Source organism: Saccharopolyspora antiqui, from assembly GCF_052246905.1.
In the GTDB taxonomy this organism is placed as follows: domain Bacteria; phylum Actinomycetota; class Actinomycetes; order Mycobacteriales; family Pseudonocardiaceae; genus Saccharopolyspora.
The window spans coordinates 1-57,671 of record NZ_JBQQBO010000023.1 but is presented as its reverse complement, the minus strand read 5'-3'; the positions used below and the strand labels follow the sequence as shown (position 1 = coordinate 57,671).

49 protein-coding genes and 1 pseudogene (1 of these 50 running past the window's edge) are annotated in these 57,671 nt (G+C 69.4%); 20 read left to right on the top strand and 30 right to left on the bottom strand.

The genetic code is table 11. The features are described 5' to 3' along the window. From ACTWQN_RS29180 to ACTWQN_RS29135, 10 genes are all read right to left on the bottom strand, one after another. Positions 1-1,578: the 5' portion of a RelA/SpoT family protein gene (locus ACTWQN_RS29180; RefSeq protein ID WP_443206810.1), read on the bottom strand. Its footprint begins 741 nt before the window's first position; only the first 1,578 of its 2,319 coding nucleotides appear in the window; the start codon lies at positions 1,576-1,578; the stop codon falls past the left edge of the window. 409 nt (positions 1,579-1,987) lie between these two features. After that, positions 1,988-2,554 (bottom strand): adenine phosphoribosyltransferase, encoded by a 567-nt coding sequence (locus ACTWQN_RS29175; protein ID WP_443206809.1) that lies wholly within the window; start codon positions 2,552-2,554, stop codon positions 1,988-1,990. After that, complete coding sequence (secF, locus tag ACTWQN_RS29170) at positions 2,554-3,735, bottom strand: protein translocase subunit SecF (RefSeq protein ID WP_443206808.1); 1,182 nt, start codon at positions 3,733-3,735, stop codon at positions 2,554-2,556. The genes ACTWQN_RS29175 and secF overlap by 1 nt, the downstream gene beginning before the upstream one ends. Continuing rightward, entirely contained in the window at positions 3,732-5,294 is a 1,563-nt protein-coding gene (gene secD, locus ACTWQN_RS29165; RefSeq protein WP_443206807.1) for a protein translocase subunit SecD, read from the bottom strand. Before secD ends, secF begins: the two co-directional genes overlap by 4 nt. A 377-nt stretch (positions 5,295-5,671) precedes the next feature. Next, the gene (yajC, locus tag ACTWQN_RS29160) at positions 5,672-6,082 is read right to left on the bottom strand and encodes a preprotein translocase subunit YajC (protein ID WP_443206806.1); all 411 of its coding nucleotides are present in this window, start codon (positions 6,080-6,082) and stop codon (positions 5,672-5,674) included. Positions 6,083-6,455: 373 nt separating this feature from the next. Continuing rightward, positions 6,456-7,526 carry a Holliday junction branch migration DNA helicase RuvB gene (gene ruvB / locus ACTWQN_RS29155; RefSeq protein WP_443206805.1) on the bottom strand — a complete coding sequence of 357 codons (1,071 nt, stop codon included), beginning with the start codon at positions 7,524-7,526 and terminating at the stop codon, positions 6,456-6,458. A 10-nt stretch (positions 7,527-7,536) separates the two neighbouring features. Continuing rightward, positions 7,537-8,130: a Holliday junction branch migration protein RuvA gene (gene ruvA / locus ACTWQN_RS29150; protein ID WP_443206804.1), complete on the bottom strand. Its 594-nt coding sequence runs from the start codon at positions 8,128-8,130 to the stop codon at positions 7,537-7,539. 94 nt (positions 8,131-8,224) lie between these two features. Continuing rightward, positions 8,225-8,797, bottom strand: coding sequence for a crossover junction endodeoxyribonuclease RuvC (gene ruvC / locus ACTWQN_RS29145; RefSeq protein WP_443206803.1), 573 nt, complete (start codon positions 8,795-8,797; stop codon positions 8,225-8,227). A 134-nt stretch (positions 8,798-8,931) separates the two neighbouring features. Further along, positions 8,932-9,441, bottom strand: coding sequence for a DUF4262 domain-containing protein (locus ACTWQN_RS29140; RefSeq protein ID WP_443206802.1), 510 nt, complete (start codon positions 9,439-9,441; stop codon positions 8,932-8,934). Between the two features lie 313 nt (positions 9,442-9,754). Beyond that, positions 9,755-10,315 carry a TetR/AcrR family transcriptional regulator gene (locus ACTWQN_RS29135; RefSeq protein ID WP_443206801.1) on the bottom strand — a complete coding sequence of 187 codons (561 nt, stop codon included), beginning with the start codon at positions 10,313-10,315 and terminating at the stop codon, positions 9,755-9,757. A 115-nt stretch (positions 10,316-10,430) separates the two neighbouring features. On the opposite strand from ACTWQN_RS29135, the gene ACTWQN_RS29130 reads away from it, so the two are divergent. Further along, positions 10,431-10,970, top strand: coding sequence for a cupin domain-containing protein (locus tag ACTWQN_RS29130; protein WP_443206800.1), 540 nt, complete (start codon positions 10,431-10,433; stop codon positions 10,968-10,970). 348 nt (positions 10,971-11,318) lie between these two features. Here ACTWQN_RS29130 and ACTWQN_RS29125 read toward each other — a convergent pair whose 3' ends face one another. The 4 genes from ACTWQN_RS29125 to ACTWQN_RS29110 are packed head-to-tail and all read right to left on the bottom strand — an operon-like array spanning position 11,319 to position 13,789. After that, positions 11,319-12,071: a YebC/PmpR family DNA-binding transcriptional regulator gene (locus ACTWQN_RS29125; protein WP_443206799.1), complete on the bottom strand. Its 753-nt coding sequence runs from the start codon at positions 12,069-12,071 to the stop codon at positions 11,319-11,321. A 15-nt stretch (positions 12,072-12,086) separates the two neighbouring features. Continuing rightward, positions 12,087-12,743, bottom strand: a complete 657-nt coding sequence (gene pdxT / locus ACTWQN_RS29120) for a pyridoxal 5'-phosphate synthase glutaminase subunit PdxT (protein WP_443206798.1) — start codon at positions 12,741-12,743, stop codon at positions 12,087-12,089. A gap of 54 nt (positions 12,744-12,797) precedes the next feature. Next, positions 12,798-13,109, bottom strand: coding sequence for an AzlD domain-containing protein (locus tag ACTWQN_RS29115; RefSeq protein ID WP_443206797.1), 312 nt, complete (start codon positions 13,107-13,109; stop codon positions 12,798-12,800). Further along, a complete protein-coding gene (locus tag ACTWQN_RS29110; protein ID WP_443206796.1) occupies positions 13,106-13,789 on the bottom strand; it encodes an AzlC family ABC transporter permease in 684 nt (227 codons plus the stop codon). The genes ACTWQN_RS29115 and ACTWQN_RS29110 overlap by 4 nt, the downstream gene beginning before the upstream one ends. Before the next feature lie 92 nt (positions 13,790-13,881). Between ACTWQN_RS29110 and ACTWQN_RS29105 the strand changes: the two genes are divergently transcribed. Genes ACTWQN_RS29105 through ACTWQN_RS29095 form a run of 3 tightly spaced genes read left to right on the top strand, consistent with a single transcriptional unit; the run spans position 13,882 to position 15,182 of the window. Further along, positions 13,882-14,454 (top strand): helix-turn-helix domain-containing protein, encoded by a 573-nt coding sequence (locus ACTWQN_RS29105; RefSeq protein ID WP_443206795.1) that lies wholly within the window; start codon positions 13,882-13,884, stop codon positions 14,452-14,454. 48 nt (positions 14,455-14,502) lie between these two features. Continuing rightward, on the top strand, positions 14,503-14,793 hold the full coding sequence (locus tag ACTWQN_RS29100) for a hypothetical protein (RefSeq protein WP_443206794.1): 291 nt from the start codon (positions 14,503-14,505) through the stop codon (positions 14,791-14,793). Between the two features lie 2 nt (positions 14,794-14,795). Beyond that, entirely contained in the window at positions 14,796-15,182 is a 387-nt protein-coding gene (locus ACTWQN_RS29095) for a type II toxin-antitoxin system VapC family toxin (RefSeq protein WP_443206793.1), read from the top strand. A gap of 48 nt (positions 15,183-15,230) precedes the next feature. Here ACTWQN_RS29095 and pdxS read toward each other — a convergent pair whose 3' ends face one another. Further along, positions 15,231-16,148 (bottom strand): pyridoxal 5'-phosphate synthase lyase subunit PdxS, encoded by a 918-nt coding sequence (pdxS, locus tag ACTWQN_RS29090; protein WP_443206792.1) that lies wholly within the window; start codon positions 16,146-16,148, stop codon positions 15,231-15,233. A gap of 228 nt (positions 16,149-16,376) precedes the next feature. Between pdxS and ACTWQN_RS29085 the strand changes: the two genes are divergently transcribed. Next, positions 16,377-18,491: an elongation factor G-like protein EF-G2 gene (locus ACTWQN_RS29085; RefSeq protein ID WP_443206791.1), complete on the top strand. Its 2,115-nt coding sequence runs from the start codon at positions 16,377-16,379 to the stop codon at positions 18,489-18,491. A gap of 16 nt (positions 18,492-18,507) precedes the next feature. Here the strand turns inward: ACTWQN_RS29085 and pgsA are convergent, their stop codons facing one another. Then, positions 18,508-19,113 (bottom strand): phosphatidylinositol phosphate synthase, encoded by a 606-nt coding sequence (pgsA, locus tag ACTWQN_RS29080; RefSeq protein WP_443206790.1) that lies wholly within the window; start codon positions 19,111-19,113, stop codon positions 18,508-18,510. Between the two features lie 374 nt (positions 19,114-19,487). Between pgsA and ACTWQN_RS29075 the strand changes: the two genes are divergently transcribed. Further along, on the top strand, positions 19,488-20,015 hold the full coding sequence (locus ACTWQN_RS29075; protein WP_443206789.1) for a YceI family protein: 528 nt from the start codon (positions 19,488-19,490) through the stop codon (positions 20,013-20,015). A 138-nt stretch (positions 20,016-20,153) separates the two neighbouring features. Here the strand turns inward: ACTWQN_RS29075 and ACTWQN_RS29070 are convergent, their stop codons facing one another. From ACTWQN_RS29070 to ACTWQN_RS29060, 3 genes are all read right to left on the bottom strand, one after another. Next, positions 20,154-20,729: an HIT family protein gene (locus ACTWQN_RS29070; protein ID WP_443206788.1), complete on the bottom strand. Its 576-nt coding sequence runs from the start codon at positions 20,727-20,729 to the stop codon at positions 20,154-20,156. A gap of 121 nt (positions 20,730-20,850) precedes the next feature. Further along, positions 20,851-22,866 carry a threonine--tRNA ligase gene (gene thrS, locus ACTWQN_RS29065; RefSeq protein ID WP_443206890.1) on the bottom strand — a complete coding sequence of 672 codons (2,016 nt, stop codon included), beginning with the start codon at positions 22,864-22,866 and terminating at the stop codon, positions 20,851-20,853. Positions 22,867-23,060: 194 nt separating this feature from the next. Next, positions 23,061-25,160, bottom strand: coding sequence for a putative bifunctional diguanylate cyclase/phosphodiesterase (locus ACTWQN_RS29060; RefSeq protein ID WP_443206787.1), 2,100 nt, complete (start codon positions 25,158-25,160; stop codon positions 23,061-23,063). Positions 25,161-25,494: 334 nt separating this feature from the next. Between ACTWQN_RS29060 and ACTWQN_RS29055 the strand changes: the two genes are divergently transcribed. Both ACTWQN_RS29055 and ACTWQN_RS29050 read left to right on the top strand, forming a co-directional pair. Then, a complete protein-coding gene (locus tag ACTWQN_RS29055; protein WP_443206786.1) occupies positions 25,495-26,847 on the top strand; it encodes an FAD-dependent oxidoreductase in 1,353 nt (450 codons plus the stop codon). A 271-nt stretch (positions 26,848-27,118) separates the two neighbouring features. Continuing rightward, on the top strand, positions 27,119-28,591 hold the full coding sequence (locus ACTWQN_RS29050; protein ID WP_443206785.1) for an aldehyde dehydrogenase (NADP(+)): 1,473 nt from the start codon (positions 27,119-27,121) through the stop codon (positions 28,589-28,591). A gap of 53 nt (positions 28,592-28,644) precedes the next feature. Here the strand turns inward: ACTWQN_RS29050 and ACTWQN_RS29045 are convergent, their stop codons facing one another. Together ACTWQN_RS29045 and ACTWQN_RS29040 are read right to left on the bottom strand one after the other, a co-directional pair. Continuing rightward, the gene (locus ACTWQN_RS29045; protein WP_443206784.1) at positions 28,645-28,995 is read right to left on the bottom strand and encodes a hypothetical protein; all 351 of its coding nucleotides are present in this window, start codon (positions 28,993-28,995) and stop codon (positions 28,645-28,647) included. Next, positions 28,992-29,777 carry a hypothetical protein gene (locus ACTWQN_RS29040; protein ID WP_443206783.1) on the bottom strand — a complete coding sequence of 262 codons (786 nt, stop codon included), beginning with the start codon at positions 29,775-29,777 and terminating at the stop codon, positions 28,992-28,994. The genes ACTWQN_RS29045 and ACTWQN_RS29040 overlap by 4 nt, the downstream gene beginning before the upstream one ends. Before the next feature lie 91 nt (positions 29,778-29,868). On the opposite strand from ACTWQN_RS29040, the gene ACTWQN_RS29035 reads away from it, so the two are divergent. From ACTWQN_RS29035 to ACTWQN_RS29025, 3 genes are all read left to right on the top strand, one after another. Then, positions 29,869-30,189, top strand: a complete 321-nt coding sequence (locus tag ACTWQN_RS29035; RefSeq protein WP_443206782.1) for an ArsR/SmtB family transcription factor — start codon at positions 29,869-29,871, stop codon at positions 30,187-30,189. A gap of 344 nt (positions 30,190-30,533) precedes the next feature. Continuing rightward, positions 30,534-30,992, top strand: coding sequence for a DUF5753 domain-containing protein (locus ACTWQN_RS29030; RefSeq protein WP_443206781.1), 459 nt, complete (start codon positions 30,534-30,536; stop codon positions 30,990-30,992). A 3-nt stretch (positions 30,993-30,995) separates the two neighbouring features. After that, on the top strand, positions 30,996-31,277 hold the full coding sequence (locus tag ACTWQN_RS29025; RefSeq protein ID WP_443206780.1) for a DUF397 domain-containing protein: 282 nt from the start codon (positions 30,996-30,998) through the stop codon (positions 31,275-31,277). A 285-nt stretch (positions 31,278-31,562) separates the two neighbouring features. Here the strand turns inward: ACTWQN_RS29025 and ACTWQN_RS29020 are convergent, their stop codons facing one another. Further along, on the bottom strand, positions 31,563-32,453 hold the full coding sequence (locus ACTWQN_RS29020; protein ID WP_443206779.1) for a helix-turn-helix transcriptional regulator: 891 nt from the start codon (positions 32,451-32,453) through the stop codon (positions 31,563-31,565). A 139-nt stretch (positions 32,454-32,592) separates the two neighbouring features. On the opposite strand from ACTWQN_RS29020, the gene ACTWQN_RS29015 reads away from it, so the two are divergent. Continuing rightward, on the top strand, positions 32,593-33,510 hold the full coding sequence (locus tag ACTWQN_RS29015) for an alpha/beta hydrolase (protein ID WP_443206778.1): 918 nt from the start codon (positions 32,593-32,595) through the stop codon (positions 33,508-33,510). Between the two features lie 277 nt (positions 33,511-33,787). After that, positions 33,788-33,847, top strand: a pseudogene (locus tag ACTWQN_RS29010) (hypothetical protein); the annotation flags it as partial. Positions 33,848-33,883: 36 nt separating this feature from the next. Here the strand turns inward: ACTWQN_RS29010 and ACTWQN_RS29005 are convergent. Beyond that, on the bottom strand, positions 33,884-34,711 hold the full coding sequence (locus ACTWQN_RS29005; RefSeq protein ID WP_443206777.1) for a putative RNA methyltransferase: 828 nt from the start codon (positions 34,709-34,711) through the stop codon (positions 33,884-33,886). A 65-nt stretch (positions 34,712-34,776) separates the two neighbouring features. On the opposite strand from ACTWQN_RS29005, the gene ACTWQN_RS29000 reads away from it, so the two are divergent. Next, positions 34,777-36,195, top strand: a complete 1,419-nt coding sequence (locus ACTWQN_RS29000) for a lipase maturation factor family protein (RefSeq protein ID WP_443206776.1) — start codon at positions 34,777-34,779, stop codon at positions 36,193-36,195. On the opposite strand, the gene ACTWQN_RS28995 is transcribed toward ACTWQN_RS29000, so the two are convergent. From ACTWQN_RS28995 to ACTWQN_RS28970, 6 genes are all read right to left on the bottom strand, one after another. Continuing rightward, complete coding sequence (locus tag ACTWQN_RS28995; protein WP_443206775.1) at positions 36,196-40,074, bottom strand: tetratricopeptide repeat protein; 3,879 nt, start codon at positions 40,072-40,074, stop codon at positions 36,196-36,198. Between the two features lie 116 nt (positions 40,075-40,190). Further along, the gene (locus tag ACTWQN_RS28990) at positions 40,191-40,673 is read right to left on the bottom strand and encodes a VOC family protein (RefSeq protein WP_443206774.1); all 483 of its coding nucleotides are present in this window, start codon (positions 40,671-40,673) and stop codon (positions 40,191-40,193) included. A 94-nt stretch (positions 40,674-40,767) separates the two neighbouring features. Then, positions 40,768-41,997 carry a class I SAM-dependent methyltransferase gene (locus tag ACTWQN_RS28985; protein ID WP_443206773.1) on the bottom strand — a complete coding sequence of 410 codons (1,230 nt, stop codon included), beginning with the start codon at positions 41,995-41,997 and terminating at the stop codon, positions 40,768-40,770. Between the two features lie 22 nt (positions 41,998-42,019). Next, positions 42,020-43,399 carry an FAD-binding oxidoreductase gene (locus tag ACTWQN_RS28980; protein WP_443206772.1) on the bottom strand — a complete coding sequence of 460 codons (1,380 nt, stop codon included), beginning with the start codon at positions 43,397-43,399 and terminating at the stop codon, positions 42,020-42,022. Positions 43,400-43,637: 238 nt separating this feature from the next. Further along, positions 43,638-44,618 (bottom strand): adenylate/guanylate cyclase domain-containing protein, encoded by a 981-nt coding sequence (locus ACTWQN_RS28975; RefSeq protein WP_443206771.1) that lies wholly within the window; start codon positions 44,616-44,618, stop codon positions 43,638-43,640. Continuing rightward, on the bottom strand, positions 44,590-45,042 hold the full coding sequence (locus tag ACTWQN_RS28970) for a universal stress protein (RefSeq protein WP_443206770.1): 453 nt from the start codon (positions 45,040-45,042) through the stop codon (positions 44,590-44,592). Before ACTWQN_RS28970 ends, ACTWQN_RS28975 begins: the two co-directional genes overlap by 29 nt. Before the next feature lie 318 nt (positions 45,043-45,360). On the opposite strand from ACTWQN_RS28970, the gene ACTWQN_RS28965 reads away from it, so the two are divergent. From ACTWQN_RS28965 to ACTWQN_RS28950, 4 genes are all read left to right on the top strand, one after another. Next, entirely contained in the window at positions 45,361-46,800 is a 1,440-nt protein-coding gene (locus ACTWQN_RS28965) for an amino acid permease (RefSeq protein ID WP_443206768.1), read from the top strand. A gap of 123 nt (positions 46,801-46,923) precedes the next feature. Beyond that, positions 46,924-48,957 carry an NACHT domain-containing protein gene (locus ACTWQN_RS28960; RefSeq protein WP_443206767.1) on the top strand — a complete coding sequence of 678 codons (2,034 nt, stop codon included), beginning with the start codon at positions 46,924-46,926 and terminating at the stop codon, positions 48,955-48,957. A gap of 179 nt (positions 48,958-49,136) precedes the next feature. Continuing rightward, on the top strand, positions 49,137-50,069 hold the full coding sequence (coaA, locus tag ACTWQN_RS28955; RefSeq protein ID WP_443206766.1) for a type I pantothenate kinase: 933 nt from the start codon (positions 49,137-49,139) through the stop codon (positions 50,067-50,069). Between the two features lie 483 nt (positions 50,070-50,552). Next, positions 50,553-52,880: an ATP-binding protein gene (locus tag ACTWQN_RS28950; RefSeq protein WP_443206765.1), complete on the top strand. Its 2,328-nt coding sequence runs from the start codon at positions 50,553-50,555 to the stop codon at positions 52,878-52,880. A gap of 268 nt (positions 52,881-53,148) precedes the next feature. On the opposite strand, the gene ACTWQN_RS28945 is transcribed toward ACTWQN_RS28950, so the two are convergent. After that, positions 53,149-54,789, bottom strand: a complete 1,641-nt coding sequence (locus tag ACTWQN_RS28945; protein WP_443206764.1) for a PucR family transcriptional regulator — start codon at positions 54,787-54,789, stop codon at positions 53,149-53,151. A 162-nt stretch (positions 54,790-54,951) separates the two neighbouring features. Between ACTWQN_RS28945 and pruA the strand changes: the two genes are divergently transcribed. Together pruA and ACTWQN_RS28935 are read left to right on the top strand one after the other, a co-directional pair. After that, complete coding sequence (gene pruA / locus ACTWQN_RS28940; RefSeq protein WP_443206763.1) at positions 54,952-56,580, top strand: L-glutamate gamma-semialdehyde dehydrogenase; 1,629 nt, start codon at positions 54,952-54,954, stop codon at positions 56,578-56,580. A gap of 98 nt (positions 56,581-56,678) precedes the next feature. Then, positions 56,679-57,608 (top strand): proline dehydrogenase family protein, encoded by a 930-nt coding sequence (locus ACTWQN_RS28935; protein ID WP_443206762.1) that lies wholly within the window; start codon positions 56,679-56,681, stop codon positions 57,606-57,608. Positions 57,609-57,671: the final 63 nt, after the last annotated feature.

The following is a 57,671-nucleotide window of genomic DNA, read 5'->3' as shown; positions in this document are numbered from 1 at the left end:
GCGCTCCTTGGCGAACCACTGCTTGATCTTGGCCTTGGCCCGCGGCGAAGCCACGAACGACAGCCAGTCCCGGCTCGGGCCCGAGCCCTCCGCCTTGGAGGTGAAGATCTCGACGACCTCGCCGTTCTCCAGCTTGCGTTCCAGCGCCACCAACCGGCCGTTGACGCGGGCGCCGATGCAGCGGTGGCCGACCTCGGTGTGCACCGCGTAGGCGAAGTCCACCGGCGTCGAACCGGATGGCAGCGTGATCACATCGCCCTTCGGCGTGAAGACGAAGATCTCCCTGGTCGCCAGGTCGTAGCGCAGCGACTCCAGGAACTCGCCCGGATCGGCGGCCTCCCGCTGCCAGTCGAGCAGCTGCCGCATCCACGCCATCTCGTCGACCTCGACGGCGGACTGCCCGCCGCTGCCGTTGCGGCCCTTGGTCTCCTTGTACCGCCAGTGCGCCGCGATGCCGTACTCGGCGGTGCGGTGCATCTCGTGGGTGCGGATCTGCACCTCCAGCGGCTTGCCCTCCGGGCCGATCACGGTGGTGTGCAGCGACTGGTACACGCCGAAGCGGGGCTGGGCGATGTAGTCCTTGAACCGGCCGGGCATCGGCTGCCACAGCGCGTGCACCACGCCCATCGCCGCATAGCAGTCGCGCACCTCGTCGACCAGGATCCGCACGCCCACCAGGTCGTGGATGTCGTCGAAGTCGCGACCCCGCACGATCATCTTCTGGTGGATGGAGTAGTAGTGCTTGGGGCGGCCCTCCACCTTCGCGGCCAGCCGGGCGGCGTCGAGCTGCTGCGACAGCTCGTCGATCACGGTGCGCAGGTAGGTGTCGCGGGACGGCGCCCGGTTGGCGACCAGGCGCACGATCTCGTCGTACTTCTTGGGCTGCAGGATGGCGAACGCCAGGTCCTCCAGCTCCCACTTGACCGTCGCCATGCCCAGCCGGTGCGCCAGCGGGGCGAGCACTTCGAGGGTCTCCCGCGCCTTGCGGGCCTGCTTCTCCGGCGGCAGGAAGCGCATGGTGCGCATGTTGTGCAGCCGGTCGGCGAGCTTGATCACCAGCACTCGCGGATCGCGGGCCATCGCGATGATCATCTTGCGGATGGTCTCGGCTTCGGCGGCTGCCCCCAGCTTGACCTTGTCCAGCTTGGTCACGCCGTCGACCAGGTGCGCCACCTCCTCGCCGAATTCGGCGCCGAGCTTCTCCAGCGCGTAGTCGGTGTCCTCGACGGTGTCGTGCAGCAGCCCGGCCACCAGCGTGGTGGTGTCCATGCCCAGTTCGGCGAGGATCGTCGCGACCGCGAGCGGGTGCGTGATGTAGGGGTCACCGGATTTGCGCTGCTGGCTGCGGTGCCGCTCCTCGGCGACGTCGTAGGCGCGCTGCAACAGCGCGAGATCGGCCTGCGGGTGCAGCTCGCGGTGCACGGTGGCCAGCGGTTCGAGCACCTGCTTGACCTGGGCGGCCCGCTGCGCCGTGATCCTCCTGGCCAGCCGGGCGCGGACGCGACGGGTCGCGGAGGCCGCACGCGGCTCGGCAACCGGGTCGGCTGCCGTAGCAGGGGATTCGACGTGTTGGCTCACCGCACGCTCCCGGGCTCAGGTGTTGCATTCGTCCCAGGTCCGGGGGACCCGGACACTGAGAATAACGCCATCGGGGCAGCGGACCTTCCCAGGTACGACTGTGATACGCCCAGCGGTCACCTGACCCTGCCGAGAGCCCGCCGCACTTCACCCGGACCGATCAACATCCATTTCCGCATCGCGGAGTCACGTCGTCCGCACTGTCGGTTTTGCCTGGAATCGGCGGGGGTTTTGCCGGGTTCTCGGCGTCGGTTCGTGTCGATCCTTGGGCTTGTTCCGGATGCCACTGCGGGTCGCGGTGGTGGCGATTTCGCGAGAAATCGCACTTCCCGTGGGGAGCAACGACGGAACCTCGGGCAAAACAGCAGCACAGATCGGGCAGAACTGGTGGTTTCCGGGCTTCAGGCGGTCAGGCTCGGAGGAGGGCTCGGACGGTTTCGCCCATGATCTTGTCCCGGCCTTCGAGCGCGGTCAGTTCGAGGACGACGGCCGCCGCCGCGACATCCGCACCGGCCTGCCGGATCAGGCGGCAGGCCGCGCCCAGGGTGCCGCCGGTGGCCAGCACGTCGTCGACGACCAGCACCCGCTGGCCCGGTCGCAGCGTGTCGGCTGGGAGTTCCAGGGTGGCCCGGCCGTATTCCAGGGTGTAGTCGACCCGATCCGCCACCACCGGCAGCTTGCCGGGCTTGCGCAGCCCCACCACCCCGGTGCCGAACGCCTGCGCCACCGCGGCGCCCACCAGGAAACCGCGCGCCTCGACCCCGGCCACCACGTCGAACTCGCAGTCCCGCCCCAGCGCTGTCACCACGGCACCCAATCCGGCGCCGTCGGCCAGCAGCGGGCTGATGTCGCGGAACAGCACTCCCGGTTCCGGGAAGTCCGGTACTTCGCGGATCAGCGCGGCGGCCTGCCGCAGCGCGTGATCGGTTTCGTCGGTGACCTGCACGGAAATGGCCGGGTCCTCCGTCGATGCCATCAACGCCGCCGCTTCCCGGTCGGACGTCCCGTCTTGCCAGCGGGACGGCTCGGGCGGCGCGCGGGACCCGCACCGGAGCCAGCGGCCACCGCGTGCTTCGGCTCCGCCACGGCGTCTTCCCCGGCGGCCTTGGCGGTGGCCCGCTCGCGGCGCTGCCACACCTTGGCGGCGTGGTCGCGGAACCTCGCGTCGCGGCCGCGCATCTTGAAGTCCACCAGCAACGGCGTGGCCAGCAGGATCGACGACACCACACCGGTGAGCATGCCGACCAACTGCACCAGCGCCAGGTCGCGCAGCACGCCGACGCCGAGCATCCCGGCGCCCACCACCAGCAGCCCGATCACCGGCAGCAGCGCGATCAGCGCGGTGTTGATCGAGCGCATCAGGGTCTGGTTGACCGCCAGGTTGGCCGCTTCGTCGTAGGTCCGGCGGGTGAGTCCGAGCAGGCCGCGGGTGTTCTCCTTGACCTTGTCGAAGACCACCACCGTGTCGTACAGCGAGAACCCGAGGATGGTCAGCAGGCCGATGACGGTGCTCGGCGTGACCTCGAAACCGACCAGCGAGTAGACCCCGGCGGTCACCACCACGTCGTGCAGCAGCGCGATCAGCGCTGCGACCGCCATCCACTTCTCGAAGTAGAACGCCAGGAAGATCGTGACCAGCACCAGGAACACGACGAGAGCGATCAACGCCTGCTGGGTGATCTCGCCACCCCAGGTACCGCTGACCGCGCTGTCGCTGATCACCTGCTGGCTCGGCCGACCCTGCGCGTCCAGCGGCTGCACCTCGTTGAACAGCGACTGCTTGACGGCGGCCACCTGGTCCGGGGTCAGCGACGAGGAGCGGATCTGGATGCTCTGGTTGGCCCCGGCGCCCGCGATCTGCACCGTCTCGGCGCGATGGCCCAGCGCGTCTTGGAACGCGTCCTGCACCTGGTCGGTGTGGATCGGGCCCTGGGCGCCGACCGCGGGCAACTGGATCTTGGTGCCGCCGTCGAAGTCGATGCCGAGGTTGAAGCCCTTGATGCCGATCGCACCGAGGCACACCAGCACCAGCAGACCCAGCGCCACGTACCACCGGATGCGCTTGCCGATGATGTTGAAGGCCCCGGTGCCGGTGTAGAGGCGGTGGAAGACGCTGCCACGTCGGGCGTCTTCGATACCTGGAGTCGTCACCTTCACGCCTCCTTGGCGGTGGTCGCGGCGGCCTTGCGGGCGGCCCGGTACTGGTCACCGAGCCGTTGCACCGCTCCCAGACCGGAGACCGAGGGCTTGGACAGGAACTTGTTCTTCGAGGCCATCGCCACCAGCGGGTGCGTGACGAGGAAGACCACGACCAGGTCCAGCACCGTCGACATGCCCAGGGTGAAGGCGAAGCCCTTCACCTGGCCGACGGCGAGGATGTAGAGCACGGCGGCGGCCAGGAAGCTGACCGCGTCGGCGGACAGGATCGTGCGCCGGGCCCGCAGCCAGGCCCGCGGCACCGCCGAGCGGAACGTGCGGCCCTCCCGTATCTCGTCCTTGAGCCGTTCGAAGAACACGATGAACGAGTCGGCGGTGATGCCGATGGCCACGATGAACCCGGCCACGCCTGCGAGGTCGAGGGTGAATCCGACCCAGCGGCCGAGCAGCACCAGCACCGCGAAAACCACACCGCCGGAGAGCACCAGCGACAGGATGGTCAGGATGCCCAGCAGCCGGTAGTAGAGCAGGCAGTACACCGCGACCAGCACCAGGCCGAGGCCACCGGCGATCAGCCCGGCCTCCAGCGACGCGACGCCGAGGGTTGCCGAAACCGTCTCGGCCTCCGACTGGTCGAAGGCCAGCGGCAGCGACCCGTACTTGAGGACGTCGGCCAGGTCGGTCGCGCTCTGCTGGTTGAACTGACCGTTGATCTGCGCGTTGCCGCCCAGCAGGGCCTGCTGGATCTGCGGCGCCGACACCACCTCGGTGTCCAGCACGAACGCGGCCTGCTGGCCGACGTTGGCCGAGGTGAAGTCGGCCCAGGTCTTGGCCCCGGCGCTCTTGAAGTCCAGCGACACCGTCCAGCCCGGCTCGCCCGCCTGCGGCTGCGGCGGCACGGCCTGGGCGTTGGCGATCTCCTTGCCCTCCAGGAACACCGGATCCAGCAGGTACTTCTGCTGGCCCTCCCGGTCGCAGGTCACCAGGGGCTTGGTCGGGTCGTCGTTGCCGCGCAGCGGATCCTCGGCAGCGCAGTTCAGCGTCTGGAGCGCCTGCATCTGCACGTTCGGATCGGTGCTCTGCCGGAGGGCCTTCGCCTCGTCGATCGCCCGCTGCTGGTCGCCAGGGCCCAACTGCTGAGGCGCCGCCTGCGGGGTGGTGCCAGCCGGCGTCGGCGTCGCGGGCACCGCGTTGACGACCTTGCGGAAGGTCAACTCGGCGGTCTGCCCCAACTGCTTGGCCTGCTCGCCGCCCTCGCCGGGCACGGTGATCACCAGGTTGTTGCCGTCGCGGGTCACTTCGGAACCGCTGACCCCCATGCCGTTGACCCGCGTCTCGATGATCTGCCGGGCCTGGTTCAGCGACTCGTTGGTGGGCGGCTGGCCGGTCGGGGTGCGAGCGGTCAACGTGACCCGGGTGCCGCCCTGGAGGTCGATCCCGAGCTTCGGGTGCGGCTTGCCATCGCCGGTGAAGAACACCAGTGCGTACAGCGCAACCACGATCAGCGCGAAGATCGCGAGATAACGCCCTGGGCGGAGCTGCCCGGCCGGAGGTGCCACGGTGCGTCTGTCTCCTGTCCACGGTCTTGATGGAGTGCACGGATTGGTTCGCGCAAGCGATCAGCGCAACCGCGGACGCCGCTTGCCCGACGCCAAACGTAGCGCTGGAACCACCGACGTTGCCCAACCGGCGGATCTCATGGCGATCATTCGCCACCCTGCGGGGCGGCGGATCACCTCGGTCCGCAGTCCAGTCTGACAGGCCCGGTGCGGACATCACCGCCCCGGGTGGCAACCGCGCACTGATCCACGAACACGCACGGACGCGGGCCCGGAAGCGGTCTCCGGTGCCCGCGTCGCGACCTGGGCGGTGGCGACCCCCACCCGCCAGGCGCCGACGCGCGGCACCCGGTGGTGCGGGATCGTCCCGCCGGGCCTCAGTTGGCCTTCTGCTTCTCGATCGGCTCGGCCACCTCGGCCTTCGACTCGGTGGTGTCGGAGGTGGTGGCCTCGACCTCGGCCGGGGTCTCCGCCTTCTCGTCGACCGACTCCGCCTGCTCCGCCGACTCGGTGGCCGGGGCGCTGTCGGTGTTGACCTTCTCGCGGACCGCGGCACGCACCCAGGTGGTGGTCATGCCGGGAGCGATCTCCAGGTCGATCGAGTCGTCGTTGGTGGCGACGACGGTGCCGAACACGCCGGAGGTGGTCATCACCCGGTCGCCGGGCGTGATCGAGTTCTGCAGCTTCTGCTGCTCAGCCACGGCGCGCTTCTGCTTGCGCGCCTGCAGGAACAGCGGCACCGCCAGCAGGACGATCAGCAGCGGAAGGATCAGGGATTGGAGGTCCATCTTGCTCCGTTCAGCGGACGCTTCGGGGCCCAGCCCGCAGCACTGCGCCCGAATTGTTCGGATGTTCAAGCCCCAGTGTGCCAGGTCAACTCGGGTTGACGTCCTCCCCCGCTGGGAAACAGGAGAGTCTCCACGGCCCGCAGGTGCGCTCCGCGAGTGGTTCGCGGACCGCCTGCCCACTGCTCGCGGGAGATGCGGTTCGTGCTGCCGCGCTGCACACCACCGCCTCCGGCGGTGTCACCTCGCGCGGTTCGGTTGCCACCGAACGAGACGTGAGGAGGATAACGTCACGCGGCAAGTACGGACCAGCACCCCGACCACGAGCCGGCCGCTGGGCGAAACACACAGTATCGGCGAATGGTCACCATTCGATCTACTCGTCGAAAAGACCTGGCGGCGGCTCGCCGGGCGCGTGCTGCGGTGGCGTGAGCCCCAGGTGCCGCCACGCGGCCACCGTGGCGACCCGGCCGCGCGGGGTGCGGGCGAGCAGCCCGGCGCGCACCAGGTAGGGCTCGCAGACCTCTTCGACGGTGGTGGACTCCTCGCCGACCGCGACCGCCAGCGTCGAAATCCCCACCGGACCGCCGTGGAAGGACTTGATCAGCGCCCCGAGCACGGCCCGGTCCAGCCGGTCCAGGCCGAGCTCGTCGACGTCGTAGACCTCCAGCGCGGCCTGTGCGATCTCGCGGTTGACGGCGCCGTCGGCCCGGACCTCCGCGTAGTCGCGGACCCGCCGCAGCAGCCGGTTGGCGATTCGCGGCGTGCCCCGGGATCGACCGGCGATTTCGGTGGCCCCGTCGTCGCGCAGGTCCACGCCCAGGATCCCGGCCGAGCGGCGCACCACCAGCTCCAGCTCGTCCGGGGTGTAGAACTCCATGTGCGCGGTGAAGCCGAACCGGTCGCGCAGCGGTCCGGTCAGCGCACCGGACCGGGTGGTGGCCCCGACCAGCGTGAACGGGGCCAGCTCCAGCGGGATGCTGGTGGCGCCGGGCCCCTTGCCGACCACGATGTCCACCCGGTAGTCCTCCATCGCCAGGTAGAGCATCTCCTCGGCGGGGCGGGCGATCCGGTGGATCTCGTCGATGAACAGCACGTCGCCCTCGGCCAGGTTGGACAGCATCGCCGCCAGGTCGCCGGGCCGCTCCAGCGCCGGACCGGAGGTGACCCGGATGGAGGCACCGAGCTCGGTCGCGATGATCATCGACAGGCTGGTCTTGCCCAGCCCCGGCGGGCCGGAGAACAGCACGTGGTCGGGTTGGTCCCCGCGCCTGAGCGCCCCGTGCAGCACCAGCTCCAACTGCTCGCGCACCCGCGCCTGACCCACGAACTCGCTCAGCTTGCGCGGCCGCAACGTCATCTCGACGTCCTGCTCGGCCGCGTCCTGCTGCGGGGTCAGCGCGACCCCGTCGCCGGTCGGCGACCAACCCGCGTCGTCCTCGTGCATCAGGCCGACCTCACTTCGGTCCGAGGGTGGCCAGCGCCTTGCGCAGCACCGCCGAGGTGTCCAGGTCGCCGTTGCCCGCGGCCAAGACCGCCTCGACGCTCTGCTCCGCCTGCTTGGCCGAGAAGCCCAGGCCCACCAGCGCCTCGGACACCTCGGTGCGCACCCTGCCGCGGTCCACGGTGGCCGCCGGTCCGGCGACGGTCACCGCACCGACCTTGTCGCGCAGTTCCAGGATCAGCCGCTCAGCACTCTTGCGGCCGATGCCGGGCACCTGGGTGAGCACCGTGAGGTTGCCGTCGGCCAGGGCGTGGCAGAGCTGGTCGGGCGAGAGCACCGCGAGCGTGGCCAGCGCGAGCCGCGGGCCGACCCCGGAGGCGGTCTGCAGCAGGGTGAACAGGTCGCGGGATTCGGCATCGGCGAAGCCGTAGAGGGTCAGCGAATCCTCGCGCACGATCAGCGAGGTCCACAGCCGCGTCTCCGTGCCGCGACGCAGTCCGGCCAGCGTCGCCGGGGTGGCGTGCACGGCCATGCCCACCCCACCGACTTCGATCACGGCGTGGTCCAGCCCGATCGACAGCACCGGACCTCGCACCGTGGAGATCATCGAGCAATCCTTCCTGTTCGCCTGGGAGAAGCTACTGCTTTGCGGTGCGGGTAGCGGAACCTCGGACGCCGTCTCGCTCCGCCGATCCCCGACATCACGTATTCCGGATCGTCTGCTGGGCGGCCTTGAGGCGGGCGCGGTGGTTGCGGGCGAGTTCGGCGGCCTGGGCCTGCGCGCGGGCCAGCCGGTCGGCCATCGGCGCGCGCCACAGGTGGCAGACCGCCAGGGCCAGCGCGTCGGCGGCGTCGGCTGGTTTGGGTGCGGTGGCCAGCCCGAGGATCTTGGTGATCATGGTCGTGACCTGGCGCTTGTCGGCCCGGCCGGAGCCGCTGATGGCGGCCTTGACCTCGCTGGGCGTGTGGAACGCCACCGGCAGGTTGCGGCGGGCGGCCGCCAGCGCCACGACCCCGGAGACCTGCGCGGTGCCCATCACGGTGCGCACGTTGTGCTGGCTGAAGACGCGCTCGATGGCCACCACCTCGGGTCGGTGCGCGTCCATCCACTGCTCCACCACGTCGGCCACCGCCAGCAGCCGACTGGCCAGTTCGTCGTCGGGCGGGGTGCGTGCCACGCCGACCGCGACGCAGCTGACCTCGCGGCCGCGGCCGCCGTCGACCACCCCGAGCCCGCAGCGGGTCAGTCCGGGGTCGACTCCCAGCACGCGCACGACGCCACCTGCCCTAGTCCCGCAGCCACCAGGCCATGAACATTCGTTCGAACCTTATCGAACCGCCGGACGCCGCCACGACACCGACACGCGCACGCATCACCCGACCGATGCGGCCCGGCCGCGGGCGCGGGTCAGGGGCCGTTGCTGCCGGGGATCCAGCTTTCCGGGCGGCCGCTTTCGGTGAGGATCGGCTGGTGCTCGCGGAAGCCGCCGGGCGCATCGGGCTGCCACGGGAACTTGGCGTCCCCCGGGCTGGAGACGATCAACTGCACCGCCGGGAAGTCCGGGCCGTGGTAGACCAGGAACGCGCTGCCCAGGTACTCGGGGTAGTGGCTGAGCGCCACCTTCTCGAAGGTGACCGGGCAGCCCTGCAGGAAGCCGTCGTAGAGCAGCCCGGGTGTGAACCGCTCGCCCGCGCCCGTCCGCTGCACGTAGGTGTTGACCACGGAGTGCGCGACGTCGCGAGGCAGACCGATCACGACCACCTCCGGCTTGCCGAAGCGCCGCCACGCGCCGACCGAGAACGCGTACGCCGCGCCGCGGTCGTCGCCCGCCACGTGCATCACCGCGGCTCCGTGCCGGTCCGCGGTGTTCACCATCCACTTGCGCAGAGCCTCATCCGTGTTGACCACGGCGGTCATTCTGCCGGTGGCGCAAACCGCTCCCGCCGGTACCCGACGGACCGGACCACTGTGGACACCGACGGGAGCGGGGCAAACACGGTGCGTGTCAGTCGAATTCGGCCACGACCGCACCGCTCACATGGAATTCGACGCAGTGGCGAACTTCGCCATCCGACCGCTGCCAGTACGGCAGCCGCGCTTTGACACCTGATCTTGAATGCCGCCCGCCACGGGCATACGCGTGGTGAGCGACACCTTGCACAGGCGGCTATGACGGGTCGTGGTAGTTGGCCGTTGGTCACGCTTGCTGGGCTGTTATAGCGGGCAGCCGTCACGGCGCCAGGAAGACTGCGGCCGCCTCGTCGGCGAGTACGTCCGACTGCGAGGCGCCCGGATCGGTTTGTGCCAGGTGCAACAGCCCAAGGATGGCCGCGTAGGCAACCCGCGCCCGAGACGCCGCCCGGTCCGGCGGCAGGCCGAGCTCGCGGTAGGTATGAGCCAGAAGTTCCAGCCGGGCCTCGTTTACCCGGCCAACCGCGTCCCTGACCCGGGGATCGTTGCGGTCGCCAAGCAGGCTCAGGTGCACCGAGGGCGCCAGCGGCTGGACGGCCTGCACGACGACGGTGAGCAGGTCGCGCAACCGCGCCGCCGGATCGGCGATCGCGGCGAATTCGGCGAGCCCCTCCTCGCCGTGACTTCGCACCCACTCCGCGAGCGCCGCCGCGATCAGCTCGTCCCGGTTCCGGTAGTGCGCGTAGAAACTGCCCTTGGTCACGCCGAGCGTCCGCGCCAGCGGTTCGACCGCGACCGAGGCCAGCCCGCCGTCCGCGATCGCCTTCAGCGCAGCCCGCGCCCAGTCCTGGGCGGACAGACGGGTCGACTCGTTCACCACGGACAAGAGGATACGCCACCGTATTGACGGGTTCACCGACTACGAGATACGGTGGCGTATCAATACGCCACCGTATCAATACGCGGAAGTATTAAAGAGCGATTGGATGGAGCGCATGAAGATTCGCCGAGTGGTCACTGGACACGACTCCGAAGGCAAGGCCCGCGTGGTCGACGACCGCGATGTCGAGCCCATCACTTCCGAGCTGATGCCCGGCTGCGCGGCCTACCGACTGTGGGGCCGCGACGAGCGACCCACGTTCCCCGACGACGGCTCTCCGCGCCGCGCCGAGGCGTACTACCCGCCCCTGGAGGGGTCGCGCTTCATGATCAACATGATCCCGCCGGGCGAGCTAGTCCCACCTCCGGATCTCGACACGGCCGCGGCCATGGCCGAGCTGGAGCGGCAGATGCCGGGCGCGATGACTGCCATGGAACCCGACGCCCCCGGGATGCACACAACCGACAGCATCGACTACGTCCTGGTCGTCTCCGGCGAGGTCGCGCTAGAGCTCGACGACGGCGAGCAGACGGTGTTGCGGGCAGGCGACGTGGTCATCCAGAACGGCACCCGGCACGCCTGGCGCAACCAAGGCACCGAATCCTGCACGATCGTCGGAGTCGCCATCGGCGCGGACCGCGCCCGGCCCACGTAGTCCAGATGGCACCATCCACCAAGTAGAGACCGGCCCTCGCTCCGGACGTGTTGAACACACCAACCTGGTGCGCCCGAGATAGAACTGTCTATGGGTGTTGGTGACCGCCGCCGCGATGCGCACGCTCACCAACACCGCTGTTCACCACCTGCGATGGTCTTGGTGGCGACGCCGCCACCAAGCCCGCGCCCGCTGGTTTCACCACCGCAACCGGCTACGCCGCAGCCTTCAACCAGCGCAAACATGACAAGGTCTCAAAGTGCGGCTGCCGTAGGCGTCGACCTCCTCCAGCACCGCACCGCTCACATGGAATTCGACGCAGTGGCGAACTTCGCCACCCGACCGCTGCTAGGCGTTGACTTCCTCAAGCACTGCGTCGCTGATGTCGAAGTTGGCGAAGACGTTCTGCACGTCGTCGCAGTCTTCGAGGGCGTCGATCAGCTTGAACACCTTGCGGGCGGCGTCGGCGTCCAGCGGAACGTTGACCGAGGCCAGGAAGTTCGTCTCCGCCGAGTCGTACTCGATGCCCGCGGCCTGCAGCGCCTTTCGCACCTCGACCAGGTCGGCCGGATCGGCCAGCACCTCGTAGCTGTCGCCGAGGTCGTTGATCTCCTCGGCACCGGCCTCCAGCACCGCCGAGAGCACGTCGTCCTCGCTGAGCCCGTTCTTCGGCAGCAGCACGACGCCCTTGCGGTTGAACAGGTACGACACCGAACCCGCGTCGGCCATCGAGCCGCCGTTGCGGGTCATCGCGGTGCGCACCTCGCCGGCGGCCCGGTTGCGGTTGTCGGTCAGGCACTCCACCAGCACCGCGACGCCGCTCGGTCCGTAACCCTCGTACATGATCGTCTGCCAGTCGGCGCCACCGGCTTCTTCACCGGCACCGCGCTTGCGGGCGCGCTCGATGTTGTCCATCGGAACCGAGTTCTTGCGCGCCTTCTGGATGGCGTCGTACAGGGTCGGGTTGCCCTCGGGGTCGCCCCCACCGGTCCGCGCGGCAACCTCGACGTTCTTGATCAGCTTCGCGAAGAGCTTGCCGCGCTTGGCATCGACGGCGGCCTTCTTGTGCTTGGTGGTGGCCCACTTGGAGTGGCCGCTCATCTCTCCTCCGTCTTTCTACGCCCGCGCCGCGCAATCCAGCCGCGCGCGGACGATCTGTGCGAAATAGCGGTGCACGCGCTCGTCCCCGCCGACCAGCTCCGGGTGGAAAGCGGTGGCGAGCACCGGGCCCTGCTTGACCGCGACGATCCTACCGGCGGCGCCTCCTCGCCCGGTGCCATCCGGGTCGTCCGGCACGGTGGCCAGCACCGACACGTCGCCGCCGACCTTCTCCACCCACGGTGCGCGGATGAACACCGCGTGCACCGGGCCGCCGGGGATACCGGCGAAGTCCAGGTCGGTCTCGAAGGAGTCGACCTGCCGACCGAAGGCGTTGCGGCGCACGACCACGTCCAGCGCTCCCAGCGGCCGGACCGCCGGGAGGTCCCGGTCCTCGTCGCGGACCTCGCTGGAGAGCATGATCATCCCCGCGCACGAACCGAAGGCGGGCAGCCCGGCTGCCAGCCGCTCCCGCAGCGGCTCGTAGAGCTCGAAGGTGTCCAGCAGGCGGGTCATCGTGGTGGACTCGCCGCCGGGCAGCACGATGCCGTCCACCGCGGCCAGTTCCTCGGCGCGGCGGACCGGCAGGGCGTGCGCCCCGCTGCGCTCCAGCGCGGCCAGGTGCTCGGCCACCCCGCCCTGCAACGCCAGGACTCCGATCACGGGTTTCGTCACGTCTTCGATTCTCCTGCACTCGTCGTCGCAGCCGCCAGGCGGTCGGCGCGCGGGTCACATCGCCGGATCCAGCAGCCGCAGCAGGGCGGTGACGGCGGCGGCTGCGACCACCACGACCACGAACGGGGCGCGGCGCCAGGCCAGCACACCGCCGACCAGGACACCGGCGAAGCGGGCCCAACCGGCGAAGCCGCCGGACTCGAATGCGGTGCTGGTGGCCACGAACGCGCCGAGCAGCAGGATCGCGGCGATCCACATCAGCTGCTCCCACCGCGGGGAGATCCGGATCCGGCCGTGCAACAGCGGACCGGCCAAGCGCATGGCGTAGGTTCCGGCGGCCAACGCGAGGATCACGCCGAGGGTCATCGGGCCTCCTCCGGCGCCAGTCGCTTGGGCAGCGGCAACGCGGCTGCCAGGCCGACGAGCGCGGCCATCACCGGCAGTCCATCGGGCAGCACCGGCGTGGTCAGCAGGGCGATCAGGACGCCGAGCCCGACCGCCCGCAGGGTCCGGAACTCCCGCAGCGACGGCATGATCAGCGCGAGCAGCGCGGCGGGCATCGCGGCGTCCAGGCCGAAGACGCCCGGGTCGCCGATGCGCTGCCCCAGCAGCCCACCGACGAACACCGCGGGCGTCCAGGCGCAGTACAGCGCGATGCCGGTCAGCCAGTACGCGCGCTTCTTCTCGGCGGTGGTCTGCTGCGCGAGCGCGAACGCGACCGACTCGTCGATCATCAGGTGGGAGCCGATCAGGCGAGTCGGCCAACCGCCATCCAGCAGCCCACCGATGGCCACGCCGAACGGCAGGTGGCGGGCGTTGAGCAGCAGCCCGCCGAGCACGGCGGTGATCGGAGCCGCGCCAGCGGTCATCAGGCCGACCACCATGAATTCCGAGCCACCGGCGAACACGACCGCGCCCATCAGCGTGATCATCGGCAGCGGCACGCCCTTGCCCACCGCGATCGCCCCGAGCGAGGCGCCGACGACGGCCACCGCCAGGGCCAGCGACAGCACGTCGCGCAGCAGCCCATCTCGCCAGAACCTCACTCGCGTTCGCTGTGCCGTACTCACGTTCGCTATCCTGAACACATCCGCAGCGTTCGTCAAATCGAATGCAGAGACCGACAGAGCGAACAGGCATGAGTGGAACCGAGCACACCCCGGCCGCACCACCGCTGGAGAACATCGCCACGGCCCTGCGCCGGGAACGCGACCGCGCCGGGCTGACCCTGACCGAGCTCGCCAAACGCGCCGGGATCGCGAAATCCACGCTGTCCCAGCTGGAATCGGGCACCGGCAACCCCAGCGTCGAAACGCTGTGGGCGCTGGGCGTGGCGCTGGGCGTACCGTTCAGCCACCTCGTCGACCCGCCGACGCCCCAGGTGCGGGTGATCCGCGCCGGGCAGGTGCCAGTCGTGCGCTCCGAACGTTCCAACTACGCCGCCGCGCTGCTGTCCTCCGGCCACTCCGGTGCGCGCCGCGACCTCTACGTCCTCGAACTCGAACCCGGCGGCGCCCGCCACGCCGACGCGCACATCCCCGGCTCCGTGGAGCACATCGTGGTTACCGCGGGCCGCCTCCGCGTCGGCCCGGCGGACAACCCGGTGGAACTGGACGTCGGCGACTACGTCTCCTTCTCCGGCGACGTCCCCCACCGCTACGAAGCCCTGGCACCAACCACCAAAGCAGTCCTCGTCATGGAACACCTCTGACTAGGTCACTCGACCGTGTTCGGCGCAACGAGCCGATACGCTGGGCCCATGTCCGAAAACGCACACCACTGGCATCCGCCAGAACCACCTGAGCACCCACGAGAGCCGGAGGCACCCGAGCAGGTCGCTGAACCGTGGCGGGCGTCGGCATTCAGCCTGGAGGCGTATCTGGATCGCCAGGTTGAACTCTTCGCAGCTGGCCCGACGATGGCAGACATCCTGCGCGACATGGACCGGTTCCGAGAAGACGACATGGTTACTCGCGACGACATCGTGAACGCGCTGCACGAGGGTCGGCGGGAACGCGAAGAGCAGTTGGAGGATCTGTGGAAGCAGTAGTCGTGGACGCCAGCGCTCTCACCGAGGTGCTCACCGCCACACGGCCTGCGCTCGAACTCCGTCGGCGGATCGAACTGAACCAGGCCGTAGCGCCGGACATCATCGACCTGGAAGTCTCCAATGTGCTCCGCAAGATGCTCCGGAGCGGGAAGCTGAGCCAGGCCAAAGCCGATCGCGCCATCGAATTGCTCACCGACTCCCCCATCGCACGGAGTCCGCACCGCCCGCTGCTCCCGCGGATCTGGGAACTGCGGCATGCGGTCACCACGTACGACGCCACCTACGTCGCATTGTCCGAACGCTTGGGCATTCCGCTCATCACCTGCGACAAGAAGCTGGCCGGGTCCAACGGTCACGAAATCGAGATCGAGTACTTCCCGCTGTCCTGAACGGACGCGGGGCGACCGGGTTGAGCCACCCGGACGCCCCGTTCCTGGTCACCAGCCGCGTTGGGCGTAGCGCTGTTGTTCGGGGAGGTCGTCGAGGTTGATGCCGACCATGGCTTCGCCGAGGCCCCTGGAGACCTTCGCGATCACATCCGGGTCGTCGTAGAACGTGGTCGCCTTCACGATCGCCTCGGCCCGCTTGGCCGGGTCGCCGGACTTGAAGATCCCCGAGCCGACGAAAACCCCCTCCGCGCCCAGCTGGCGCATCATCGCCGCGTCCGCCGGAGTCGCGATGCCGCCCGCGGTGAACAGCACGACCGGCAGCTTCCCGGTCTTGGCGATCTCCCGGACCAGCTGCACCGGCGCCCGCAGTTCCTTCGCCGCGACGTAGAGCTCGTCATCGCCCAGCACCGAAAGCCGCCGCATCTCGGCGCGGATCTGCCGCATGTGCCGGGTCGCTTCGACGACGTTGCCGGTACCGGCCTCTCCCTTGGAGCGGATCATCGCCGCGCCCTCGGAGATCCGGCGCAGCGCCTCGCCGAGGTTGGTCGCGCCGCACACGAACGGCACCGTGAACGCCCACTTGTCGATGTGGTTGACCTCGTCGGCCGGGGTGAGCACCTCGGACTCGTCGATGTAGTCCACGCCCATCGACTGCAGCACCTGCGCTTCGACGAAGTGGCCGATGCGCGCCTTGGCCATCACCGGGATGGAAACCGCGTTGATGATGCCCTCGATCATGTCCGGATCGGACATCCGGGCCACGCCGCCCTGCACCCGGATGTCGGCGGGCACCCGCTCCAACGCCATCACCGCGACCGCGCCCGCGGCCTCGGCGATCTTGGCCTGCTCGGGCGTCACCACGTCCATGATCACGCCGCCCTTGAGCATTTCGGCCATGCCGCGCTTGACCCCGTCGGTACCGGTGCGGGCGGTGCTGGCGGTGTCCTTGGCGTCGACGGTAGTCACCTTCGGCCTTCCTGTTGTCGCTGTTCTGCCGGAAACAGGCTATTGCGGAACTGGACCATTTCCACGGTCCACTAACCGGGAATTCCGGTAGTCCACTTGCTGCCGGTCCGCGCACCGGACGGGCATCTCGGCGACACGCCCACGCTCCGGTGGCCGTCGCCCTTGCACGACCCGAACACGAGGTGTGTGATCGGAGACACAGTCGGTCGCCGGGAGCAGGAGTTACTCATGGGCAGCAAGCAAAGCGGCACAGTAGGGGGGCCGGTGATCCCGGCCCCCGCAGACCCCGCGAAAATCCGCAACGTCGTGCTGGTCGGCCCCTCGGCCGCCGGGAAGACCACGCTGGCCGAGGCGATGCTGACGGCCACCGCGACGATTCCCAGATCAGGCGCGGTCACCGAGGGCACCACGGTGTGCGACCACGAACCCGCCTCGATCGAGCAGCAGCGGTCCATCGGCTTGGCCATCGCGCCGGTGCAGCACGGCGACATCAAGATCAACCTGATCGACACCCCCGGCTACGCGGACTTCGTCGGCGAACTGCGCGCCGGGCTGCGCGCGGCGGACGCGGCGCTGTTCGTGGTGGCCGCGGCCGAAGGCGTCGACCCCGCGACCCGCGCGATCTGGCACGAGTGCGCCGCGGTCGGCATGCCGCGCGCAGTGCTCATCGCCCGCCTGGACCAGCCGCGGGCGGACTTCGACGACGCGCTGCTGACCTGCCAGGACGCCTTCGGCTCCGGAGTGATGCCGCTCTACCTGCCCTACCGCGGCGCGGACGGCGAGGTCACCGGGCTGGTCGGCCTGCTCACCGAGAGCATCTACCAATCCGGCGGCATCCGAGCGGCCGACGACCGGCTTCGCGAGCAGATCGACGAGCCGCGCGGCGAGCTCATCGAGGCGATCATCGCCGAGAGCGAGGACGAGTCGCTGATGGATCACTACCTCAACGGTGAACCGATCGACGAGGACACGCTGATCGCCGACCTGGAGACCGCGGTGGCCCGCGGCGGCCTGCACCCGGTGCTCCCGGTGTGCGCGTTGACCGGGGTCGGCATCCAAGAGGTGCTCGACGGCATCCGGCGCGGCTTCCCGTCCCCGCTGGAGCACCCGCTGCCGGAGTTCACCGATCCGCACGGGCGCGATCCGCGCAAGCTCACCCCGGATCCGGCGGGTCCGCTGGCGGCCGAAGTGGTGCACACCTCGGTCGACTCCTACGTGGGTCGGGTTTCGCTGGCGCGGGTGTTCTCCGGCACGATGCGCCCGGAACGCCCGGTGCACGTCTCCGGGCACGGCATGGCCGCGCGCGGGCACCCCGACCACGACGAGGACGAGCGGGTCGCGCACCTGTACTCGCCGCTGGGCGCGAACCTGCGCGAGGTGCCGCACTGCATCGCCGGTGATCTGTGCGCGCTGACCAAGATCGGTTCGGCGGAGACCGGTGACACGCTGTCCGACCCGTCGGATCCGCTGCTGCTCACGCCGTGGCCGATGCCCGAGCCGCTGCTGCCGATCGCGGTCGCCGCGCACAACCGCAGCGACGAGGACGCGCTGGCGCGCAACCTCAACCGGCTGATCGCCGCCGATCCGAGCCTGCGGCTGGAGCGCGACAGCGAGACCCACCAGCTGGTGCTGTGGTGCATGGGCGAAGCGCACGCCGACGTGGTGCTGCAGCGGCTGCGCGAGGGCGGCGCGGAGATCGACACCGTGCCGGTTCGGGTGCCCCTGCGGCAGACCTTCGCGCAGGCCGCCAAGGGCCACGGGCGGCACGTCAAGCAGTCCGGCGGGCACGGCCAGTACGCGGTGTGCGACATCGAGGTGGAGCCGCTGCCGCGCGGCTCGGGTGTCGAGTTCGCCGACCGGGTGGTCGGCGGTGCGGTCCCGCGGCAGTTCATCCCCAGCGTCGAAAAGGGTGTGCGGGCGCAGATCGAGAAGGGCATCACGGAGGGATATCCGCTGGTGGACGTGCGGGTCACGTTGGTGGACGGCAAGGCGCACAGCGTCGACTCCTCCGACGCGGCGTTCCAGGCGGCGGGTGCGCTGGCGCTCAAGGCCGCCGCCGAGCAGACGAAGCTGATCACGCTGGAGCCGGTCGACGAGGTCGCGGTGCACATCCCCGACGAGCACCTGGGTGCCGTGCTGGGCGACCTGTCCAGCCGACGCGGCAAGGTGATCGGCACCGAACCGGAGGACAGCGGCTGGACCGTGGTGCGCGCGCACGTGCCCGCGAGCGAACTCGTGCGCTACAGCGTGAACGTGCGCTCGCTGAGCTCCGGCAGCGCGACCTTCACCCGGCAGTTCGAGGCCTACGAGCCGATGCCCGAGTCCCTGGTCCCGCCGAAGTGATCGGCACGGTCGCGGGTCACTGGCTGCGCGACGAACGGTGCACGGCGGTGAGGCGTTGCCCAATGGTGATCAGCGACAGGGCCGCCAGCAGCCATATCGCGACGTCCAGCACGTAGGGCACGCCAAGGCCGTGCAGGCCGGTGCCGACCAGCACCACCAGGAACCGCTCGGCGCGCTCGGCGAGGCCGCCGTCGGCGCGCAGCCCGTTGGCCTCCGCGCGCGCCTTCACGTACGAGATCACCTGGGCACCGACCAGGCAGATCAACAACGCCAGGCCGCGCACCCGGTCGACCTCGACGACCAGCGACCACCACACCAGCGAGCCGAACAGCGCGCCGTCGACCAACCGGTCGCAGCTCGCGTCGAGCACACCGCCGAACTGCGACGCCTTGCCACCGGCTCGCGCCATCGCGCCGTCGAGGATGTCGAAGAGCAAGAACACCGCGACCACCACGGTGCCCACGAACAGCTGGCCGCGCGGGAAGAACCACAGCGCCGCGGCGATGCTGGCGATCGTGCCGGTCACCGTCACCGCGTTCGGCGACAGCCCGAGCCGGACCAGTCCCGCACCGATCGGGTTGGTCAGTCGTGATAATGAGTCCCGCGCGAAAATGTTGAGCATTGCTTGAAGTGTCAGCCGCCTGTGCACCGAGTGTCGTTTCCAGCAGATTAGAGCTCGCGCGGATTGGGTGTGGCGGGGGTGGTCGTCAGGCAAGCGGCGTCAGCCGCTTCTCGCCACCCTCGCAGCTGGCACCGCCGCGGGTTCTCAGGCAGTGCCATGCGGGGACACCCCGCACCCCGAGTTATCTCGCGAGGACAGCCACGACGTGGTGTATCGGACATACATGAGTCGGGGATCCCGGAGACGAGAAAGCCTCTGATATCCACCGACCCCGCTGACCGGGTCGGCGGGCGGGTGGCACAATCGGGAATGGTTGAAGCTTCAAGAGCGTTCCGTGCTACGACTCATCCCCGTTCTAATCCCTTGGAGACAGCATGACGGCAACCACGGAGATCCCCGGCTACGTCGCAGGTACCTGGGACATCGACTCGGTCCACTCCGAAATCCAGTTCACCGTGCGGCACATGGGCGTCGGCAAGTCCCGGGGCCGCTTCGACGGCTTCGAGGGTGAGATCGTCACCGCCGCCGACCCGCTGGAGTCCACGGTCACCGCCACGATCGACGCCGCGACGATCAGCACCGGCAACACCGACCGCGACGCGCACGTGCGCACCGCCGACTTCCTGGATGTGGAGCAGTTCCCCACCGTGACCTTCCGCTCCACCAGCATCCGCCGGGACGGCGACGACTTCGTCATCGACGGTGACTTCACCCTGCACGGCGTCACCAAGCAGGTGTCGCTGGCCGCCGAGCTGGGCGGGTTCACCGAGGACGGGCTGCTGGGCCTGTCCGCCACCACGACCATCAGCCGCACCGACTTCGGGGTCGGTTCGCCCGGTGGCGCCGTGGTCGGCGAGAAGATCAAGGTCACCCTCGACATCGAAGCCAAGCTCCGCAGCTGAAAACCTGTCTTCGAACTCGTTTTGCTTTGCGGTGCGGCTGCGCCGCTTCAAAAACAAGAACAAAGACAGACGCTGAAGCCACGTGAAACGGGCCGGGGAGGCGCGTCCCCGGCCCGTTTCCATGCGGGATCCTGGAAGTCAGGGCACTTCGCGCCAGGCGGTGGACAGCAGCTGGTGGGTTTCGCCCAGCAGCTGCGGCAGGACCTTGGTGTGGCCGATGACCGGCATGAAGTTCGAGTCACCGCCCCAGCGCGGCACCACGTGCTGGTGCAGGTGCGCGGCGATGCCCGCACCGGCCACCGGCCCCTGGTTGAGCCCGATGTTGAACCCGTGCGGCGCGGACACCCGCCGGATCACCCGCATCGCGTGCTGGGTGTACTCCGCGACCGCCACCGTCTCCGACGCGGTGAGCTCGGTGTAGTCGGCGACGTGCCGGTACGGCAGCACCATCAGGTGGCCCGGGTTGTACGGGTACAGGTTGAGGATCGCGAAGACCAACTCGTCGCGCGCCACGATCAGCGTCTCGTCATCCGGCCGCCCGGAATCGAGCAGCCTGCAGAACGGGCAGCCGTCGGAGTCGTCGCCCTCCGGCTTGTTCTCACCCTGGATGTAGGCCATCCGGTGCGGCGTCCACAACCGTTGCAGGGCGTCCGGCACGCCGATTCCGTGCTGCTCGACCAGTTCGACCCCCTCGGGTCCGGGAACTTCGCTCACTGGTCCGCCCCTCCGCGATTCACAGTGGTGGTCGCGCCCAGCTCAATCTCACGTTTCGCGGTTTCTTGTGGCTGGCTTGCGTCACGTTCCCCTGAGGTGCGGTTGAGGAGGACTGGGGTACTCACGCCTGCTCCGCCAGGAAGTTCGCCGCGGTCGGCGAGGCGTTCTCGCGGCGCTCGATCCAGTCGGTCAGCGCGGCGATCGCGGCGTCCACCGACACCCCGTTGATCTGGGTGCCGTCGCGGAACCGGAAGGACACCGCGTCGGCCGCCACGTCCTTGCCGCCCGCCAGCAGCAGGAACGGCACCTTCTGCGTGGTGTGGGTGCGGATCTTCTTCTGCATCCGGTCGTCGCTGGTGTCCACGTCGACGCGAATCCCCTTGGCGCGCAACGCCTTCGCCACCCGCTGCAGGTGCTCGACGTGCTCGTCGGCGATCGGGATGCCGACCACCTGCACCGGCGCGAGCCAGGCCGGGAAGGCACCCGCGTAGTGCTCGGTGAGCACTCCGAAGAACCGCTCGATGGACCCGAAAAGCGCGCGGTGGATCTTGATCGGCCGCTGCTTGCTGCCATCCGGCGCGGTGAACTCCAGGTCGAAGAGCTCCGGCAAGTGGTAGTCGAGCTGGATGGTCGACATCTGCCAGCTGCGGCCCAGCGCGTCCTTGGTCTGCACGGAGATCTTCGGGCCGTAGAAGGCGGCGCCGCCGGGATCCGGCACCAGTTCCAGACCGGATTCCTCAGCCGCCTCGCGCAGCGCCTCGGTGGCCACCGCCCAGCTCTCGTCGTTGCCGACGTACTTCTCGTCGTTGCGGGTGGAAAGTTCGAGGTAGAAGTCTTCCAAGCCGTAGTCGCGCAGCAGGTCCAGGACGAAGTTCAGCAGCGACTTCAGCTCGGCCTGTAGCTGGTCGGGGGTGCAGTAGATGTGCGCGTCGTCCTGCGTCATGCCGCGCACCCGGGTAAGCCCGTGCACCACACCGGACTTCTCGTACCGGTACACCGACCCGAACTCGAACAGCCGCAGCGGCAGTTCCCGGTAGGAACGCCCGCGCGAGCGGTAGATCAGGTTGTGGAACGGGCAGTTCATCGGCTTGAGGTAGTAGTCCTGCCCCGGCTTGCGCAGCTCACCGTCGGCGTCGCGCTCCTCGTCGAGGTGCATCGCCGGGAACATGCCGTCCCGGTACCACTCCAGGTGCCTGGAGATCTTGAACAGCACGTCCTTGGTGATGTGCGGGGTGTAGACGAACTCGTACCCGGCCTCTTCGTGGCGCTTGCGCGAGTAGTTCTCCAGCTCGCGCCGGATGATGCCGCCCTTGGGGTGGAACACCGGCAGCCCGGAGCCGATCTCGTCCGGGAAGGAGAACAGGTCCAGCTCCGCGCCGAGCCGCCGGTGGTCGCGGCGCTCGGCCTCCGCCAGCCACTCCAGGTACTCGTCGAGCTTCTCCTTGGACTCCCATGCAGTGCCGTAGATCCGTTGCAGCTGCTGGTTGTTCTGGTTGCCCCGCCAGTACGCGGCGGCCACCCGCATCAGCTTGACCGCCGGGATGAACCGGGTGTGCGGCACGTGCGGCCCCCGGCACAGGTCGCCCCAGACGACCTCGCCGTGCCGGTCGATGTTGTCGTAGACGGTCAGCTCGCCGCCGCCGACCTCCATCACCTCGCTGGTGTCCACATCGGACTTTAGGTCGACCAGTTCCAGCTTGTACGGCTCGTCGGCCAGCTCCTGCTTGGCGGCCTCGACCGACTCCAGGCGGCGGCGGGCGAACTTCTGCCCGGACTTGATGAGCTGCTTCATGCGCTTCTCCAGCGCCTGCAAGTCATCCGGGGTGAACGGCCGGTCGACGTCGAAGTCGTAGTAGAAGCCGTCCCGGATCGGCGGGCCGATGCCCAGCTTCGCGTCGGGGAACAGGTCCTGCACCGCCTGCGCCAGCACGTGCGCGGCGGAATGCCGGATCACGCTGCGGCCGTCCTCGGTGTCGGCGGCGACCGCCTCGACCTCGACGTCGGCATCCGGCGCCCAGGCGAGGTCCCGCAGGTTGCCTTCGGCGTCGCGGACCACCACGATCGTCTCGGGGCCCTTCGACGGCAGCCCCGCCTCGGCGACTGCCGCACCCGCGGTAGTGCCCGCCGGAACCTTCACCCGGAGAGCTTGCTGGGCTTGGGAAGGCTGTACGGACACGATCACTCCTCGGCTGGGCCGGTCGCGGACCGGCGCGGACACGCTTCGCATCCCGATGCTATCGGCCTGTCGCCATCCGGTTGCCGCCGCACCGAGCGGCGCAGCCCGGCGGTTGCCCGCACCGGCACCGCGACCCGCCGGACCCGGCAGCCGGTTCAGCGGGTTGCCAGGACGAGCTGTTCGACCTCCGATGCCGAAGCCCGGTCGCTGACGTACGGGCCCTGCACCATGCTGACCCCCAGCTCCTGGAGCCGTTGGACCTGCAGTTCGGTGCGCACGCCACCGGCCAGCACCGGCAGGTCCAACAGCTGCGCCGCGCCGACCGCGCTGTTGACCAGGTGCCGGTCCAGCGGATCCGGACCGTCCGGGTCGGCGAGGCTCGCCAGGTGCGGCCCCTCGATGCGCACGCCGACCAACGGCAGGTCGCGCAACCGGCCGACGCGGGTGTAGTCGTCGCCGAACTCGCAGACGACCAGCCGGATCCCCATCTCGGCGAAGATCTCCAGGGTGTCGACCGGGTCGCCGTGGTGATCGAACAGGGCGGCTTCGGGTAGGCCCAGCGCCAGCGATTCCGGCGGCAACCCGGTCCGCTGCAGGGTGCGCTGCACGTCGGCGACGAGTTCGGGGTCGCGGCAGTGCCGCTGCGACAGGTTCACCGCGGCCAGCGGCGCGTCCTCGCCCAGCCGCTGCACCCAGCGCGCCGCCTGCGCGCAGACCTGCTCCAGCGCCCAGCTGCCGAGCCGGGTGATCAGCCCGGTCTCCTCGGCCAGGCCTAGGAAGCTCTCGGCGCCCAGCTCGCCGAATTCCTCGTGGTCCCACCGCAAGTTGCCGCTGGCCGCGACGAGTTTCCCGGTCGGCAGCCACTTGATCGGCTCGTATTCGAGGAACAGCTCGTTCTGGTCCAGTGCGGCGGGTAGCGCGGCGGAGAGCTTGAACCGGTCCAGCGCGGCGGCGTTGTGCACCGGGTCGAACAGCACCCACTGCGCCCGGCCGTCGCTCTTGGCCCGGTAGAGCGTGATGTCGGCGTCCCGCAGCAGCGCCTCGCCGTCGGTGCTGGTGACGTCGCGCTCCACGATGCCGACGCTGGCCGAGGCGCTCAGCTCGTGATCGCCGATGCGCACCGGTCGGTTGATCTCGCGGAGCAGCCGGTCCACCAGTTCGATCACCGAGTTGGCGTCGCGCGAGTCGGGCACCAGCACCACGAACTCGTCGCCGCCCATCCGGGCCGCCAGCGCCCGCTCGGTCTTGGCCACCGCGTCCAAGCGCTGCGCCACCAGCCGCAGCAGCCGGTCGCCGATCGGGTGGCCGAGGCTGTCGTTGACCGCCTTGAAGCCGTCCAGGTCGAAGTAGCAAAGGCCCACCCGGCGGCCCGGATGGGTCGGTTCCAGCGCGGCGTCCAGGCCGGACTTCAGCTGCGTGCGGTTGGCCAGCCCGGTCAGCGGGTCGTGGATGGCCTGCCTGCGGAACTGCTCCTGGAGCATGTGCCGGTCGGTGATGTCCTCGTACAGCAGCACCTGGTAGTCCGGTTCGCCCAGGGCGTCCCGGACCAGCGACCCGGACACCTGGGTCCAGGTGTGCGTGCCGTTGGGCTTGGTGCGGCAGGTCTCCAGTTGGCAGCGGTCGATTTCACCGGCGGCCAGTTGGCCGGTGGCGTCCTGGAGTTGGGTCAGCCAGGCCTCGTCGACCAGCTCGAACACCTTGCTACCGACCAGTTCCCCGGTGGTGCGCTGGAAGATCCGCGTCAGCGCCGCGTTGGCTTCCTCGATCGTCCCGTCCAGCGAAACGACCGCGATGCCCAGCGCTGATGAGGTGAACACCGCGCGCGTCCGCGCCTCGCTGGCCCGCAGCGCCTCTTCGGCGGCGTCCCGGGCGTGCAGCACCGCCTGCTTGATCACTTCCTGCTCGGCCAGCGTCTGTTCGCGCAGCCGCCCGGCGAAGCCCGCCGCCAGGTCGCCGATCGCGGCGAACAACCGGTCGCGCCGCAGGTCGGGCAGCAGTTTGGGCAGTTCGGCGGCGAACAGCCGCACCGTGCGGGCGAGCGCCTCGGGGCTGGTGAAGTGGATCTGGACGAGCTCGGCGCCGACCTCCAACGCCTCGCCCGGCAGTGCTGCCCCGATCAGCTCGGCGAGCAGCCGGTCGACGCAGTCGGACAGCAGATCGTCGATGTCGCTCCGGTGCAGCGGCACGTAGCTGGTGTGCACGATCTCGCGCTTCCAGCGTTGTACGAACTCCAGGCGGTCCACTCTGGTGATCACTGCTCGGCTCCGCCGGGAGCGGGGTGCCGCAACTGGCGCATCTCCCACCTGTCCTTCGCCCTGGATCGCTGCGTGAGGGGCGCGGCACCCGCCTGCGCGACGGGTGCGGCTGATCGAGTTCGAATCTTACTGTCACGCACCGCGCTTGGTCACGCACGCATCGTGGGCGACTCCCGACGAACAGCCGTTCGGCGGCTCCTTATGAGCATTGTCACGAGTCCGGATCGCGGGATCGGCGGTAAGGCATGCCTAAGCTAGAGGCTCATCCGCGCAGTTCAGCAGGCCCGGTACCCGACCGGGCCCGGTTGCGCGCGAGCGCGCAGGAGGAGAGTGCATGACCCGCCCGCTGCGAGTGGCGATCGTCGGGGCCGGACCGGCCGGTGTGTACGCCGCCGACATCCTGGCCAAGTCCGAGACCCCGGTCGAGATCGACCTGCTGGACCGGATGCCCGCGCCCTACGGCCTGATCCGCTACGGCGTGGCCCCCGACCACCCCCGCATCAAGGGCATCGTCAGCGCGCTGCACCGGGTGTTGGACAGGCCGGGCATCCGGTTCCTGGGGCACATCGACTACGGCGTGGACATCAAGCTCGACGACCTGCGGCGCCACTACGACGCGGTCATCTTCGCCACCGGCGCCGACCGGGATCGCGCCCTGGACATCCCGGGCATCGAGCTGCCGCACAGCTTCGGCGCCGCGGACTTCGTCTACTGGTACGACGGCTATCCGGAAGCCGCTCGCGACTGGACGCTGGACGGTCGGCAGGTCGCGGTGATCGGCGCGGGCAACGTGGCGCTGGACGTCGCCCGGGTGCTGGCCAAGCGGGCCGACGACCTGCTGACCACCGAGATCCCGGACAACGTCTACCGCGGTCTGAAGGACTCCCGGGTCACCGACGTGCACCTGTTCGCCCGGCGCGGCCCGGCGCAGGCCAAGTTCACCCCGCTGGAGCTGCGCGAGCTCGATCACCAACCAGAGGTGGAGATCATCGTGCACCCCGAGGGCTTCGAGCTCGACGAGGCCAGCGAGGCGGCGATCCGCAGCAGCAATCAGGTCAAGACGATCGTCAGCACGTTGCAGGACTGGGCGCTGCGGGACCCGAAACACGACACCGCGCGCCGCCTGCACCTGCACTTCCTGCGCGCGCCGGTCGAGGTGCACGGCACCCAGCGGGTCGAGGGCCTCGGGGTCGAGGTCATGGAGCTCACCGGGGATGGCAACGTGCGCGGCACCGGCGAGTACGAGACCTACCCGGTGCAGCAGGTCTACCGCGCGGTCGGCTACCTGAGCTCGCCACTGGCGGACATCCCCTTCGACCACGGCTCCGGCACGGTGCCCAACGACGGTGGCCGGGTGCTGGACCTCGACGGTGCGCACATCCCGGGCGTCTACACCACCGGCTGGATCAAGCGCGGACCGGTGGGCCTGATCGGGCACACCAAGGGCGATGCCCTGGAGACCATCAACAACGTGCTGGCCGACGAGACGACGATGCCGCACGCGGAGCAGCCGTCGCCGGAAAGCATCCTGCGACTGCTCGAAGAGCGCGGTGTCGAGTACACGACATGGGAGGGCTGGGGCCGCTTGGACGCACACGAGAAAGCGCTGGGCGAAGCCGAAGGCCGCGAACGCATCAAGGTCGTCCCCCGCGAGCAGATGGTGCGAATCTCCCGCCCCCAGCACTGACCACGCCGTCCCGCACGACGGCGCGACCGGCGCCGTTCCCCGTTCGGATGAGAGGTGAGGGGCACCCGTGCCCCAGTTACTTGGTCACGGGTGCCCCTCACCTCGACCTCATCGTGTGAAGGCGCTGCGGTGCCAGCTTCGAGAGCGGGCCGAGCGGTTGGCGACATTTCCGGGCAAGAGCAGAGTCGGTGCGTGATTTCGAACGGTGTCCGGCTGGTCGGGTGGTGGGGCGTATTACGGTGTGGATGACAGCACTCGTACCGCGCAAAGGATGGGCACGTTGACCGCGACCGAACGGATTCCGGACACCACCCAAGCCGAACTCGACACCGTCCTGCAGCGAGCCGCCGACGCCGCCGACGCCTTCGGCGCTCAGTCGCCCGCCACCCGCGCCCGCCAGCTGACCGCGGTCGCCGACGCGCTGGACGCCGCCAGCGGCGAGCTGGTGCCGCTGGCCATGGCCGAGTCCAACCTGTCCGAGGGTCGGCTGACCGGCGAACTGGGGCGCACCACCTTCCAGCTGCGGCTGTTCGCCGAAGTCCTCGACGACGGCAGCTACCTGCAGGCCACCGTCGACCGCGCGGACGCCGGTTTCGCACTCGGCGCCAAGCCGGATCTGCGCCGCGTCCTGCAGCCGGTGGGCCCGGTGCTGGTCTTCGCCGCGAGCAACTTCCCGTTCGCCTTCTCGGTCGCGGGCGGCGACACCGCATCGGCGCTCGCGGCGGGCTGCCCGGTGGTGCTCAAGGCGCACCCCGGCCACCCGCGGCTTTCGGTGCGCACCGGGGAGATCATCGTCGAGGCACTGCGGGCCGCCGGGGCACCGGACGGCGCGTTCAGCGTGGTGCTGGGCTTCGAGGTCGGCACCGCCGCGCTGCGGGACCCGCGGATCAAGGCGGCGTCGTTCACCGGATCGGTACCGGCCGGGCGGGCGCTCTTCGACATCGCCAACTCGCGGCCCACGCCGATCCCGTTCTTCGGCGAACTCGGCAGCCTCAACCCGGTTTTCGCCACGCCCAGCGCTGTTCGCGCCCGCGGCGAGGAGATCGCCAAGGGCTACGTGACGTCGTACTCGGGCAACGCCGGTCAGCTGTGCACCAAGCCGGGCCTGCTGTTCCTGCCCGCCGACCACGGCCTGGACGACGTGCTGGCCACCGAGTCGAAGGCCGTCGCGGCGCACCGGATGCTCAACGAGCGGCTGCACCAGGGCTACAGCGGGCGGCGCACCGCCGTCACCGAGGTGCCGGGCGTGCGGGTGCTGGCCGAGGGCAGCGCCGCCGACGAAACGGTGCCGACGCTGCTGAGCACCGACGTCGACACCCTGCTGGCCAACCGCGAGGCGCTGTTGGAGGAGGTCTTCGGACCACTGTCCATTGTGGTCACCTACGGTTCGGAGGACGAGGCGCGGCGGGCGGCCGAGGCGTTCGAGGGCAACCTCACCGCGACACTGCACGCCGAGGCCGACGACTCGGAGTTCGCCGCGAGCCTGCTCAGCCGACTGCGCGACCGCGCGGGCCGACTGCTGTTCAACGGCTGGCCGACCGGTGTCGCGGTCTCCCCGGCGATGCAGCACGGCGGACCGTACCCGGCGACCACGGACGCCCGCTTCACCTCGGTGGGCACCGCGTCCATCGACCGGTTCCTGCGCCCGGTCACGTACCAGAACGTCCCGCAGGACCTCCTTCCTGCGGCGCTGCGCGACGACAACCCGTGGGGCATCCCGCAGACCATCCACGAACCGAAGTGACGACCAGCTGATCCGAACGGGCACCGCGTCCACAGTGGACCGGTGCCCGTTCGTCATGCGGCGCGGGATCCCGGCCGGTGCGCGACGAGCAGCCAGGCCATCAGCGCGGATACCGCGACGCCGATGAGCGTGGCGATTCCCACCTCGCCTCGGACGGCGTAGGCCGCCGTCGCGGTGGTGAACACCCCGGCCGACATGCCGAAGGCGAACACCAGCGCCGGTCCGGCGGCGGCCACCGGCAACACGGCGGCCACCACCAGCAGCGCGCAGATGATGAGGTCGGGCACCAGGAACAGGTTGTCGGCGCGCCACGATCCGTGGACGAACAGGAATCCGAACGTCGTCAGGCCGAGCACCACCGCCACCGCTCGGCCGATGTTGACCAGTCGCGGTGCCGTCGTCATGGCCGGTTCCAGGCGGGCCGGTCGGCGCGGGCGGTGGGCACCACGACCTGCCCGGTGACGAACCGGCTCCACACGCCGAAGCGGAGCTCGTGCCGGGGCGGCGCGAAGCTCTCCACGAAGCTGTGCGTTCCGGTGGCGTCGCTGGTGGTCGCCCCGAACGACACCTGGAAGCGGGTGGTGGCCGAGCGCTCCAGCGGGGGCAGCGGCGACGGGAGCAGCTCGTCGGACGCCCAGCGGTAGTCCGCGCGGTACGGGTCGACGACGGTTTCGAAGGTGTTCTCCAGCACCGCACCGGTGGCCGGGATGGTGATCAGCACACCGCGCATGCCGTTGTCGTAGCGGGTGTTGAACACCGCGACCTCGGCCGAGGTGTCGGGGTAGATGACCGCCTGGCCGGAACCGACCTTCGACCCGGGTGGGCAAGCGTCAGGCCCACCGGCCTCGAAGTCGGCCCGCGCGCAGGTCGGGAACTTCTCCGGGTTGAACCGGATCGACTTGTCGAAGAGGAAGACGAACCGGTTCGCCGGGGCGGGCTTCGCGCCGCTCTCGGTCCGGCTCGTGCGGTCGAAACCGATCTCGATGCCCAGCGGCGATCCGCCGTCGGGGCGGACCGACACCGCGATGCTGTCGATGTTGACCGGCCCTTCGACGATCGGCTCGTCAGGTGGGGTCGGGCCATCCGGCGTGGGCACCGGATGGTTTCCGGCGCTCGCCGTGCCGCTGGCCAGCAGCGTCACGGCACAGGCCAGTGCCGCGGCGGCGAAGGTGGGTCTTGATCGCATCGTTCCTCCCGAAAACCGTCTTTTCGAACCTCCTCGAACAAACCAGACATAAGGTATTCTTTTCGTAAAGTCTCGAAAAGAGGAGGACGCGGTGCCACTGGGCCGGTGGACTCCGCTGCACCACCCGGAGATCGAGGACGTCGTGCTCGACGACGTGCTGCAGGCGCTCGCCGACCCGACGCGCCGCCGGATCGTGCGGCTGCTCATCGACGAGGGCGACCGGCCGTGCGGAACGTTCGGCCTGAACATCGCCGCGTCAACCCTCAGCCACCACTTCCGAACACTGCGCAAAGCCGGAATCCTCCGGCAGCACGACAGCGGACGGCGCCGGATCAACACACTGCGCCTCACCGAACTCGACAACCGGTTCCCCGGCGTCGTACGCACAATCCTCCAAGCAGCAGACGACTAAACACCCGCACGCCACGCCCGGCGCCGGTACACCGCCACCACCACAGATGCGGTCGCAACCAGCTTCGCCACCACCGCGACACGAGCCCCCAAGTACTCGGACGGAGTACGGGTGAAGGGCACCTTTCGCCAACTAACTTGGTAAAAGGTGCCCTTCACCCACCACTCGATCGGTGGGGAGTCGAACCGGAGCGGAGCTGGCGTCGTGCGGGTTCACCTGGACGGTGCATGAGTGAAGGGCACCTTTGACCGGCATAGTCGGTCAAAGGTGCCCTTCACTCGGTTCCGGGCCACTCACGGGACCTCGATCAGTTCGTTGGTGCCGGACCAGCAGATGCTGAAGCATTGATCAGCGGCGCCGACGCCCCGGCGAATATCAAGCTGGGAAGGCAGGTCGATGCGCGTCTGCAACGTCAGAGCGCGCTACACCGAGAGGCGGCTGCCTTGTCCTTGCACGCGATTGTTGACGAGTCCGTGCTCCAGCGGACTCAGGGCGACGGCGCTGTGCTGAACGAGCAGCTGAAGCACTTGATCGAGATGTGTGACCATCCGCAAGTCACTTTCCAGGTGATGCCGTTCAACACCGGACCAGGCCGAGGGCACCTGGGGTCCTTTAAATGGCTTGGTTTTCCGCGACCGAACGACCCGGGTGTCGTGTACGTGGAGAACCAACTTGGAGGCCTGTACCTGGAGGAGCCAGAGGAGATCGAGCAGTTCAACGCAGATTTCAATCACTTGAGTGCGGAGGCGCTGTCCACACATGATTCCAAGGGACTGCTGATCGATCTCTTGAGAGGTAGCTAACCGATGATCGACTTCTACGTTCGCGACTCCACCGAGTTAGTCGGAACTTGGCGAAAGAGCAGCTGCAGCGGCCCCAACGGCGGCGACTGCGTCGAGGTTGGCATGGCTTGGCGGAAGGGCAGCCGGAGCGGTCCTAACGGTGGCCAATGCGTCGAAGTCGGCCTCGGAGAGTCGGTGACCGGGGTGCGGGATTCGAAGGATCCGAGCGGACCGGCGTTGTTGTTCGGGCCTGATGCGTGGGTTGGCTTCCTCAGCGGTGTCAAGGCGGATCGCTTCGACCGCTGACCGGCGACGATGGGTGCGCGAGCCGGGGCTCCGGCGCCCGCCGAGCACGCTCACGCTGGCCTCAGTCCCGGCGCTGGTACACCGCCACTGTCACGGATGGTCGGTGTGCTGGGTCGAGGCAGGGCGGCGATGCGGGTCCGCAGATTCTCGGACGACGTGTGCCAGTGGTAGTTGATCACCTCGGGCGGCGCTTCTTTCCGCAGTAGTTGATCGCTGGCTTTGGTGCGTCGCCGCACGCCGGTGGTGAGGTGCTGGTCCTGTTGTGCGGTGCGCCTTGGCCGCCGTCTAGCGACGACTGTTGGGGTTGCTGGTGCGGTCGTCATCCTGATCGGCGGTGGGGGCTGTGGTCCACTGCAGGAGGAAGCGCAGTGCTTCCTCGGAGGTGGTGTCGGGTTCTGCGGTGAAGGCGACTAGCTGCTGGTCGGGGTGGGTGTCGACGGAGAACTGCTGGACGTTCAGGTCGAGGGTGCCTGCCACCGGGTGGTGGTAGGTCTTGTTGAGCTGTCGTGCGCCGCGTACCTGGTGGCTGGCCCACCAGGTACGGAAGTCCGGGTCGCGGACGCTCAGCTCGCCGACCAGCGCGCTCAGGGTCGGGTCGTGGGGGTTTCGGCCTGCTTCCATGCGTAGGACTGCGACACAGTCACGGGCGGCGCGTGGCCAGTCCGCGTAGAGGGATCGGAACGTGTTGTCGAGGAAGGTCAGCCGGATCAGGTTGCGCTCGGCAGGGGGCAGCGCCCCGAAGTCGGTCAGCAGGGCGGCGGCGCCGCGGTTCCAGGCGAGGACGTCCATGCGGCGGTTGAGGACCATCGCAGGGATGTCGGGCATCGTGTCCAGCAGCTGCCGCAGCCGCGGCGCCACCTCCGACCGACCGGCTTGCCGGACGGGAGCCGCCGGGGCGACGTCGGCCACGGTGAACAGGTAGTCGCGCTCGTCCGGGGTGAGCCGTAGCGCGTCAGCGAGTGTGTCGAGGACTGGGCGGGAGACCCGGCGGGTGCGTCCCTGCTCCAGCCGGACGATGTAGTCGACGCTCACGTGCGCGAGCTGGGCCAGCTCCTCCCGGCGCAGGCCCGGGACGCGGCGCAGCCTGCCGTCGTCGGCTATGCCCGCCTCATGCGGGTCGAGCGCGGCGCGGCGGGCGCGCAGGAATTCGCCCAGTTCGCTGCCTTCGGTAGCCACGGCTCCAGTCTTCCGGAGATCGTGGCCGCCTGCCTGGTACTGGCCTGCATACGCAGGTTCCTCCCTGGTATCCCGCACCGGGCGGCGCGACGGTGGAAGTCGTTGGACATCCACTTCGGACGACTGGAGAGCACCACCCATGAGGACAGACGTCACCTTCCTCAGCGCCGGCATGAAGATCGCCGGCCACCTCTACACCCCCGAGGACGCTGCCGGTCCGCGCGCGGCCCTCGTCGTCGGCCACCCCGGCAGCAGCGTCAAGGAGCAGGCCTCGGGCCTGTACGCGCGGCGCCTGGCCGAGCAGGGCTTCGTCACCCTCGCGTTCGACGCCGCCCACCAGGGCGAGAGCGAAGGCGAGCCGCGCGGCCTGGAGGATCCGGCCCAGCGGATCGAGGACATCAAGGCCGCGGTCTCGTTCCTCACCACCCGGGACGAGGTCGATCCCGACCGCATCGGGATGCTCGGCATCTGCGCCTCCGGCGGGTACGGCCTCGCCGCCACCGCGACCGAGCACCGCATCAAGGCCCTCGGCACGGTCAGCGCCGTCGACGTCGCCCGCCAGTTCCGACTCGGCGCCGACGGCACCCAGGACCCCGCCGTCATCCAGGGCATGCTCGACGCGGCCGCAGCGGCGCGCACCGCCGAAGCCCGCGGCGAGGGCGTCCAGACCTTCGATCTCTTCCCCGACACCGAGGAGGAGGCCCGCGCGGGCGGACCGCACGTCTACGAAGGCTGGGAGTACTACTGCACCCCACGTGCCGGGCACCCGCGCTCAGCGAAGTCGTTGACCTGGAGCAGCGTCGACCGCATCGCCACCTTCGATGCCTTCCGCTCCGTCGACCTGATCGCGCCGCGCCCGCTGCTCATGATCGTCGGCCGCGAGGCGGTGACCTCCTGGATGAGCGTGGAAGCGTTCCAGAAGGCGGTCGGCCCGAAGGAACTGCACTGGATCGAGGGCGCCGTGCACAACGACCTCTACGACAAGGACGAGTACGTCACGCCAGCGGTCGCGAAACTGACCGACTTCTTCAGGGGCCACCTGTCCGAGACCAGCTAAACGAGTCCCTGAGCATCGCACGCGCCACGCCTGGCCACCCGACGCAACACCTGGGCAAATGCTCACGCGATGCTCATCTGCACGCGGCAGTGCCTCAAATCGGCGCGGAAACTACGACCCGAGTGTCCTTTTCCGTTCCTCGGTGTGCCATCAGAAGGCATCGACTGGTACCTGCAACTCGCCTACGCGGCAATGGAAAAGGGCTGGCGGGACGGCAACCAGGCAGTGCCCGAATGGTTTCTCCACATAGGACCCAAATGGGGAGCCAGCGAGATCCATGAATCTCGGGTACGTGCCGGGCTTGCTTCAGACGAGGTCGTACGCGTCAGCGGTGATTCGCGATGGTCCAACCGCGACTGAGCGCACGCTGGCTTCAGTCCCGGCGCTGGTACACCGCCACTGTCACGGATGCGGTCGGTGTGATGGGTCGAGGCAGGGCCGCGATGCGGGTCCGCAGGTCCTCGGGCGTGGCGTGCCAGGCGCTGGGGCCCATCGCTACCACCGCCTCGGTTTCCGCCTCGTCGAGGGATAGCGGGAACTGGCAGGTCTGCTGGGACACCGGGGTGAACCGGTCGGCCAACTGTTCGGTCAGCCGCTGCTGCTTGTGCTCGTCGACCTTGAGCAGGTCGAGCGCGGCGACCAGCCCGGCGAGGTGGTCGGAGTTCGGGACCACCACCACGAGGTACCCGCCGGGGCGCAGCACGCGGTGCATCTCGGCGGCGTTGCGCGGCGCGAAGACGTTCAGCACCACCGACGCCGCCCCGGTGCGCACCGGTAGCGGCTGCCACGCATCGGCCACCACCGCACCCAACCTCGGATGGGCCTTGGCGGCGCGTCGGCAGGCGTACTTCGAGACGTCGAGCGCGACTCCGATCCGCTGCGGCGACTCCGCCAGCACGCGGGCGAGGTAGTAGCCGGTCCCGGCCCCGAGGTCGACCACGCAGCCCTCGACCCCTGCCACCGCCGCGGCCACCGCGTCGGCGATCGGTGCGTAGTGGCCCGCGGCGAGGAAGTCAGCCCGAGCCGCGACCATCGCCGCGGTGTCACCGACCATCCGGCTCCTGCCGGACAGCAGGCTCACGTAGCCCTGCCGGGCGATGTCGAACACGTGGTTCGTCGTGCAGCGCAACGTGTTCCCGGCCCGGTCCAGGTCCGAACCGCAGTGCGGACAGGCCAGCACCGCCACCACGTCGTCCAGCACGTTCGCCCTCCACCCCGTCGGTAGGAGATTCTAGAAGTCGTCGACCGGCTGGATGGTGTGGGCAGATGTGGGAGTGGGTTTCGGCACCCGACTACTGGGCCGCGCGGTTCGCGGTGCAGCACCTGCTGGCGCTCGGCTACCTGATGGGTTTCGTCAGCGCGGTCCGCCAGTTCCGGGGCCTGCTCGGCGAGCGCGGCCTGACGCCGATCCCCCGGTTCCTGGCGCGGGTGTCCTTCGGCCAGGCGCCGAGCCTGTTCCACCTGCACTACTCCGACCGGTTCTTCGCGGGCGTGGCGTGGCTCGGCGTCGTCGGGAGCGCGCTGGCGCTGGTCGGCCTCGCCGACATCGCACCGCTGTGGGCGTCGATGGCGTGGTGGCTGCTGCTGTGGCTGCTGTACCTGTCGATCGTCAACGTCGGGCAGGTCTGGTACTCCTTCGGCTGGGAATCGCTGCTGCTGGAAGCGGGCTTCCTGGCGATCTTCCTGGGTCCGGCGGCAATGCCGCCACCGGCGCCGGTGCTGTGGCTGCTGTGCTGGCTGCTGCTCCGCCTGGAATTCGGTGCCGGGCTGATCAAAATGCGCGGCGACGCGTGCTGGCGGGATTTCACCGCGCTGTACTACCACCACGAGACGCAGCCGATGCCCGGCCCGCTGAGCTGGTGGTTCCACTGGTTGCCGGGACCGCTGCACAGGATCGAGGTGGCCGCCAACCACGGCACCCAACTGGTGGTGCCGTTCCTGCTGTTCGCCCCGCAGCCGATCGCCACCACGGCGGCGTTGATCATCGTGATCACGCAGGTGTGGCTGATGTTGAGCGGGAACTTCGCCTGGTTGAACCTGCTGACCATCACGCTGGCGTTCGCGGCGATGGACTCGTGGCTGCTGCGCTGGGTGACGCCCGCGCCACCGCCGCTGGCCGACCCGCCGCGGTGGTTCGTAGCGGCGGTGCTGGCCGTGACGGTCGTGTTCGTGGTGCTCAGCTACTGGCCGGTGCGCAACATGCTGGGACGGCGGCAGGTGATGAACCGCAGCTTCAACAGGCTGCACCTGGGCAACACCTACGGCGCCTTCGGCAGCGTCACCCGCACCCGCTACGAGGTGGTCGTCGAGGGCGCGGCCGACGCCAACGCGCCGTGGCGGACGTACGAGTTCAAGGGCAAGCCCGGCGACCCGCACCGCCGACCGCCGCAGGTGGCGCCCTACCACCTGCGGCTGGACTGGCTGATGTGGTTCCTCGCGATTTCGCCCAGCTACGGCCGAACCTGGCTGCCGAGCCTGGTGGAAGCGTTGCTGCGAGGCGAAGAACCCGTGCTGCGGCTGCTGCGCCACAACCCGTTCCCAGAGCAGCCACCGGCCCTGGTGCGCGCCGAGCTGTACCGCTACCGCTTCGCGACCCGCGCCGAACGCCGGGAAACGGGAGCCTTCTGGATCCGCAGCCGGGTCAGCGACTTCGTCCCGCCCCTGTCCCTGGCCGACCTGAAGTGATCAGCCGCGGGCGGAGAGCTCGCCGCGCGGACCTTCACTGAGCGACGCGGGACGGGACCGCGTCTGCTCCGCGCGTCGGCCGCCGTAGCGCCCGGCGCCGAGGCTCACCTCGCCGGTCGGCCCGGCGGAAACCTGGTGCAGGCTCGCGGAAAGATCGGCTTCCAGGCCGCCGGGCAGCTTCAACCGAACCAGCAGCGGCAGCAGGAAACCGATCGCCACCATCGCGACCAGCACCGGTGTCAAGCTGCCGAGCAGCACGGTGGGCACCTGGTACCGCAGGAAGAACGCGCTCCACAGCAAGGCCAGCATGACCAGCGAAACGGCGATCAAGGCCGTGCTGCCGACCACGCTGGAGCGAACTCGCCGAATGCGCTGCTCCGCCAGCACCCGCACGCGGTGCGCCTCGGAGTGGCGGCTGTCGAACTTCTCCACCCGCCGCAGGTACCGCATCGCGCGGCGGAAGTGCAGCGCGGACAGCTGGGCGTCGCCGCTCTCCCCGATCTTGTACGCCGCCACCCCGGCGACGAAGTACGGTTCGGCCTCGTCGGCGGCCGAACCGATCGCCTCCCGAGCGACCGCCAGCGCCTCCAGGTAGAGGTCATCGCTGCCGGTGGCGTCGCCGCGCTGGACCAGCAACCTGGCCAACTCGACCTGCAACCGCCACTTCGGCAGGTCGCAGTCCGCCCGGTCCAGCGCGTAGCGCAGCGGCTCCTCCGCGCTCAAGAGGTCCCCGGAGGACCGCGCGACGGCGCGGGCCAGCCCGATCGCGGCGGTTCCGTTGCCGGGCTCCAGCACGGTCGCCCGGCGGAACTCCGGTGCCGCCCGCCCGGCCCATTCCCCCGGCTCGCCGCCGTCGATGTCCCGCTGGAGGTGGAGGTTGCCCAGCTCGATGTGCGCCTGCACGTCGTAGAAGTCCCGTTCCACCGCCTTGCCGAGCAGTTCCGCCGCCTCGTCGAAACGCCCCAGTTGGCTGTACAGCGCGGCGAGATCGACGTAGGCGCCCTGGTGCGGGTCGAGGTCGACGGCGGTGCGCAGGTGGTACTCGGCGGTGGCGTAGTTGCCCCGGCGGAAGTGCAGCACCCCGGAGAGCACGTGGGCTTCGGTCGAGTACGCGTCGTCGGCCAGCACTCCGACGCAGAGCCGCTCCACCTCGTCGTGGTGGGCGTCGAGCCCGCTGCGCAGCAGCGCCGAGGCCAGCGCCAGCCGGATGTCGGCAGCCGTCGGATGGAGCACCAGCGCCGCCCGGAACTGCCGCTCGGCTTCCGGGATGTCGTTGCGCTGCAACGCGAGCCAGCCGAGCGCTTCCAGCGCTTCGCGACGTTCGTCCACGGTCGCGGAGCCGTCCAGCAGTCCCCGGAACAGCTCCTCGGCGACCGGGAACCGCTTCTGCACCAACAGGATCCAGCCCAACTCGAACTGCAGCGACCGCTCGTGGGCGAACCTCGGCAGCATCCCGCGGACCAGCCGTTCCGCCTCGCCGTGCCTGCGCAGCTTGCCCAGGACGTTCGATTTCAGCAGCAGGGTGGTCAGCCGCAGCGGCGCGAGCGCCAGCACCTCGTCGCACTGCGCCAACGCCTTGTCCAGCCGGTTCGTCCACACGTAGATCAGCGCCAACTGGTGCTGGAAGTCCGGGTCGCGCGGGAAGCGTTCGAGCGCCGACCTGGTGGCTGCTTCGGCGTCGCGGAGTTCACCCATCCGGCACAGGGCGCTGATCTCGTCCAAGTACCCGACGTCGTAGAACGGATCCAACCGCTGCACTTTTCGGGCGGCCTCGACGGCCTCCGCGAACCGGCCCAGCCCCTCGAACGTCCGCCCGAGTTCCACCACCAGCAGCACCCAGTCCGGATGCCGCCGCATCTCCTCCCGCAGCAGCGCCAGGGCGTCGTCGAAACGGCCTTGGATGCGCAGCACTTTGACCTGGTTTCGGATCGCGACCGGTTCCCTCGTGCCGATCTGCTGACAGCGCCGGAACCGTTCGAGCGCGGCCTCGTAGCGGCCCTGCTCCGCCTCGCGCCAGCCGAGGCATTCGTGCACCGATTCGTCGTCGGGGAACCGCTCGGCCAGTTCCGCCGCCGCGGCGTCCGCGCTGCGCCGCAACTCCTCCAGGAATCCGATCCGGCGCACTCCGGCCGCCGCGTTGTCCGGGTCGAGTCGGATCGCCGTCTCGGTCTCCCGCAGCGCCTCGTCGTAGCGTCCCTGCCGGGAGTACTCCGCGATCAGGGCCGACCGCAGGTACCAGCCCTCGCCGCACGCCACCAGCCCGTCGTCCAAAGCGGACAGTGCGGCCTCATGATCACCTCGCGCGGACAGCACCAGGGAGAGTTCCTCGTGCAACTCCGGTCGGCGCGGCCGACGGCGCAACGCCTCCCGCGCCGCCGCCTCGGCCTCGTCGAGACGCCCCATCAGGCGCAGCGACATCACCCAGTGCTCCAGGCTGTCCGCGTTGCCGGGTGCCCCGTTCAACGCCTGCTCGAACCAGCCGAGCGCGGCTCGGTAGTCGTTTCGCTCGAAATACGCCTTGCCGAGGTGGTGGCACAGGTCCGGGACTTCTGGGAACTGCTGCTGGGCGGCTTCGGCCACCGCCAACAGCTCGTCGTAGCGGCTCAGCCTGGACAGGAAGTGCAGCCGGTTGGCGTGCAGTTCGAAACCGTTCGGGGCGTCGGCGAGGAACTGGACGCATGCCGCCAACGCCTCGGCTGCGCCGTACTGGCGGTCCAGCACATCGACCAGTTGGAACCGCAGTTCCTGGTCGTGCGGCTGGACTCGCAGGGCGCTCCGGGCGGCCTGTTCGGCTTCGGCCAACCGCCCGGCGCTCGCCAGCAACACCACCTCTGAATCGCGTGACCAGTGCGGATCGATGCGGAACGCTTGGCGCACCGCTTCGATGCTGTCGTCGTCGCGGTCCTGCGCGCTGCGCAGCCACGCCAGCTCGACGTGCAGCTGGGGCTGCTCGGGCTGGCGGTTCAAGGCATCGGTGAGCAGCTTGTCCGCTTCGTCGTACCGTTCGGCGTAACGCAGGAAAGTCGCGTGCCATTCGATGATCAGCGGGCTGTTCGGATGCATCGCGGCGGCCGCTTCGATGCGTTCGAGGGCCAACTCGCTCTGGTCGTGCGCTTCGGCGAGCCGGGCGCGGGTCACCAGCAGCTGCGGATCCTCGGGCCGGTGCCGCAGGGTCTCGGCCAGCACCTGGTCGGCTTCCTCGAACCGGCTCAGGTACTGCAGGTAGGAGGCTTTCCGGTTACCGGCGACGTGGTGCGCCGGGTCGATCCGCATCGCCTGGTCCAGGGCTTGCAGCGCGGCCGCGTAACGGCCCTGGTCGAGCCGCGCGTACGCCAGGGCGGACAGCAGGTCCGGGTGATCGGGAACCAGCTGCAACGCCTGCTGCGCGGCGGTCACCGCATCGTCGGCGCGGCCCAGGTACGCGAGCCCGTAGACGCGCGTGCGCAGGGCCTTGAGGTCCTCCGGCGCGACGTCGAGCGCGGCGTCGACCTGCGCCAACGACTCCTCGTCGCGGCACATCGAGGTCAGTGCGGCGGCTCGGGCCAGGCGAACCGGGACGCTGCGCGGAAACCGCGCCGCGGCGTCATCGGCGGCCACCAACGCCGCTTCGTAGCGAAACACGTTCGCCAACGCCTTGATCCAACGCGCCCGAACCGCGTCGGAATCGGGATCCAGTTCGACGGCGCGCTCGAAGTCAGCCAGCGCGGCGGCCGGGCCTTGGCGGATCGTTGCCACCCGCCCCCGCAGGATGCGCAGCTCGGCGCTGTCGCCGTGCGCCAGCGCCCGGTCGACGGCTTGCTGCGCTTCGACGTAGCGGCCCTGCTGCCGGAGCAGATCGATGTCGTCGAAATCGAGCTCGTCATCGGAGAACTCGCCCACACCCGCACCTCCCGGCCACCACCAGCGGCAGTTTGCCACCGGTGATCGCCGAGCCGGTGCGGATCGCCGAACTTCGCGGGCGGTTGTTGCCGGTTCTCGGCCAGGACGGCGACCCCTCAGCCCTTGGCGGCTGCTTCCAGGGTCGCGATGTCGAGCTTGCCCATGCCGTACATCGCCTTCATCACCCGGTTGGCCTTCTCCTGGTCGGGATCGGTGACCAGCTCCAGGAACCTGGTCGGCACGATCTGCCAGGACAGGCCGTACTTGTCCTTCAGCCAGCCGCAGGGTCCGGGCTCGCCGCCCTCGCCGAGCCGCTGCCACAGCCGGTCCACTTCTTCCTGCGAATCGCAGTGCACCTCAAGCGAGATCGCTTCGGTGAACTTGAACTCCGGACCGCCGTTGAGGCCCACGAGCCGCTGACCGGCCAGCTCGAACACCACCACCATGACCGTGCCCGGCTCCCCCGGCCCCGCGTCCCCGTAGCGCAGCACGTCGACCACGCGCGAGTTCTCGAAGATCCCGATGTAGAACTCCGCCGCTTCCTCCGCCTGGGTGTCGAACCACAGGTTGGGCGTGATCTTCTGGCTGATCTCGTACACGTCCGTCTCCCATCTTCTCGCCACTTCATGCGAGCACTGATGGGTTGGACCGGCCACCGCGGCAGAACTAATCGGTCACCTGGTCACAAATCGATCACCAGGTCGGGCGCAGCGGGTAGTGCGCGTCGGTGTCGTCCAGCCGGACGCCGAGGACCTGGTGCAGCTGGACGAGGTTGCGTTCGAAGCCCAGCTGGCAGGCCGCCATGTACAGCCGCCACACCCGCGCCCGGTCGAGGCCGACCTCCGCGACCGCCTCGTCCCAGTGCCGCTCCAGGTTGGCGCACCAACCGGCCAGCGTGAGCGCGTAGTGCTCGCGCAGGTTCTCCTCGTGGCGCACCTCGAAGCCGTTGTCGTTCATCGCCGACACCAGCGTGCCCACCGGCTCCAGCTCGCCGTCCGGGAAGACGTAGCGACCGATGAACTTGCCCGGCCGCGAGCCGTGGCTGCCGTCCGGCCGGGTGATGCAGTGGTTCAGCAACCGGCCGCCGGGCACCAGCTTGTCGTGCAGGAACGAGAAGTAGCCCGGCAGCTGCGCCAGCCCGATGTGCTCGGTGAGGCCGATGGAGCTGACCGCGTCGAAGCCGGTCTCGGCGACGTCGCGGTAGTCCAGGTGCCGGACCTCGGCGAGGTCGGCCAACCCGCGTTCGGCGATCGTCTTCTGCGCCCACTGCGCCTGCTGCCGGGACAGCGTCACACCCAGCGCGCGCACCCCGTAGTGCTCGGCCGCGTGCATCACCATGCCGCCCCAGCCGCAGCCGACGTCCAGCAGCCGCATGCCCTCCTGCAACCCAAGCTTGCGCGCCACCAGGTCGTGCTTGGCGAACTGCGCTTCCTCCAAAGTGGACGTCTTCGCGGGGTACACCGCGCAGGTGTAGGCCATCGACGGGCCCAGCACCCACTCGTAGAACCGGTTGGACACGTCGTAGTGGTACGAGATCGACTTGCTGTCGCGGCGCTTGGAGTGCCGCCAGCCGCGCGAGCGGTGCTCGACCTCCGGCGGGCGCACCGGCCACCACAGCCGGTACCCGGCCAGCTTCACCGCCAGCTCGCGCCGCAGGCTCGGCGGGATGTCGTTCAGCGCGACTGCCGGGAACGCGGCCAGCGCGGTGTACATGTCGCCGTGCACCTCGATCGCACCGGTGACGTAGGCGCGCGCCAGGCCGAGCTCACCCGGTGCGGCCGCCAGGTGCGAAAGCGCCAGCGGGGATCGGATTTCCACGCAGACGTCCGCCCCGGATCGCCCGGCCCGGCTGCCGTCGAAGGCGCGGACTTCCACCGAGACATCGCTTCCGAGTATGCGCGTGAACACCTCTGCCCAGCCCATCAGCGGATCTCCTTCCTGCTGCTCATCTCGCCCGCACGCATTTCTCGTACAGTCCCGGAAGTCGGCCCTTCGGGTCGTACCGCTGCTTCAACCGCTGGTAGACCGGCTGGTTGTACAGCTGCCAGAACTCCTCTTCGGTGAAGTAGGAGTCGGAGTACAGCGACTTGTGGCCGTCGAGCTCGGTAACCACGCGCTCGATCGCCCTGTTGTGCCGACCGGGCGCCTCACCCGGTTCGAGCGGCACCGTCGCCCAGAAGCCGACGTTGACGTACAGCGTGTTCGGGTCCATCGGGTAAAGCGGCCAGCCCTTGCGGTCGCGCAGCCGAACCGGGCACAGCCAGACCGGCCTGATGCCGATCTCGCGGTGGAAGAACTCCAGGAACTCCGGCAGCCGGTCGACCGGGATCTCCACGTCCTGGATCACCGGCTCGTTGGTGCCCTTGCCGCGCAGCACCGCGAGCCGGTCGGTCACCGCGTGGCGGCGATCCCAGGCCACGATCCGGCGGTAGACGTCGGAGCGGCGGTACTGCTGCGGCCAGAACCGGCGGACCACCGGGTGCTGCGCGCCGAGCGCCCGGGAGCACCAGAACCAGTCGGTGTCCCAGCGCCACAGGTAGTCGTGGATGCCCAGGTAGTCGGTCTGCCGCTGCTGGATGGACCGGTAGTAGATCTGCAGCCCGGTGTAGTCGCTGGTGAACGGCGCGCGGTCCACATAGGAGCCCAGCGTCAGGTACTGCTCGCCCGGGCTGAACACGGTGCCGTCCACGAAGTCGACCGGCTGCCCGTCGAAGCTGCCGTCGCGGCAGATCTCGGCGATCGCGGTGGCGCACTCCCGAGCCGAGCCGAACCGCACGTGCTGCAGCCGGACGTACGGCTTGACCTGCTCCAGCTCGATCTCCAGCCGCAGCGCGTAGCCCAGGGTGCCGTAGGAGTTGGGGAAACCCCGGAACAGTTCGGCGTGCTCACCGTCCGGCCGGGCCCGCACCACCTGGCCGTCGCCGGTGAGGATCTCCATCTCCCGCACGGATTCGTGCGGCAGGCCGCTGCGGAAGGAGGTCGACTCGATGCCGAGCCCGGCGACCGCTCCGCCCAGCGTGATCGTCTTGAGCTGGGGCACCACCATCGGGATGTGCCCGGAGGGCAGCAGCGCGGCCACGATGCTCTCGTAGGTCGCCATGCCCTGCACCTGCGCGGTGTGGTTGGTCGAATCCACTTCGAGCACCTGGTTGAAGCGCCCGACGTCCAGCCCCGGCGCGGCCGAGGGCGCGCGGAACCGAAAGAGGTTCGACGTCGGTTTGGCCAGCCGAATCGGCGCGCCCTCCGGGAGCCGCGCGTACTGCGCCGTCAATGCGGCTACCTCGTCGGAATGGCTGGCTGCCGCGACTGTTCCGTGATCGGCCATGCACTGACTCTATTGCCGAGCCCGTCCGCAGGCATCCCGCTTTGTGGGCCACAAACGCGGCCGCATAGTGGACAAACGCCCCCAAGCGGCCATCGGGAAACCGGATGATCCGCTACCGGAGATCCCGAAATACCAGGTGGCCGACGTCCGGCCGGGGATATCGGACGTAATTAGTTGCCTAATGCAAGCTTACCGGGATTTCAATCACATCAGCGGGTCTCACCGCCACATCAGCGGATCATTGGGCCCGCCGCAGCGCCCAGGCCCGCAAGCCGCGGAAGCTCTGCACCTTCGTCGGCCCGACCGAGATCAGCCGGTACTCCCGGTGCGCCCGCAACGCATCCGCCAGCTCGCGGTCCACCAGCACCGAAGCCGGGCGGGCCACCGAGGTCAGCCGACTCGCGATGTTCACCGTCGAGCCGTAGACATCGCCGAACCGGGCCAACACCGGACCCTGCGCGAGCCCGATCCGCAGCGGCGGCAGCAGGTCGGTCTCGGCGATCCGCTCGTTGAGGGTCAACGCGATCTCGGCGGCCTCGGCCGCGGTGTCGGTCACGAACAGCACCTCGTCGCCCACCGTCTTTATCACTCGGCCGTGGTTCTCCGCGACGACGGCACCGGCCAGCGCCTCGAAGCCGTCGATCAGCCGGGCCAGCTCCAGTTCGGTGAAGTCCCGGATCAACCTCGTGTAGCCGACGATGTCGGCGAAGCCGATCACCTGCACCCGCTCGTCAGCGCCCGGGTCTCGTTCGGTCAGCTCGCGGGACGCGCAGGCCGCCAGGTGCCGCCGCCACACGTAGTCCTGCATCCGCTGCATCACCGGCAGGATCACCTCGGCGACCTGGGCGGTGGTCACCACGTCCACCGCGAACTTCTCGCCCAGCAGCGACTTGAAGATGCCCACCTGCCACTCGGCCAGCCGCGACATGGTCTGCGCCAGCGACCGGGCGACCGCCGACTCCAGTTCGGGCGGGATCACCTCGGCGGAGACCAGCTCCACCAGAGAACGCAGCGCGTCGATGTCGGCGTCGGTGAACACCACCGCGTCGTCGTCGACGTGCGCGAAGCCCATCGCCTGCCACAGCTGCTCGGCGCGGACCACCGGCACCCCGGCCGCCTCGGCGACCTCGTCCTTGGTGTAGTGCGGGGCCCCGCCGAGGATGGTCGCCTCGACCTCCCGGCCGCGCGGTTCATCGCGTGGTTCGGACAACGAGCACATCGCATTCCGCCCGGCGGGAGGCCTCCGACGGCACCGAGCCGAGGATCCGCCCCTTCAAGGTGTTCAGCCCGCGGCTGCCCACCACCAGCAGGTCGGCGGTCGACTTCGCGGCGGCGGCCAGCAGCACCACCACCGGCTCACCGACCGAGGCGAAGGTCTCGATGCTCGTCGCGCCCGCCGCGCGGGCGACGTCGGTGGCCTCGCGCAGGGTGCTCTCGGCCGGTGCCGAACCGATCACTTGGAAGGCCTCGTCGCCGAGCGCGTCCTGCGCCTGCTCGACCTCCCGCGCGCTGCTCGGGTAGTAGGCGCAGACGATCACCAGCCGGGCGGCCGAGTCGCTGGCGACCTCGGCGGCGCGGGACACCGCGCGCAGCGAAGGCGCCGAGCCGTCCGTTCCGACGACGACGGTGCGGTATCTGGACATCGGACTCTCACTTCCACAGCAGGGCTGGCTGGTTGGCACCGGCGTGAACACTAACGATCGCGCCGCCGGACGGTCACGGGTCACTACCGATCACGCCGGGCCGCGAATCGCGATTCAGCGGCCCACCGGCCGGTTTGTTCGCTCGGCCAAACCGTCGTGAAAAGTCTCGTCCGACCCCACAACCTGGTAGTGCGCTGCACGCGCGTAGGTTTCGCCGCAACTCGCCAATCCATTTGGTGATGCAGAACACGCATTCACTGGGCCGAATCACGCCACGTACGTAACCTTTCGCGCATAACGGACGCATCGGGAGAAGCCGTGACCACACCTAGTCTCCACCCCGGGCGGGGGATATTCCGCCGCAAACCAATCGACGCGATCACCGAGGACGGGGAAACCGGGCTGCACCGCTCCCTCGGCCTGTGGCAGCTCACCGCGATCGGGGTCGGCGGCATCATCGGCGCCGGGATCTTCTCCCTGGCCGGCGCCGTGGCCAACGAGAAGGCCGGGCCCGCCGTGCTGATCTCGTTCCTGATCGCGGGCATCGCCAGCGCGGCCGCGGCGTTCTCCTACGCCGAGTTCGCGGGCATGATCCCCAAGGCCGGTTCGGCCTACACCTACGGCTACGCGGTGCTCGGCGAGATCGTCGGCTGGCTGATCGGCTGGGACCTGCTGCTGGAGTACACCGCGATCGTCGCGGTGGTCGCCATCGGCATCTCCGGGTACTTCAACGAATTGCTCGGCTTCCTCGGCGTCGACCTGCCGTACTGGATGATGGGCGCACCGGGCACCGAGGACGGCGCCGCACCGGACGGCAGCTACAAGATCAACCTGTTCGCCGCGCTGCTGTGCCTGCTGATCGCCTTCATCCTCAACCAGGGCATGAAGAACGCGGCGCGCTTCGAAACGCTGCTGGTGTACCTGAAGGTCGGCGTGGTGCTGGTGGTGATCATCGTCGGCGCGTTCCACATCAACGCGGGCAACTACAACCCGTTCTTCCCCTACGGCATCAGCGGTGCGTTCGCCGGAGCCGCGACGGTGTTCTTCGCGGTGTTCGGCTACGACGCGATGAGCACCGCGGCCGAGGAGTCCAAGGACGCCCGGAAGCACATGCCCAAGGCGATCATCTATTCGCTGGCCGTCTCGATGGTGCTCTACGTGCTGGCCTGCCTGGTGCTCACCGGCATGGTCCCGTACCAGCAGATCAGCACCGAGAGCGCGTTCGCCACCGCGTTCGCCGACGTCGGCCTGCCGGTGCTCGGCGCGATCATCGCGGTCGGCGCCATCCTGGGCATCCTCACCGTGCTGTTCACCTTCATGCTCGGCGTGACCCGGGTGGGCTTCGCGATGAGCCGGGACGGCCTGCTGCCGAAGTGGTTCGCCAAGACCCATCCGGTGCGCAAGGTGCCCAGCCGCTTCACCTGGCTGATCGGGATCGCCTCCGCGCTGATCGCCGGTCTGCTGCCGATCGGCGAAGCGGCTGAGCTGACCAACATCGGCATCCTGCTGGCGTTCGTGATCGTGTGCGCCGCGGTGATCGTGCTGCGCTACAAGCGGCCGGAGCTGCCGCGGGCGTTCAAGTGCCCGGGCATGCCGGTCGTGCCGATCATCGGGATCGTGTTCTCGATCTGGCTGGTCACCTTCCTGGACCCGGTGACGTGGCTGCGCTTCGGCGTGTGGTTCCTGATCGGCCTGGTGATCTACTTCGCCTACGGCTACCGCAAGTCCAAGCTCAACGTGCCCAACCCCCAGAAGTGAACAGTCGCTGAAACACCAGGACCGCTGAAGAACCGGAACACCGGACGGGAGCACTACTCCTGTCCGGTGTTTCGTTTTCGTTCCGCTGCCCTCGCCCGCCCGCTTTTGCGATCATGCCCCTCGATGACAGCCGGAACTGGAGTGCGGCGGCACCCGCTGGTGCCAGCGGTGGTGCTGCTCGCCGCCGGGGTCGGGCTCGGCCTGCTGCTGCGCGCCCAGGGCCTGCAGAACGCCGCGAACTGGGCGCAGCTGGTGTCGGTGCCGCTGGCCATCGCGTCGCTGCTGCTGCAACGGCAGGCCCCGGCCGTGGTCGGCACCCTCGACCAGGTCAGCCATGCGCAGCGGAAGCTCGCGAACCTGGTGCTGGTCCAGTGGGAGGACGAGATCCGTCTCCGGCAGCTGGACAACCCGGGCACGCTCGGGGTGCGCTGGCGGCTGGCCGACGAGCCCGCGCTCGCCGGTCGCACCGACCGGATCGACGAGCTGGCGGCTACGTTCCGCGGCCACGCGTCGCGGCGGATGGTCGTCGTCGGCGAGCCCGGGATGGGCAAGACGTCGCTGGCCGTGCTGCTGGTGCGTGAACTCGTGGCGTCCCAGGCGGACGGCGATCCGGTGCCGGTGCTGCTGTCCCTGTCGAGCTGGCACCCGGCCCAGCCGCTGCACGACTGGCTGACGCGGCGGATCGCCAAGGAATACCCGGCGCTGGGCGCCGCGGAGCTCGGCGGCGATGCGGTCCGCAGGCTGATCGCCGAACACCGGGTGCTGCCCGTGCTGGACGGCCTCGACGAACTGCCCGAGGCGCTGCGCCCCGCCGCCCTGACCGCCTTGAACGAGGCGATGACCAGGGATGACCAGCTCATCCTGACCTGCCGCCGCGACGAGTACGAAACCGCCGTCGCCGAGGGCGGCGACATCGCCCGCGCCATCGTCATCGAGCCGCTGCCACTCACCACGTCCGATGTCGTCGGCTACCTGACCGACTGCCTCCGCAACCGGTCCGACCGCAGCTGGGCGACGCTGCTGGCGGCGCTCGACGACATCCCGGCAAGCCCGCTCGCGAGCGCCCTGGCCACCCCGCTCGACCTGTGGCTGCTGCGCAAGATCTACATCGACGCCCGATCCGACCCGGCGGAACTGCTCGACAGCGCGCGCTTCCCGACCTCCGCCGCGATCACCCGGCACCTCCTCGACCACCTGCCCGACGCGCTGATCAGGGCCGACCAGGCCCAATCCGGTGGCGACAAGGCGGGCTGGGACCCGGCGGACGTCAAGCGCTGGCTCGCCTTCCTCGCGCGCCACCTCGACAGCACCGACGACCGCGACCTGGCCTGGTGGCGCCTGCACCGCGCGGTGGACACCGGCCCGCGGTACCGCGCCGGGATCGGGCTGGCGTGGGGCCTGGGGTTCGGTCTGCTGACCGGGCTCGTCGGCGGACTGTACGGGTTGTTGTTCGACGCGCCCGCGGTCGGCCTGGTCGTCGGACTGGTCACCGGCTTCGGCACCGGACTGGGGTACGCGATGGCGGCCGGCCACCACGCCGAACCCGCCTACGCCAACCTCCGGCTGCGCGGCCGGGGCCGCCTGCTGCTGACCTCCACCGCGCAGCCGATGGTGCTGTGGGTGGCCAGCGGCCTCGGCATCGGCACGTTGTTCCAGTTCGTCCTGGGCGTGGACTTCTGGAGCTTCGTGCTGATCGGCGCGGTCTTCGGGCTGCTGCACGGGCTGATGGTGTGGATCGCGACGCTGGCGACCGACGACCGGGCGCAGAGCCCGGTCAGCACGCTGCGCGCGGACCTGCAGCTGGTGTCGATCCGAACGCTGGGCTTCGGCGTGGTCGGCGGGCTGGTGATCGGGCTGGTGACGGACCTGGTGGGCTACCCGGCGCTGCTGGGTTCGCTGGTCCTGGTGGCGTTGATCGTGGTGCTGCAGGACCGCGACGTGCCGCCCGCGCTGGCCAGCCTGGTGTACGTCAGCGCGGTCTGCGTCCTCCGGCTGCGGCGCCGGACCCCGTTTCGGCTGATGCGGTTCCTCGACGGCGCACACCGGCTCGGGCTGCTCCGCCGCGCCGGTCGGGTCTACCAGTTCCGGCACGCCAACCTGCAGGAACACCTCGCGGAGAGCGACGACGGGCCGGCCCCGGATTCCGCCTCGTCGTGATCCGCCCGGATGGTTGCACCGCGCGGAAGATCGCGATCGATCAAGGGTGTTCCATGCGTCTCAGCGTGCAGTGGATCACAGCGTCGACGGCCCTCGGCGGCCTAGGGTTTTCGTGTGTTGTCGGACGTTCCCGGCGAAGTTCCACGAAACTCGCCGGGCCTCAACGCCGAGGGGTGCTTGTGACACGCGTTCGCGAACTGAGCCCGTACGTCGAGTTGCACCGCGCGCAGTGGCGGGAACTGCGCGATTCCCTCCCGCTACCGCTGACCGAGGACGAACTCGTCGCCCTGCGCGGGCTCGGCGAGTCGATCGACCTCGCCGAGGTCGCCGACGTCTACCTACCGCTGTCGCGGCTGATCAGCCTCCAGGTGGCCGCCCGCAAACGGCTGCACGAGACCACCACCACATTCCTCGGCGAGGAGACGCGCGGCACGAAGGTGCCGTTCGTGATCGGCATCGCGGGCAGCGTCGCGGTCGGCAAGTCGACCACCGCGCGGATCCTGTGCGCCCTGCTGGCCCGCTGGCCCGACCACCCGAGGGTCGACCTGGTCACCACCGACGGTTTCCTGCACCCGAAGGCCGAGCTGATGCGCCGCGGCCTGATGCACCGCAAGGGATTTCCGGAGAGCTACGACCGGCGGGCGCTGCTGCGCTTCGTCACCGAGGTCAAATCCGGTGCGCCGGAAGTGGCCGCACCGGTGTACTCGCACCTCGCCTACGACATCCTGCCTGGCGAACAGCACGTGGTGCGCAAACCGGACATCCTGATCATCGAGGGCCTGAACGTGTTGCAGCCGGGTCCGAGCCTGACCGTGTCGGATCTCTTCGACTTCTCCATCTACGTCGACGCGCACACCGAGCACATCGCCCGCTGGTACGCCGACCGCTTCCTGACGCTGCGCAGCACGGCGTTCGCCGACCCGGACTCGCACTTCCACCACTTCGCCGAGCTTTCCGACGACGAGGCCCGCGCCGAAGCCGACCACCTGTGGCGCACCATCAACGAACCGAACCTGGTGGAGAACATCCTGCCCACCCGCCCCCGCGCAACCCTGGTGCTGCGCAAGGACATCGACCACTCCATCAACAGGGTGCGGCTGCGCAAGCTCTGAGCTCGGATGTCCGGATAATCCGTTGTCGAACCCCGGGTGCGCGCCCGGAAAACGAGTACTGAAGACGAAATCCCCGGCGGCGCGCGCCAAAGACGGCTTGCCCGGCCCGTCGGGGGGTGTGAGCCGGACAAACCGTCTTCCCTGCCCTGTCGAGGTGCAGGCCTGGCATTTCTCCCAATCCGGGACCAGTGGGGGAAACGTGGTCACCGGATCTCCTTACGCGCTCCCAACGGGAGCAACAACAGACTGCCGCATCCCCAGCGGCCACGAAACCCGTGCAAATACGCATGACCATACGTATTCGCGCACCGAGCCGACAGACCGCGCATGCCCCACCACACAACGTCACTTTGTCGGGTCACTTTTGTCGGGTCATGTTGCCGGGTCACGTCGCCGGGTCACGTCGCCGGGTCATGCAGTCGGCAAGATCACTTGTGATCAAGGTCGACTACGCCACGCGGCTGCGCGTATTAGGCTGGTCGCGTGGCACGATCCACATCCAGTCGGCGGCGGGCGGGCAACCTGCCCGCGGATTCGACGAGTTTCATCGGACGCCGACGCGAACTTGCCGAACTCAAACGGCTGCTGTCCGAACATCGGCTGGTCACCCTCACCGGACCGGGCGGGGTGGGCAAGACCAGGCTGGCGCTGCGGGTGGCAGCCGACGTCCGGCGCGCCTTCCACGACGAGGTGTGGTTCGTCGATCTGGCGCACCTGCGGGAACCCAGGCTGGTCGCCGAAACCGTCGCGGGTCAGCTGGAGCTGCGGGAGCAGCCCTCGCGCCCGGTGACCGACACGATCATCGATCGGCTGGCCACCGGTCCCCTGCTGCTCGTGCTCGACAACTGCGAGCACCTGATCGACGAATGCGCGAGCCTGGTGACCACGCTGATCCAGTCGTGTCCGCAGCTGCGGGTGCTGACCACGAGCAGGCAATCCCTCGGCCTGGTCAGCGAATGCACGTTTCCGGTGGTCCCGTTCCTGGTGCCCGATCCGGGCGAGATCGGCTCACCGGCCGCGGTCGCGCACTTCGACTCGGTGCGGCTGTTCATCGAGCGCGCCACCGCGGTGGTGCCAAAGTTCAACGTCGACAGCTGCAACTACCAGGCGCTGGCCCAGATCTGCCACTACCTCGACGGGATTCCGCTGGCGATCGAGCTGACCGTGACCCGGCTTCGCTCGCTGTCGCTGGAACAACTCGCCGACCGCTTGCACGAGCGGCACAACCTGCTCGGCAACGGCAGGCACGGACTAACGCCGCGGCACCGGACCCTGCGCGCCCTGATCGACTGGAGCTACGAACTGTGCTCCGAGCAGGAACGCCGGGTGTGGACCTGCGCATCGGTGTTCTCCGGGACCTTCGACCTCGACGGCGTGGAGTTCGTCGCCAGCGGCGACGAGGTGCCGCGCGAAGAGGTGCTCGCGCTGGTCGACGCCCTGGTGGACAAGTCGATCTTCCTGCCCGAGGAGAGCCCGAACGGCGTCCGCTACCGGATGTTGGACACGACCCGCGAGTACGGCGAGGAGAAGCTCGACGCCGACGGCCGCCAAATCGCGGTGCGCCGCCGCCACCGCGACTGGTTCGCCCGGCTCGCCACCCGCTTCACCACCGAATGGATCGGACCGGACGAACCGTCCTGGAACACCCGGCTGCACCAGGACTATCCCAACCTGCGGGTGGCGCTGGACTGCTGCGCACGCACGGACGGCGAACCCGGGCTGGGCCTGCGCATGGCGGTCCGGCTGGTCGACTACTGGACGCTGCGCGGCTATCTCACCGAAGGCCGGATGTGGTTGGACCGGCTGCTGTCCCACGTGCCGGGGCCGACCCGCGAGCGGCTGTCCGGTCTGGTCCTCAACGCCTGGTTCACGATCCACCAGGGCGACCTGACCGCGGCGCAGGCCTACCTCACCGAGGCCGAGGAACTGGCCGAGCAGGTGGGCAACGAGGAGCAGGACGGTTACCTGGCGCACGTGTCGGGCATGGCCGCCCTGGTCAACGCCGACCTGAACCGAGCCGTCGGGCTCTTCGGCCAGGCCTACGAGCAGTTCCAGAATTCGGGGATCCTGCGCGGAGAACTGTTCGCGCTGTTCATGTACGGCCTTACCGTGGGGCATGGCGGCGAATCGGATCGGGGCCGTGCCCTGCTCGACACCTGCATCGACAAGACGGTCCGGCTCGGCGACATCTTCTGGCGTTCTTATGCGCTGTGGGCGCGCGGCTCCATCGACGTCCTGGACGGCGATTTCGGCAAGGCCGAGCAGTCCTGCAAGCAGGCGCTGCGGTTGGAGCAGCTGCTCGGCGACAAGTCGGCCATGGCGTTCACCCTGGAAGTGCTGGCCTGGGTGGCCGAAGGTCGTCGGCAGCACGTCCGGGCCGCCACGCTGTTCGGCGTCGCCGGTGCGGTTTGGGAAGCGATCGGCGGCTCCCCGGAGCTCTACGCCACGCTGACCGAGCTGCACCACGAACACCTCGACCACACTCGCGAAGCACTCGGTGACAGCGTCTACGAGCAGGCGTTCAAGACCGGTTACGGCCTTTCGACCGCGGAGGCCGTGGACTTCGCGCTGGAGATCGCGCAATCCGTGGCGGCGCGGCAGCGCCCGGAAGACGAGTGGGCGCACCTGCTGACCCGGCGGGAGTTCGAGATCGCCCAACTCGTCGCCGAAGGCATGACCAACCGCGACATCGCCAACCGCCTGGTGATCTCGCAGCGCACCGCGGAGGGCCACGTCGAGAAGATCCTGGCGAAACTCGCCTTCCACTCCCGAACCCAAATCGCCGCCTGGATGACCGCCCACGGCTCGTAACCCCAACGAGGACGAGGTGAGGGGCACCCGTGACCAAGTAACTGGGTCACAGGTGCCCCTCACCCATCACCTGAATGGGGTCGCGGGCGGCCGCATCGTGTTCCTGACCTCGGGCCAGCAGCAGGGACCGATGCCCGGCGAAGTCGCCTACGCCCGCCCCCGCGCCTGAGCGCGCAGCGGCTGAGGTGAAGGGCACCTTTTCCCAACATAGTTGGTGAAAGGTGCCCTTCACCCACCACACGATCGGGAGATCGCGCGGCCGGTGCGGTCAGCGGCGGGTGGCTCTGCGGGACAGCAGGAGTTGGAGGTGGGCGCTGAGCCGTTCCGTGGGATTGGTGAAGTCGATGCCGGTGATCTCGGCGGCCCTGCGGACCCGGTAGCGCAGCGTGTTGGGGTGGACGTGCAGGCCCTCGCTGGCCGCTCGAACATCGCCGAAGGACTCCAGGTACGCCAGCATCGAGCGGGCCAGATCCGTGCCGTGCTCCGCGTCGTGCTCGTGCAGCACCACCAGCCGGGTGTCGCGGAAGCGCTCATTTCCTTGCAGCACCGTAAGAATCTCGCTGACCACCACCTGCGCCCGGACATCGGAGATGGTGGCGATCTCCGCGTGCAGGTCGTGCGTCATCGCGTCGAGGATCCGGTCCGCCTCGGTGCGCGACTCGGCCACCTCGTCCAACGTCCGGACCGCCGAACCCACCCCCACCTGCACCCGCGGCCGCAGGTGCTGCTTCGCGGCCGCCACGATTTCCCGGGTCAGGCTCAGCGCCGCGGCCACCGCCGAACGCTCCGGCAGATCCGGCAGCAGCACGTACACCCGCGAACCGATCGTGGTGACCAGCGCGCTGCGCCGATACGCCGAAGCGTGCACCGAGATCAGGCTCGTCATCTCGGACCGCTGCAACTCCAACTCCGAACGGTCCACGGCGGTATCCGCTGGGCGCAGCGTGAACACCACGACCACGGCGGGCTTCGCCACATCCGCACCGATGTTGTCGGCCACCGACTGGGCGTCGATGCGACCGTCGAGCAGGCCGGTCAGCAGGTCCTCCCGGAACCGCGGCCCGGCGGTGGCCTCGGTGCGCTGCCGGATCAGCTGCAACGCCGCGACCCGCGCGGCCCCCAGCAGCGCCCGCTCGGAACGCTCCGACAGCGGCCGGTTGCCCTCCTGCACCCAGATCGTGCCGAGCGGTTGGGTGCCCGCGTGGATGCCGACCGCCATCCGGCGGCGGATGCCCAGGTCGGGCCGCTCGTCGACGCGCACGACCTCCTCACCGGCCCGCAGCCGCTGGTAGACGCCCCATTCCCGGAGCATCGCGAGGTACGGCTCCGGGCCCTGGCGCCCCAGGATCGACAGGCGGCGCAGCTCGTCGACCTCGTCGTCGGAACGCGAGTAGGCCAGCACCCGATTCGCGGTGTCCTCGATGCTGACGATGCCGTCGGTCATCGCCGCGACGGTCTGGGCCAGCGAGAACAGGTCGCCCAGCGCCTCGCCCAAGTCGGCGTCGGTGGTCAGCCGGGCGTTGTCGACGGCCGAGCGGGCGAAGGATTCCAGCTGCTCCCAACGGACTTCGGGCCGCACCCCGAGCAGCGCGATCCGGCCGTCGATCGCGGTGTCGCGCAGGGCCCGCGCGTCGGTCTCCGAGCCGACCTTGACCGCGACGGCCGCCGCACCATCCCGCGCCGCGGCCCGCACCAGGCGCATCGCGGCCCGCCCCCGAGCCCCGATGATCAGCACGAAATCGCCGCTGCGGCCGCTGCCGGACTCCTCCTCCGGGTCGACGATGACGACGTCGCGCACCTCGACGTCGAAGCCGCGGGGCGCGGCGAGCACTTCGACCAGTGGTTCGCCCACCGCGATGAGCAGCTGCCGCAACGGCACCCCCACCACGACGACGCCGACCTCACGCACCCGATGACTCCGCTTCAAAACGTTCTTGTCCGACCGAACAACCCAATAGGGCCAATGATAGCCGATCGAACAAGCCCGGGGCGCTGCCGAGCTCCTAACCTCCCAGGTAGCAGCACCCTTGTCCGCAACACCGCGACTTCGCGCAAGGAGGCGAAACTGGCCATGGACGCCATCACTTCGGTACCGGTGCCCTACAACGAACCGGTCAAGGGCTACGCGCCCGGATCGCCGGAACGGGACTCGTTGCAGAAGCGCGTCGCGGAACTGGAATCCGAGCGCATCGAGCTCACCCAGACCATCGGCGGCAAGCAGCGGATGGCCGGTGGGGACCGCTTCGACGTCGTGCAGCCGCACGACCACCAGCACGTGCTGGGCACCGCCGCGCAGGCCACCCACCAGGACGTCGCCGACGCCGTGCAGGCCGCCAAGGACGCCGCCCCCGCCTGGGCCGCGACCCCCTTCGACGAGCGTGCCGCAGTGCTGCTGCGCACCGCCGACCTGCTCTCCGGACCGTGGCGGGACACCATCAACGCCGCCACCATCCTGGGCCAGTCCAAGTCGGTGCAGCAGGCCGAGATCGACGCCGCCTGCGAATTCATCGACTTCCTCCGGTTCAACGTGCACTACGCGCGGCAGATCATGGCCGAGCAGCCGCGTTCGGTGCCCGGCGAGTGGAACCGGATGGACTACCGCCCGCTGGACGGCTTCGTCACCGCGATCACGCCGTTCAACTTCACCGCCATCGCCGGCAACCTGCCCACCGCCCCGGCGCTGATGGGCAACACCGTGGTGTGGAAGCCGACGCCGTCGCAGCAGCTCGCCGCGCACTTCACGATGCGGCTGTTCGAGGCAGCCGGGCTGCCGCCGGGCGTGATCAACCTCGTCACCGGTGACGGCCAAGCCGTCAGCGAGGTCGCGCTGACCGACCCCGGTTTCGCCGGACTGCACTTCACCGGTTCCACCGCCACCTTCAAGAAGCTGTGGCGCACCATCAGCGACAGCCTGGACAACTACCGCAGCTATCCGCGCATCGTCGGGGAGACCGGCGGCAAGGACTTCATCGTCGTGCACCCCTCGGCCGACCGGGCCCCGCTGGCGACCGCCGTCGCGCGCGGCGCCTTCGAGTACCAGGGCCAGAAGTGCTCGGCGGCGTCCCGCGCCTACGTGCCGCGGTCGATCTGGGAAGGCGGGCTGCGCGACGAACTGGCCGATCTGGCCCGCAGCATCCGCTTCGGCGACGTCACCGACTTCTCCTACTTCGGTGGCGCGGTCATCGACTCCCGCGCGTTCGCCAAGCACCGCAGGGCGCTGGACCGGGCGGCCGGGACGTCCTCGATCGAGGTGCTCGCCGGGGGCGGTTACGACGACTCCGTCGGGTACTTCGTGCAGCCCACCGTGCTGGTCGGCAGCGACCCGGCGGACGAGGTGTTCACCACCGAGTACTTCGGGCCGATCATCGCGGTGCACGTCTACGACGACGCGAAGTACTCCGAGATCCTGGACGTGGTCGACGCCTCCAGTCCGTACGCGCTGACCGGTGCGGTGTTCGCCACCGACCGCAGTGCCGTCGACGAGGCGCACCGCAAGCTGCGCGGTGCCGCAGGCAACTTCTACGTCAACGACAAGCCGACCGGGTCGATCGTGTCCCGCCAGCCCTTCGGCGGCAGCCGCTCGTCGGGCACCAACGACAAGGCCGGTTCGCTGCTGAACATCCAGCGCTGGACCAGCCCACGGGCGATCAAGGAAACCTGGAACGCCCCAACCCAGCTCGGCTACCCCCACATGGGTTAAGAGTGAAGGGCACCTTTGACCGGCTTACTCGGTCAAAGGTGCCCTTCACCCCGAAATTCTTGCTCCGAACCTTCGCTGGTTTCTGAAGGAGAGCCACGATGCTGCGCAGCACGCTGCTGGCCGCCGCCCGTTCCCAGGGCGTGCGCCGACTGGTGGAGGCCAACCCGCTGACCAAGCCGGTCGTCGAGCGGTTCGTCGCCGGTACCACGCCCGAGGACGCGGTGCGCGCCACCCGCGCGCTGCGCGAGCAGGGCATGTACGTGACGCTCGACCACCTCGGCGAAGACACCCTCGATGCGCAGCAGGCCACCGATACCGTTCGCGCCTACCAGCGGATGCTGCGGGTGTTGGCCGACGAGGGGCTCGCCGACCGGGCCGAGGTGTCGGTGAAGCTCTCCGCGGTCGGCCAGTCGTTGCCGACCGACGGCGAGAAGATCGCCTTGGACAACGCGCGGCTGATCTGCGAGGCCGCGGCGGCGACCGGGACCACGGTGACCCTCGACATGGAGGACCACACCACCACCGACTCGACGCTGGGCATCCTCCGCGACCTGCGGGTGGACTTCCCGTGGGTCGGCGCGGTGTTGCAGGCCTACCTGCGCCGCACCGAGCAGGACTGCCGCGACCTGGCGACCGAGGGATCGCGGGTGCGGCTGTGCAAGGGCGCGTACTCCGAGCCCGCCTCGGTCGCACACCAGGACAAGGCCGCGGTGGACCGCTGCTACGTCCGCTGCCTGAAGATCCTGATGAACGGCGCCGGTTATCCGATGGTCGCCAGCCACGACCCGCGACTGGTGGCGATCGCCGCCGACCTGGCCGCGCAGGCCGGGCGGGGCGCGGACAGCTTCGAGTTCCAGATGCTCTACGGCATCCGAACCGAGGAGCAGAAGCGGATCGCGGCGGCTGGCAACCGGCTGCGGGTGTACGTCGCCTACGGCGACGAGTGGTACGGCTACTTCATGCGCCGCCTCGCCGAGCGCCCCGCCAACCTGGCGTTCTTCCTGCGCTCGCTGATCACCCAGGGCTGACCCGGTACCCGGCGCGGGCGGCGATTTCGCGCGAAATCGCCGCGTCCCCTGGGGAGCGGGTGC

Bases quoted from the DNA above. Each gene is read 5' to 3' on its own strand.
- ruvA (WP_443206804.1), bottom strand. From the start codon at position 8,130: ATGATCTCCACGGTGCGAGGTCCGGTGCTGTCGATCGGGCTGGACCAC.
- ACTWQN_RS28970 (WP_443206770.1), bottom strand. From the start codon at position 45,042: ATGTCCAGATACCGCACCGTCGTCGTCGGAACGGACGGCTCGGCGCCT.
- ACTWQN_RS29175 (WP_443206809.1), bottom strand. From the start codon at position 2,554: ATGGCATCGACGGAGGACCCGGCCATTTCCGTGCAGGTCACCGACGAA.
- ACTWQN_RS29045 (WP_443206784.1), bottom strand. From the start codon at position 28,995: ATGACGACGGCACCGCGACTGGTCAACATCGGCCGAGCGGTGGCGGTG.
- pgsA (WP_443206790.1), bottom strand. From the start codon at position 19,113: ATGCTCAACATTTTCGCGCGGGACTCATTATCACGACTGACCAACCCG.
- ACTWQN_RS28960 (WP_443206767.1), top strand. From the start codon at position 46,924: ATGACAGCCGGAACTGGAGTGCGGCGGCACCCGCTGGTGCCAGCGGTG.
- ACTWQN_RS29075 (WP_443206789.1), top strand. From the start codon at position 19,488: ATGACGGCAACCACGGAGATCCCCGGCTACGTCGCAGGTACCTGGGAC.
- ACTWQN_RS28980 (WP_443206772.1), bottom strand. From the start codon at position 43,399: ATGGCCGATCACGGAACAGTCGCGGCAGCCAGCCATTCCGACGAGGTA.
- ACTWQN_RS29025 (WP_443206780.1), top strand. From the start codon at position 30,996: ATGATCGACTTCTACGTTCGCGACTCCACCGAGTTAGTCGGAACTTGG.
- ACTWQN_RS29100 (WP_443206794.1), top strand. From the start codon at position 14,503: ATGTCCGAAAACGCACACCACTGGCATCCGCCAGAACCACCTGAGCAC.
- ACTWQN_RS29000 (WP_443206776.1), top strand. From the start codon at position 34,777: ATGTGGGAGTGGGTTTCGGCACCCGACTACTGGGCCGCGCGGTTCGCG.
- ACTWQN_RS29050 (WP_443206785.1), top strand. From the start codon at position 27,119: ATGGGCACGTTGACCGCGACCGAACGGATTCCGGACACCACCCAAGCC.
- ACTWQN_RS28985 (WP_443206773.1), bottom strand. From the start codon at position 41,997: ATGGGCTGGGCAGAGGTGTTCACGCGCATACTCGGAAGCGATGTCTCG.
- ACTWQN_RS29085 (WP_443206791.1), top strand. From the start codon at position 16,377: ATGGGCAGCAAGCAAAGCGGCACAGTAGGGGGGCCGGTGATCCCGGCC.
- ACTWQN_RS29130 (WP_443206800.1), top strand. From the start codon at position 10,431: ATGAAGATTCGCCGAGTGGTCACTGGACACGACTCCGAAGGCAAGGCC.
- ACTWQN_RS28975 (WP_443206771.1), bottom strand. From the start codon at position 44,618: ATGTGCTCGTTGTCCGAACCACGCGATGAACCGCGCGGCCGGGAGGTC.
- ACTWQN_RS28935 (WP_443206762.1), top strand. From the start codon at position 56,679: ATGCTGCGCAGCACGCTGCTGGCCGCCGCCCGTTCCCAGGGCGTGCGC.
- ACTWQN_RS29055 (WP_443206786.1), top strand. From the start codon at position 25,495: ATGACCCGCCCGCTGCGAGTGGCGATCGTCGGGGCCGGACCGGCCGGT.
- ACTWQN_RS29115 (WP_443206797.1), bottom strand. From the start codon at position 13,109: ATGACCCTCGGCGTGATCCTCGCGTTGGCCGCCGGAACCTACGCCATG.
- ACTWQN_RS29105 (WP_443206795.1), top strand. From the start codon at position 13,882: ATGAGTGGAACCGAGCACACCCCGGCCGCACCACCGCTGGAGAACATC.
- ACTWQN_RS29015 (WP_443206778.1), top strand. From the start codon at position 32,593: ATGAGGACAGACGTCACCTTCCTCAGCGCCGGCATGAAGATCGCCGGC.
- pruA (WP_443206763.1), top strand. From the start codon at position 54,952: ATGGACGCCATCACTTCGGTACCGGTGCCCTACAACGAACCGGTCAAG.
- ruvB (WP_443206805.1), bottom strand. From the start codon at position 7,526: ATGCACGAGGACGACGCGGGTTGGTCGCCGACCGGCGACGGGGTCGCG.
- ACTWQN_RS29040 (WP_443206783.1), bottom strand. From the start codon at position 29,777: ATGCGATCAAGACCCACCTTCGCCGCCGCGGCACTGGCCTGTGCCGTG.
- ACTWQN_RS29125 (WP_443206799.1), bottom strand. From the start codon at position 12,071: ATGAGCGGCCACTCCAAGTGGGCCACCACCAAGCACAAGAAGGCCGCC.
- ACTWQN_RS29140 (WP_443206802.1), bottom strand. From the start codon at position 9,441: ATGACCGCCGTGGTCAACACGGATGAGGCTCTGCGCAAGTGGATGGTG.
- yajC (WP_443206806.1), bottom strand. From the start codon at position 6,082: ATGGACCTCCAATCCCTGATCCTTCCGCTGCTGATCGTCCTGCTGGCG.